Source organism: Sphaerospermopsis aphanizomenoides BCCUSP55, from assembly GCF_001586785.1.
GTDB lineage: Bacteria > Cyanobacteriota > Cyanobacteriia > Cyanobacteriales > Nostocaceae > Sphaerospermopsis_A > Sphaerospermopsis_A aphanizomenoides_A.
The window spans coordinates 1-46640 of sequence record NZ_LUFH02000045.1 but is presented as its reverse complement, the minus strand read 5'-3'; the positions used below and the strand labels follow the sequence as shown (position 1 = coordinate 46640).

Annotated in this window: 43 protein-coding genes; 13 read left to right on the top strand and 30 right to left on the bottom strand. The window is 38.0% G+C overall.

The window, feature by feature from the left end:
• From A0J48_RS13295 to A0J48_RS13240, 12 genes are all read right to left on the bottom strand, one after another.
• Positions 1–415: hypothetical protein (locus tag A0J48_RS13295; protein ID WP_200323744.1), on the bottom strand; the 415-nt coding region annotated here is incomplete at its 3' end.
• Positions 416–807: 392 nt separating this feature from the next.
• Positions 808–2145: a polysaccharide deacetylase family protein gene (locus tag A0J48_RS13290; protein WP_200323742.1), complete on the bottom strand. Its 1338-nt coding sequence runs from the start codon at positions 2143–2145 to the stop codon at positions 808–810.
• Positions 2146–2215: 70 nt separating this feature from the next.
• The gene (locus A0J48_RS13285) at positions 2216–3184 is read right to left on the bottom strand and encodes a GNAT family N-acetyltransferase (RefSeq protein WP_200323740.1); all 969 of its coding nucleotides are present in this window, start codon (positions 3182–3184) and stop codon (positions 2216–2218) included.
• A gap of 37 nt (positions 3185–3221) precedes the next feature.
• Positions 3222–4916, bottom strand: coding sequence for an asparagine synthase-related protein (locus tag A0J48_RS13280; protein WP_200323739.1), 1695 nt, complete (start codon positions 4914–4916; stop codon positions 3222–3224).
• 161 nt (positions 4917–5077) lie between these two features.
• Positions 5078–6547, bottom strand: coding sequence for a lipopolysaccharide biosynthesis protein (locus A0J48_RS13275; protein WP_200323737.1), 1470 nt, complete (start codon positions 6545–6547; stop codon positions 5078–5080).
• Between the two features lie 11 nt (positions 6548–6558).
• The gene (locus tag A0J48_RS13270; protein WP_200323735.1) at positions 6559–7221 is read right to left on the bottom strand and encodes a class I SAM-dependent methyltransferase; all 663 of its coding nucleotides are present in this window, start codon (positions 7219–7221) and stop codon (positions 6559–6561) included.
• A gap of 91 nt (positions 7222–7312) precedes the next feature.
• A complete protein-coding gene (locus tag A0J48_RS13265; protein ID WP_200323733.1) occupies positions 7313–8428 on the bottom strand; it encodes a DegT/DnrJ/EryC1/StrS family aminotransferase in 1116 nt (371 codons plus the stop codon).
• A gap of 121 nt (positions 8429–8549) precedes the next feature.
• Positions 8550–9131, bottom strand: a complete 582-nt coding sequence (locus tag A0J48_RS13260) for an acyltransferase (protein ID WP_200323731.1) — start codon at positions 9129–9131, stop codon at positions 8550–8552.
• Positions 9132–9157: 26 nt separating this feature from the next.
• Positions 9158–10750, bottom strand: a complete 1593-nt coding sequence (locus A0J48_RS13255; protein WP_200323729.1) for a Rieske 2Fe-2S domain-containing protein — start codon at positions 10748–10750, stop codon at positions 9158–9160.
• Between the two features lie 174 nt (positions 10751–10924).
• Complete coding sequence (locus tag A0J48_RS13250) at positions 10925–11869, bottom strand: Gfo/Idh/MocA family protein (RefSeq protein WP_200323727.1); 945 nt, start codon at positions 11867–11869, stop codon at positions 10925–10927.
• A complete protein-coding gene (locus tag A0J48_RS13245; RefSeq protein WP_200323725.1) occupies positions 11866–13191 on the bottom strand; it encodes a nucleotide sugar dehydrogenase in 1326 nt (441 codons plus the stop codon). The genes A0J48_RS13250 and A0J48_RS13245 overlap by 4 nt, the downstream gene beginning before the upstream one ends.
• 28 nt (positions 13192–13219) lie before the next feature.
• On the bottom strand, positions 13220–15388 hold the full coding sequence (locus A0J48_RS13240; protein WP_200323723.1) for a GumC family protein: 2169 nt from the start codon (positions 15386–15388) through the stop codon (positions 13220–13222).
• Positions 15389–16447: 1059 nt separating this feature from the next.
• On the opposite strand from A0J48_RS13240, the gene A0J48_RS13235 reads away from it, so the two are divergent.
• Complete coding sequence (locus A0J48_RS13235; protein ID WP_200323721.1) at positions 16448–17851, top strand: sugar transferase; 1404 nt, start codon at positions 16448–16450, stop codon at positions 17849–17851.
• Entirely contained in the window at positions 17848–18846 is a 999-nt protein-coding gene (gene galE / locus A0J48_RS13230; protein WP_200323719.1) for a UDP-glucose 4-epimerase GalE, read from the top strand. Before A0J48_RS13235 ends, galE begins: the two co-directional genes overlap by 4 nt.
• Before the next feature lie 196 nt (positions 18847–19042).
• On the opposite strand, the gene A0J48_RS13225 is transcribed toward galE, so the two are convergent.
• The 4 genes from A0J48_RS13225 to A0J48_RS13210 all read right to left on the bottom strand — a co-directional run bounded on the left by A0J48_RS13225 (position 19043) and on the right by A0J48_RS13210 (position 25124).
• The gene (locus A0J48_RS13225) at positions 19043–20215 is read right to left on the bottom strand and encodes a hybrid sensor histidine kinase/response regulator (protein WP_200323717.1); all 1173 of its coding nucleotides are present in this window, start codon (positions 20213–20215) and stop codon (positions 19043–19045) included.
• A 225-nt stretch (positions 20216–20440) separates the two neighbouring features.
• Positions 20441–20887 (bottom strand): response regulator, encoded by a 447-nt coding sequence (locus tag A0J48_RS13220; protein ID WP_200323715.1) that lies wholly within the window; start codon positions 20885–20887, stop codon positions 20441–20443.
• Positions 20841–23147, bottom strand: a complete 2307-nt coding sequence (locus tag A0J48_RS13215) for a sensor histidine kinase (protein WP_200323714.1) — start codon at positions 23145–23147, stop codon at positions 20841–20843. Before A0J48_RS13215 ends, A0J48_RS13220 begins: the two co-directional genes overlap by 47 nt.
• 471 nt (positions 23148–23618) lie before the next feature.
• Positions 23619–25124 (bottom strand): dolichyl-phosphate-mannose--protein mannosyltransferase, encoded by a 1506-nt coding sequence (locus A0J48_RS13210; protein WP_200323712.1) that lies wholly within the window; start codon positions 25122–25124, stop codon positions 23619–23621.
• A gap of 145 nt (positions 25125–25269) precedes the next feature.
• On the opposite strand from A0J48_RS13210, the gene A0J48_RS13205 reads away from it, so the two are divergent.
• Together A0J48_RS13205 and A0J48_RS13200 are read left to right on the top strand one after the other, a co-directional pair.
• On the top strand, positions 25270–25674 hold the full coding sequence (locus A0J48_RS13205; RefSeq protein ID WP_200323710.1) for a hypothetical protein: 405 nt from the start codon (positions 25270–25272) through the stop codon (positions 25672–25674).
• 279 nt (positions 25675–25953) lie between these two features.
• Positions 25954–27009, top strand: a complete 1056-nt coding sequence (locus A0J48_RS13200; protein WP_200323708.1) for a tellurite resistance TerB family protein — start codon at positions 25954–25956, stop codon at positions 27007–27009.
• Between the two features lie 120 nt (positions 27010–27129).
• On the opposite strand, the gene A0J48_RS13195 is transcribed toward A0J48_RS13200, so the two are convergent.
• From A0J48_RS13195 to rpsB, 7 genes are all read right to left on the bottom strand, one after another.
• The gene (locus A0J48_RS13195; protein ID WP_200323706.1) at positions 27130–27735 is read right to left on the bottom strand and encodes a Uma2 family endonuclease; all 606 of its coding nucleotides are present in this window, start codon (positions 27733–27735) and stop codon (positions 27130–27132) included.
• Between the two features lie 64 nt (positions 27736–27799).
• Positions 27800–28489, bottom strand: a complete 690-nt coding sequence (locus A0J48_RS13190) for a DUF4276 family protein (protein ID WP_200323705.1) — start codon at positions 28487–28489, stop codon at positions 27800–27802.
• On the bottom strand, positions 28489–29580 hold the full coding sequence (locus A0J48_RS13185; RefSeq protein WP_200323704.1) for an AAA family ATPase: 1092 nt from the start codon (positions 29578–29580) through the stop codon (positions 28489–28491). Before A0J48_RS13185 ends, A0J48_RS13190 begins: the two co-directional genes overlap by 1 nt.
• 30 nt (positions 29581–29610) lie before the next feature.
• The gene (gene recG / locus A0J48_RS13180; RefSeq protein ID WP_200323703.1) at positions 29611–32121 is read right to left on the bottom strand and encodes an ATP-dependent DNA helicase RecG; all 2511 of its coding nucleotides are present in this window, start codon (positions 32119–32121) and stop codon (positions 29611–29613) included.
• Between the two features lie 95 nt (positions 32122–32216).
• A complete protein-coding gene (locus A0J48_RS13175) occupies positions 32217–33158 on the bottom strand; it encodes a hypothetical protein (protein ID WP_200323702.1) in 942 nt (313 codons plus the stop codon).
• A gap of 348 nt (positions 33159–33506) precedes the next feature.
• On the bottom strand, positions 33507–34454 hold the full coding sequence (tsf, locus tag A0J48_RS13170; protein ID WP_200323701.1) for a translation elongation factor Ts: 948 nt from the start codon (positions 34452–34454) through the stop codon (positions 33507–33509).
• Between the two features lie 149 nt (positions 34455–34603).
• Complete coding sequence (gene rpsB / locus A0J48_RS13165; protein ID WP_200323700.1) at positions 34604–35398, bottom strand: 30S ribosomal protein S2; 795 nt, start codon at positions 35396–35398, stop codon at positions 34604–34606.
• Positions 35399–35685: 287 nt separating this feature from the next.
• Between rpsB and A0J48_RS13160 the strand changes: the two genes are divergently transcribed.
• The 6 genes from A0J48_RS13160 (at position 35686) to A0J48_RS13130 (ending at position 38269) form a co-directional block, all read left to right on the top strand.
• A complete protein-coding gene (locus A0J48_RS13160; protein WP_200323698.1) occupies positions 35686–36129 on the top strand; it encodes a hypothetical protein in 444 nt (147 codons plus the stop codon).
• Positions 36126–36293 carry a hypothetical protein gene (locus A0J48_RS13155; RefSeq protein WP_200323697.1) on the top strand — a complete coding sequence of 56 codons (168 nt, stop codon included), beginning with the start codon at positions 36126–36128 and terminating at the stop codon, positions 36291–36293. The genes A0J48_RS13160 and A0J48_RS13155 overlap by 4 nt, the downstream gene beginning before the upstream one ends.
• Positions 36294–36343: 50 nt before the next feature.
• Positions 36344–36589, top strand: a complete 246-nt coding sequence (locus tag A0J48_RS13150) for a type II toxin-antitoxin system RelN family antitoxin (protein WP_200323696.1) — start codon at positions 36344–36346, stop codon at positions 36587–36589.
• 75 nt (positions 36590–36664) lie between these two features.
• Positions 36665–36922 (top strand): hypothetical protein, encoded by a 258-nt coding sequence (locus A0J48_RS13145; RefSeq protein WP_200323695.1) that lies wholly within the window; start codon positions 36665–36667, stop codon positions 36920–36922.
• A complete protein-coding gene (locus A0J48_RS13140; RefSeq protein WP_234300903.1) occupies positions 36915–37166 on the top strand; it encodes a type II toxin-antitoxin system RelE family toxin in 252 nt (83 codons plus the stop codon). The genes A0J48_RS13145 and A0J48_RS13140 overlap by 8 nt, the downstream gene beginning before the upstream one ends.
• Positions 37167–37801: 635 nt before the next feature.
• A complete protein-coding gene (locus A0J48_RS13130; RefSeq protein ID WP_200323693.1) occupies positions 37802–38269 on the top strand; it encodes a DUF29 domain-containing protein in 468 nt (155 codons plus the stop codon).
• 45 nt (positions 38270–38314) lie between these two features.
• Here the strand turns inward: A0J48_RS13130 and A0J48_RS13125 are convergent, their stop codons facing one another.
• Positions 38315–38812, bottom strand: a complete 498-nt coding sequence (locus A0J48_RS13125) for a DUF29 domain-containing protein (RefSeq protein WP_200323692.1) — start codon at positions 38810–38812, stop codon at positions 38315–38317.
• 84 nt (positions 38813–38896) lie between these two features.
• Positions 38897–39835 carry a glycosyltransferase family 2 protein gene (locus tag A0J48_RS13120; protein WP_411841132.1) on the bottom strand — a complete coding sequence of 313 codons (939 nt, stop codon included), beginning with the start codon at positions 39833–39835 and terminating at the stop codon, positions 38897–38899.
• Between the two features lie 178 nt (positions 39836–40013).
• On the opposite strand from A0J48_RS13120, the gene A0J48_RS13115 reads away from it, so the two are divergent.
• Complete coding sequence (locus tag A0J48_RS13115) at positions 40014–41213, top strand: argininosuccinate synthase (RefSeq protein ID WP_200323691.1); 1200 nt, start codon at positions 40014–40016, stop codon at positions 41211–41213.
• A gap of 150 nt (positions 41214–41363) precedes the next feature.
• Here the strand turns inward: A0J48_RS13115 and A0J48_RS13110 are convergent, their stop codons facing one another.
• Positions 41364–41990 carry a DedA family protein gene (locus A0J48_RS13110; protein ID WP_200323689.1) on the bottom strand — a complete coding sequence of 209 codons (627 nt, stop codon included), beginning with the start codon at positions 41988–41990 and terminating at the stop codon, positions 41364–41366.
• A gap of 423 nt (positions 41991–42413) precedes the next feature.
• On the opposite strand from A0J48_RS13110, the gene A0J48_RS13105 reads away from it, so the two are divergent.
• Complete coding sequence (locus A0J48_RS13105; RefSeq protein WP_200323687.1) at positions 42414–42767, top strand: STAS domain-containing protein; 354 nt, start codon at positions 42414–42416, stop codon at positions 42765–42767.
• Positions 42768–43317: 550 nt separating this feature from the next.
• On the opposite strand, the gene A0J48_RS13100 is transcribed toward A0J48_RS13105, so the two are convergent.
• Complete coding sequence (locus tag A0J48_RS13100; RefSeq protein ID WP_200323685.1) at positions 43318–43878, bottom strand: Npun_F5560 family protein; 561 nt, start codon at positions 43876–43878, stop codon at positions 43318–43320.
• 331 nt (positions 43879–44209) lie between these two features.
• Positions 44210–44536 (bottom strand): 30S ribosomal protein S6, encoded by a 327-nt coding sequence (gene rpsF / locus A0J48_RS13095; protein ID WP_200323683.1) that lies wholly within the window; start codon positions 44534–44536, stop codon positions 44210–44212.
• Between the two features lie 359 nt (positions 44537–44895).
• Here rpsF and A0J48_RS13090 point away from each other — a divergent pair, with 359 nt between their 5' ends.
• Positions 44896–45669 (top strand): fumarylacetoacetate hydrolase family protein, encoded by a 774-nt coding sequence (locus A0J48_RS13090; RefSeq protein ID WP_200323681.1) that lies wholly within the window; start codon positions 44896–44898, stop codon positions 45667–45669.
• Between the two features lie 3 nt (positions 45670–45672).
• Here A0J48_RS13090 and A0J48_RS13085 read toward each other — a convergent pair whose 3' ends face one another.
• Together A0J48_RS13085 and A0J48_RS13080 are read right to left on the bottom strand one after the other, a co-directional pair.
• Positions 45673–46152 (bottom strand): Tic20 family protein, encoded by a 480-nt coding sequence (locus A0J48_RS13085; RefSeq protein WP_200323679.1) that lies wholly within the window; start codon positions 46150–46152, stop codon positions 45673–45675.
• Positions 46153–46233: 81 nt separating this feature from the next.
• Entirely contained in the window at positions 46234–46431 is a 198-nt protein-coding gene (locus A0J48_RS13080) for a hypothetical protein (RefSeq protein ID WP_200323746.1), read from the bottom strand.
• Positions 46432–46640 lie beyond the last annotated feature (209 nt).

Sequence of the window (46640 nt, the reverse complement as noted above, 5' to 3'; positions counted from 1 at the left end):
AAATAAGTGCTCCTCTAGATCCATTGAAAAACAAAACAATAATAGATAGTAGTAGCACTAAAAGTGCTGCCAAACAAAGCATAATATGTCTTAAATTTAATTTCCCTTTTCTGCAAATCAAGCTAGTCTTTAACGAATTTGCGTTGATAGTAATAATTTTGCTCACTAACATCATTGAAACGAGTGAAAAAGTATCACCCATATATAAATACACTCCAGCAAATTTTTTATCTTCTATTCCATAGAAAGACTGTAAATATGTAAAATCAATTCTAGAAATCACAAAAAAAATAATTGATAACCATATCAGAATAATCGTTAAAAAGAAATATCTTTTTTGGGATATTTGAATAAATCTGATGCTGAATGAAAGTGCTAAAAAGCAGTAAGAATAGGCAGCGATATCACTTACCACATATTCCTGAATATAAAAATCACTATAGTTGCTTAATAGAACAGAAAAATTACAGAAAAAATAGGTGATTAGGAAAACTATAAATAAAATAAATGATCTTGTATTAGGCTTAGAATTGATTATAAAAATCAATAACAAGGGTAGTATAGAAATCAGACATATTAAGTAATAGCTGTTCCGCAGTGATAGGATACTTTCATTGCCATACCAAAAATAAAACGGCAGAAATAACGTGAGGAATAAAAAAACTAGTATGCTTAGAAAATTAAGGATATTTTTCATATTATTAAACCCCCGAACATATATAGTAGCCTCAGTGGTTGGGTTAGAGAAGGATGAAAGCCTCTTTCTGTCTAGGATACAAAAACTATCAGAATTAGAAACAAGCAACTTCATAACGACACTAAGGATTCGTAAATTCTGATTTCGAGTGGATCTGCTAAACGACTGTTGTGCCACAAAAGTGTAAAATCACCATTGAAAATTTGACAACGCTGCTTGTATTTATCCATAGTCAGCAAAGCAGCATCACCATCAAGACCAAGGTTCATATAACGCTTATCAATGACTGTACATTCCATGACCATCAGAGGACGTTCTCTGAGTTTTAAAGGCTGACGAGTGTTGATGTTGAACGTAGAAAATTCATAGCAGATACCACAGCGAAATCCTGCCAAATCAGCGAAGGATAAAGTTGAGTCGTAATCCAGTCCAGCATTTTCCCAATTTTGGAAAGTGTTTGGAGTTCTCCAGCGTAAGAAATGCTGCCGTCCTCCCCAATATTCTTGTTGAATACCTTCTTCAGTACAAACTTGCTTTAAAATTTCAAATTCTCTTTTAGTTTGTACAGGATCTTTATATGTATTGTAGCTAGTATGTAAGCCAATTTCATGACCACGTTGGTGAATTTTGTGTAGTAAACTACGAATAAGAGGATGATTTATGCTGTAATCTCCGTCAATTTTGCCAGCACTATGGTCAGTAATAAAATAGAAAGAACTCTTGAGATTATGCTTTTCGCTAATGTCCATAATCATGTCAAAGGTGTTACAGGGATCTGAATTAAAATTCCCTGTTTTAACCTGAGTCCAATGTGAAATGGTATTCAAGGCTTGCCCTGGATTACGATGCTTAATTAAGTCTCCTCCACACTGTCTAACTAAACTTGAAATACCAGCAAATGCATACTTGAATGGTTCATCCACATCATGACTAACATAGGTTTGAAACTGGCGAGGTTTGCGTTTTAATCCAGGCCAGAGATGTTTGAGACAAGCCCAGAGTATTTCCAAATATTCATTGATAATAGGACGATCTAAAAATCCTTCCTGATAGGCTATGGATGCAGTAGCGGGAAAGCGATCATGTCGGTCGCGCTCTGGTTTTACCACTTCTTCATAACGACTGAGCATAAAGAAAGCAGAGCCAAATATATCCAGACCCAAATAAATTTCCGATTCTGACTGGCAAAAAAAGTCGGGATTACCTGGGTCATTACCATAGATAACAGGGATATGCGGCTCAACAGTTGTAACCCTTAACCGTGTGCTGGCTAAATCCCAAACTTTTAAAGGTTCTTGGGGTAAAGAAACAGGCTGTAACCACTGCTCTGATGGTGTATTAAAAAGCTCATCTGCAATGGATAACTGGTGATGATCATCCCGCGTAATGAGTACATTTTTTCTGTTGACTACCTGAATCTGGATATCTAAATCTAAAAACTCTGTCATTAGAACTGAAAGAATATACTGTCTTTCCGGCTCATAGGTATTTGGAATCTGAATCGTTAACGCCATAAAATTATGCGGGTTTTACCAATGCTTTAAATATGTCTCGTCCAGCCATGAGTGGCTTCATCCGCCGACTCGTGTGAGTCACTTGAAAGTAGGGAATTTGTTTGGCCCCAAAGTCTCGGAAAAAAATTTCAATCGGCTCAATCATCGATCCCTCAAAATCAAATTTCTTCGTGACTGTAGAGGCAAACTGAATTGCTTCCCACATGAGTAGAGTCATGGCACCACTATTGCGGAGCTTTGGATCACCCCCACCCATTAGGTAATAGGCAGAGTAATCATCCCAGATTAGATAAAGGACTGCATGGATGCGTCCTTGATTGTCTTCTGCAAAGAATATCTGGCGGGACTGATGTTTTAAGCAAGCAGCCTCTATATGAAGAACTAGTTCTCGATTGTAGGGCAGTGCTTTCCCCTGTCGTTGAAACGTCATTGTGTGGAGTTCGAGAAATTTATCAATTTCTAAATCGGTATGAACAACAACTTCTTTTTCAGCTTTGCGAATAACTCTACGAGTATTGGACTGAAAATTATTCCAGACTTGATTTAAATCTGTTAAATCTTCAATAACGTAAGTATAGCGAGTAGTTTGGGTGAAACCATGCCAGTAAAAAGGTAGCCAGTTGGTAATTGAATAATGGAAATTTTGGTGGAAAAAGTCATAGGGAGGAAGTTGCTCAATCAGTGCGGTGAATATCTCTTTCTGTTGAGCCAGTTGGGTCGCATATTTTCCAGTTAATGGAGCCAGCCAAGGACCTAATGTTTGAGTTAAACTAGGCATATTCAACCCAATAAAGAATAATTTTTCCCGCCTATAATATGGAAGGGTGGCTATTATTTTTTCATCCTTTTCAATAAGCACAACGTCCCAGGATTCTTCGCCACAAACAGCATCCAACCACCAATCTTGAGAAAATATAGGTATGCTTATTTCAGATTTGCAGATTTGTCGATATTTTTGCTTATTTGAAATCATGCTTATTCAAAATGACGTACATTAGCTTTTGTGATTATTACTCAATTTTAAAATCTATCTTACCAAGATATTCCGATGACAAAAATGAGTTGAAATTTTCAAATCTCTCTTTTCCTAAATAATAAGCATAAAATTTTTGCCTTGGCATAACACCATAATAACTGTGTGAATTTTTGTCATACTCTCGCATATTGTTTATTAACCTGGCAAGTTGGTACAAAGAAGTTTTCTTAACAAATATTTTAAATATATCGTTGATTTCATCAATTTTCCTGCCTATTATAAATCTTTGATTTGTACCTACCATTTTTGAGTAAAGCTCTTGCACATAAACTTTATAAAGTTTTTGATTAATTCGATACTGAGTTGGAACATTGCTCCAAAAGCATATAAAATCTGAGTCCCATAAAGGCAACCACCAATCGTACTCCCAGAATTCATATACCCGAACTGAATTAATAATGAATTTTGCCTGTCTTTCTTTAACATTCCATGATTCAAAAGCACTAGCAATATCTGGAAAATAATCGAGTTCGCCCAAGCTGGCTAAAATCTTCTTATGTATTGCATCAGCATAGCTATTTTCACGATTTCCCCATCTTCTTAAGCAATAGTGACGTTGAATTATAGCTGTTATTAAATCCTCAGATAAAATATGTTTTTGTTCTGATCTATACAGATTAGGATCACCCTTGCTCTGTTTTTCTGACAGTAAATCATCACTGTGCCTTGCAATAAAAACACTCTTACTCTGTTTTCCTGACAGTAAGTCACCAGTGTGTCCTGGTATAAAAATACTATTTTCGGGAATAAGACATTTCTGTTTTAGTTCCCAAACAGCAGGCCAGTCTTGTAGATGGAACGAACTGCTTAAGGTATCTGATATTTGATAGTGCGTCTTTCTTTCATTAGAATGAAACCAGTTGTACCAGGCATCATTACTATAGGGAACAAATTCCCATCGTAAGTTTAATTTTTGAGCTATTTCTTGGCTAATTTTTGATTCTTTATTGCCGGGTTTACCATAGCTATAGGTAATGATATTATCATAACCTATACGCTTTAACATCAACACAATTAGTCTAGAGTCAAAGCCACCACTGAGTGGAATCACAAGAGTCCGCCCTTGAGCTAGATTAGTCAATCGCTGAAATATATTATAGAGAACCTTGTCAAGCTGTTCCAACCATTCTGATTCGTTTACCATATCAGAATATTTATGGTGATATTGAAAATAGATTCTTTTGCTTAATTGCAAGCCCATAGCCGAGCTTATGACAAATAAACACTCGCCTGCTTGAAGCTGCTTGACTTGAGGATAAAGAGTATCTGAACCAGTTACATAGCCAGTCAATAAGAACTCAGTTTCAGCAAGGGGATCGCGTTTTTTATCGCCAACTTTTTCTTGCACCCATTTAGCAACATCACTCAAATAAAAGTTATCATTTTCTACTCCATAAAAAAGTGGAATACTGCGAACCCTATCAACAGCAGCATAGCACTGCTCTGATTGATGCTGAACAACAGCAAAAAAACTATTTATTTTTTTTATTGCAGCGATCCATTCATCTTCCGATTTCGCATCTGTAAGATGATCGAAAACTTCCTTTTCCTGTTGTAGTTGTTGGCTTGCAAATGCTGCACTGCGAAAAAATATTTTTTTAGAAAATTGTAACCATTCAAAACGAGGAGAAAAATGAATATGAATCTTATTTTTTATTGAAGTTTCCATGATTTTATCCATCTTATTTTTATTTAAAAAATCTACCGTTATGCTTATAGCTTGTCAATATTAAATGCAACCTAATTAACAGCTATATCTTTACTTGTAGTGATTTATATTTATACATTGCGTAAGCAACAATTAGCACTATTTTTGTTGTATTTGGAAGGTCATATAAATTTCAACTTGCTTTTTATATCTCTACCAACACAGAAAAGATAGTAAATAATGATACTCCCAATATATAAGGCAACAATAACGAATGGACTCAACTCAAACACCCATTTAGCCAAAGAAATTATAATTAAAAATGGCAAGCAAAATACAAGCTTTTTAATCAAGAAAATTGTAATTCTCTTTCTTGACAATCCTGCATTTGATATTAACCATATAATTATCCAAAGCCATGCTATTACTCCTGTCATAGAGAAGAGAATTAAGGTAAAACGAGCATTACCAAACAAACCACCTATAAAAAGAGATAACCAGCGCGAAATCAGCAGGAAAATGTTAAAAAACAATTCAATTTCTTGTCTTTCTAACACCTCAATCAGTGTTTGGACAGGAGAGCCAACAAATACTAAGAAAATCCATAAAGCAAGTATTTGTGAGTAGACACCAGCCTCGGTCCAGTTTTTTCCCAAAAAAACCGTAAATATGTCATCACCAACTAACGTAAGCGCAAGAAAAGGAAAAATCCCCAAGATTAAGAGATATTTAAGACTTACCTCAAATACTTCAACAATATGGCCTTCTGATTTTGCTTTGGTTGCACGCTGAAAAAAAACTTGAGAAAAAGTTGCACCGATTATGCTCATTGGCAAGCTAAGTAATCGATTACTCAGGGCATAATAACCCACCACAGTAGAAGGGAAAAAATTAGACAACATTAATACTGGTAGTTGGAATGAAATAGTATTAAATAAAGCAGACCAAATACCATAAATCGGAAACTTAGAATATCGTCTAAGTCCAGCAAGCATTCTGTTCCAGTTAATACTGGTTCTCAGAAATTTCCCATCATCATGCCAGATTTGCCCTCCTAGTATAAGTGTAGACATAGCCAAACCTACCACACTAGCAACAATTAGAGTTCCTCCAGTCGCGTAACCTGTATAGCCAGAGCCCAATTGTATCCCTGTTGTAGTAACTGACTGGCATACTCGTGCCATAGATAAACGGCCAAAGTACTTGGTTCTTGAGTTCCAATAATTGAGAGCCTGAGCCATTCCACTGAAGAATACCATCGGTGGAACCAAGCAAAGGAAACGACTTAATGTAGGGTCTTTCAACAGTTCTAGTAAGACTGATTGTCCAAGCCAAACAATTGGAATGGTTAAGACACTAATTAAAACGACAAATACCAAACTCAGCCCTAGTAGATTAGCAGCCTCCTCATCAGTCTCCGGTAACATGATTGCCAATTCATAACGGAAACAAATAATCACACCAATGATACTGGTAACAGACAAAAAAATAGCAAGTTTACCAAATGCTTCTGGTCCGTACAAACGAGTCAGAAATGGTGAAGCAAGAATGGTTAGGACTTGTGCAAATGCTGTTCCTGAAACAAGTTTCAGGACATCCCCTGCAAAGCTGGTTTTCTTAGCGCTTCTAGAGGATTGATTTGTGTTGTTCATCTGCAATTACTTTACTTTTGCTTTATAACTGCATGAAATCTATACATATAATTCATCGATCCATAGAAATTGACTGAAAAATCATATTTCTTACATAACTTTCTGATATCAGAGAAATCATACCAATCCCCTAATTGCTCATTGAATAAACATTTGAAATACGACAATGCAACCTTCAATGGTACTGATTGTTCCTTTTCTGATAATTGACCAATACGATATTTGAATCTTTGCTTTTTCCATGGAATACCTGCACAGATAAACAGTGAGTTTTCATGAACCATCTTTCTTGCATTGGCAAAATGTTGATTCATCATGTCAATATCAAAATACTGAGCCAATTCAATAGAGATGATTAAATCGTATTTATTTGCATCGCAGTATGATGAAGCATCACCATTTTCTAAGTCAAGGTGAGGATACTTCCCTTTAAATTCGTCCAGCATGGTAGAAGAAAAGTCTACACCTTTGTATTGAGAATCTTTGAAGCCAAGATACTGGTATAGCGCACCGTTTCCGCAACCAAGTTCCAGAACAGTTTGCGGGATTTGATTGCTAAAAAGAACTTTTAGTTCGCTCGCATACGACTGATAATGTTCACTTGTTTCATAACGATGAAGAGGCAATTTCATGTTTTGCCAATACTTATTCCATTTCTCTAAAGTTGCTTTCATTTTTTCTACCTAATTGGTCAGTTAGCTGTAATGGCTCAAAACGAAATAATCATAGAAGATTCAATCTGCTGGACTAAAGTTAGGAAATAGCTTAAACCTGACTATTTTTCAGCACTTGTACTATTCTTTCAACAGTTGACTGATGCATCTCTGCCCAAATTGGTAAACTCAATACCTCTTGTGCCAACTTGTCACTCACTGGGTTTACCGGGTATTTACCTTGATAAACTGGCAATTGGTCTTGCGGTATTGGATAATAAACCATTGTGCTAATACCCTGCGAGGCCAGATATTGCTGTACTTGCTCGCGTTTCCCATCAATCACGCGAATCGTATACTGATGGAATACATGACCATCAGCCAATTCTGGCGTAATTATCCCTGGCACATCTGCCAGTAATTCGTTATAAATTTCTGCTACTCTACGCCTACCATGATTCCAAGCATCAATATGAGGTAATTTCACCCTTAAAATTGCCGCTTGCAGGGTATCTAGACGAGAGTTATAACCAAGCATTTCGTTGTGATACTTTTTCTTGGCTCCATGCACCCGTAAAGCTTTAGCTAACTCTGCCACTTGGTCATTGTTGGTAGCAATCAAACCGCCATCACCGTAAGCACCTAAGTTCTTAGAAGGGAAAAATGAGTAAGCACCAAAATCACCTATTGTACCAGTAAATTTATTGTTAATATCAGATCCTGTTTCGTAATAACACGCACCAAAAGATTGGGCGCAATCTTCAATTACCTTTAGTTCATACTCCAGGGCAATATCCATAATTTGTCCCATTGCTGCCGGACAACCATAAAGGTGAACAGGCATAATTGCCTTGGTAAATGGTGTAATTTTGGCTCTAATTTCTTCTGGATTGATGTTAAAGCTTTTTGGATTAATATCAGCAAATACTGGCTTTGCTCCGACATTACCAATTGATTCTGCGGTAGCAAAAAACGAAAATGGAGTGGTGATTACCTCATCTCCCTCACCAATACCCAAGGCTTTCAAACCAATTACTAAGGCATCAGTTCCAGAATTTACACTAATGGCGTGTTTCACTCCCAGGTATTGGGCTACTTCTTGCTCAAATAGCTTGACATCTGGCCCCATGATAAATGCACCTGATTCCAGCACGCGATTTATTGCTGCTTGAATTTCTGCGTGAATACCTTGATATTGGGGTTTTAAGTCTAGTACAGGAATATTCATGAGTTGTAAATAGCTCCTTCAATCGTTTTGACAAAAAACAAAGTTACTAGTTTTCTAGGTTGGTTACTGCAAAAAGATCAGCAATTCCAAACTATTTAAGCCAGTGGTGGCTAGTACCTTCTCACGGGACTTTCCTGACTTCGATATCGGAGACTTGCTGATACTTGGCATTTATAGAGTCAATAGCATAACCATGTTCATCAAATTCCAGAACATCGCCATAGGCACTCATCCAGCCAATTATCTCTGCGGGAACTCCTGCTACCATTGCGTAAGCTGGTACATCTTTAGTAACTACCGCTCCAGCAGCAACAAAGGCACACTCATGCAACGTCACACCACACACAATGGTTGCATTTGCCCCAATACTTGCGCCTCGCTTGACCAATGTGTTCTGATAATGGTTGCTGGTATTGCGAGGATATTCACAACGAGGGGTTTTGATGTTGGTAAATACCATACTGGGACCGCAGAAAACGTAATCTTCTAGGATTACCCCTTCGTAAAGGGAAACGTTATTTTGAATTTTGCAGCCATTTCCTATGACCACATTGTTAGCAACAAAGACATTTTGTCCAAAGGAGCAGTTGCGTCCAATCTTTGCTCTACTACTTACATGGCAAAAGTGCCAAATCTTTGTGTCTTCTCCAATTTCAGCCCCTTCATCCACGTAAGCTGATTCGTGAATAAAATAGTTAACCATGACAAGACCTTTAAATTTCTCTATTTTCAAGATTTGTTGACAACCACTTCCTCAATTTTGAGACTTATTGATTGTGAGTTTACTGAAAAATTTCCATTTGGAGTTAGCCTCCCATTATCTTCAAGATCAAATTTCCATCCGTGCCGAGGACACAGGAGATATCGACCATCTTCCACGCAGGCTATGGATAAATCTGCACCTTGATGGGGACAATATTGATTGATTTCCCATTGTTTATCTGTAATAGGACAGACAACAGTAATACGACTATTATTTTGCTCAAGCTGGACTTGGGATTTTACAGCCCATGCCAACTCATCTGGGTTACGAAAAATAAATAAATTCCAAATGATAGAATATATATCTGGGATTCGCTGAAGCCGGGATCTAAAACTAAGAGAAAAGTCCTCCCAATGAATTTCACGATTCAGCACTCTTTCTACCTGCCAAGCAGGAGCAATGATTGAATAAAATGCACTTTCGTGTATTTTATTAGTTGCTTCAACACATTGATTTGCTAAATCAACTTTCCAGAAAAGATTGGGAAGTTCTTCCAAACCGAAGTAAAGAGGGCGAGTTTCACCTGTAAAAGTTCCGAGGATATTGCATTTTAATTCTAGTTCGTATTTGAGACGTTTGAAAATATGTTCCGGTTTTGTTTTACTACTTTCCTCATGCAACATACGAATATAGTGACTGAGTTCCTGTTGATAATCCAACAAATATGCCTTTTTGCTGCGGTTTTGGTAATCAAATAGTTGTTTATTTCTTTGAATACTGAGATCGGGAAATGTCAATAAATCTCCAGGTAAAAGATGGATATTTTGTGTGTCTTTAATGTCTATATTTTCTTCAAGCCACTTGATAAACTCTTCCGCTGTAGGAAAAATTCCGTTGACATCAAAATTCAAATTAAATAGCTTATCATCTAAAAAACAAGCAGGTCCTGCCGAAGGGAGAAATATTTTCGGTTGTAAAATTTCTATTGCTCTAGCAACATTTTTAAATTTGCTAATTCGTTTAGAAAGTGAAATTTTTCTGTATGACGCTGCATCATAATCATAACATATTGGATGCCAAGATGCACCGGAAAATTGAGTTGTGAAAATATCAATTTTTGTGGAGATTAAACTAGAAACTCTATCGAATATTTTACAATCATTGAGATTCAGGAAAGAAAAGTTTTGACAATTAAATAAAATAGCAGAATCTCTATTAAGACCAGATTCCTCTAAAAAAAGAGTTACAGAAAAGTCTCCTTGATGAATCAGTTCTTGATCTGCCAGAAAAGTTATCTGATCTGAAGAATAGAATTGATTGATGAATTCAAAAGTGTGTGTAGTGAACTTAGGTAAAATGAAATGTGGGTGGCAAACACATATCTTTTTTAAGAATTCAGTATCGTAATGATCTTGATGTTCGTGGGAAATATATACATACAAAGATTTATTTGCAGTTTTTACGTACTTTAAGAGAGGTTGCTCAAGATGGTGATTACAAGGATACTGAAACCAGGCTGCGTCAAATGCGCCTGTTGAACTCAGCCAAGGGTCTATAAGAAAAAGGCAGCGCGGTGTTTCTAATAGAAAGCCAGCATGACCTAAATAGGTAAACTTCATCAATCAACTCCCATATAATTACAAGTATTTAACTAACTAAGGGACTTCCAGAAATTAAATTATTCAATGAGTGAGAACCAATATGAGTATGAGATTCTTCCTCCCCTGCGCCCCCTGCGACCCCTGCTTCCCTGCTGACCCAAACGATGGAATATTTTTTTAGTTGGAAGTCCCTCAGCTATGTAGTGCCTCCTGAGCCTTCTCTAAAATCTCCACCACAGCTACACCATTCCAGCCATCGGAACGAGGTTTTTCACGAGTTTGTAAACATTGCAGAAAATGTTGGCACTCTATTTTCAGGGGTTCTGATGCAGCTATATCGACAACTGAACTACCCTGGTCTCGATTATTTAGCTGCTCGTCAACACCCTTGTCATAGACTGTGACTTGTTGAGCTATTTCGTCATATACCAACATTTGTCGTTCAGTAATGACTGTCGTACTACGTTGCAACAGAGGCCAATACCAGGATGTGTGGAGGTGAGCAGTTTGACCACCCTGAAATCTGATGTCTGCATGGACATTATCCTCAATTTCTGGCTGTAACATTGCCTGTCCATGAGCTTGTACTCGTTCCACTTGCGGATTGCCCAACAAATCTAGCACTATGGAAACATCGTGGGGTGCAAATGACCACCAGACATTTTCTTCCTGCCGCACTTTACCCAATTTGGCTCTTTGGGTAGCTACATGGAGTACCTTGCCGGCTTTACCACTGGCTAAATAGTCTCGCATCCAAGTAATTGCAGGTTGATAAAGCAATAAATGCCCTACCATTAATATCTGGGAATGCTTATCGGCATATTCTGCAAGCTTTCGAGCTGCTTCTGTTTGCAGAGTCATGGGTTTTTCGATAAATACGTCTTTCCCTGCTTCCAAAGCTGCCATTGCAAATTGATAATGGGTCGGGGCTGGAGTAGCAAAGACAATTGCGGGAATATCACTTGCCAATGCTTGCTGTAAATCTGCATAGCTAACAACATCAGGATATCTAGCTTGTGCTTTGCTTCTAAGTTCAGGGTTAATCTCTGCAATTCCTGCTAAAGCTTCTAAGGCATAGAAGTTCTGAATCAGGTTCTGACCCCAATTGCCTGCACCAACTACAACAACTTGTTTCATAGTAGTGTCACCTTTTCTTGGGCGCAATTTAGGTGTCGAGTTACTCCCCTTGTATCCAGGACAGCCTGAGCTTTATGCACCAAGTGAATGTAATCAATTTGGCTATGATCGGTGATGATAATGACTAATTCAGGAATTGCCAGGGTATCCTCAGTTAATGGCACAGAGTAAAGTTTCTGTCCATTGATTGTAATTTCCGGTACATAAGGATCGTGATAGCCAATATCCACCCCATCTTGTAATAATTTGTTAATTATGGAGATAGCTGGGGATTCTCGCCAGTCTCCTAAATCCTTCTTGTAAGCAACGCCAATTACTAGTACCTTTGCTTTTGTTGGTGCTATACCCAAGCTATTCAAAATGCGCCAGGTTTTTTCCCGGACAAATTCCGGCATCCGGCGATTAATTTCTCCTGCTAAAGCAATAAAGTGGGTTTCAAAGTTAAATTCCTTGGCTTTCCATTCCAAATAATGTGGGTCTATGGGAATGCAATGTCCGCCCACACCTGGACCTGGGTAAAAAGGCATGATGCCAAAGGGTTTAGTATTAGCTGCGTCTAAAACTTCCCAGACATTTAAACTCATGCGATCACATAATAAGGTTAATTCATTCACCAAAGCAATATTCACGGCTCTAAATGTATTTTCAAATACTTTTACTAGTTCAGCAGCTTTGGCACTATTGACTGTGACAACTTTCTCTATCGTTTGCTCATAAAATAACCTGGCAACAGCTAAAGAATTTGGGTCAGAAGCACCCACTATTTTATTAGTATTTTTAGTGGTATATCGCTGATTACCAGGGTCTACTCTTTCAGGAGAATGAGCTAGAAAAAAGTCTTCTCCTTGCTTTAAACCAGTTTGCTCTAAGACTGGACGTATGACATCATCTGTAGTTCCTGGGTAAGTTGTTGATTCCAAGGTGATCAACTGCCCTTTTCTTAATCCTTTGGCAATTCCCTGAGTAACAGTTTCTACATAACTTAAATCAGGAGTGAGATTTTTGCTGAGTGGTGTCGGTACACAGATTACCAACACATCCATTTCTGATATTTGGTCAAAATTAGTAGTAGCTTGTAATTTTCCATTAGTTACTACTTTCTTGAGATCATCATCGTTAATATCAGGAATGTAATTATCAGCATGATTAACTTTTTCTGCTCTGACAGGATTTTGTTCTATACCAATCACTGGAAATCCTACTTTGGCTTTTTCTACTGCAAAAGGTAAACCAACATAACCTAAGCCAATCACCCCGACAATGGCAGTACGGTTAATAATCTTTTCTTCAAGAGTAATTAAAGCTGTTGAGATATTAGACATAATTAATTAATCAATCCATCAATAAACTTCATGACACCCGAATATTCGGCAATTTTTTCTCTGTTTTTTTATTACATGATTTTTGAGAAGATTGTTGATAAGAGTAGTAGCCATAGTCAATGTCATTAGCTACCCCATTCACCACCATGCCCAAAACTTGCTGCCCTGACTGCTCCACCAGCGACTTGGCGGCGATCGCTGTACGCGAATCAACCATTCCAGGACGTACAACTAGCAACATTCCATCCACCAATTTGCCGAGAATTTGTGTCTCCGCAGCTATGCTTAGTGGTGCAGTATCAATAATAACAAAGTTATAGTCTTTAGCATATTCTTTAATTAACAAATCCATCCGCTGAGAATTAATCAGCGCCACAGGATTAGGTGGAATTGTTCCTGATGTTAATAGTTCTAAACCAACCATTACTTGTGCCGTTTTTGCTAATTCACCCTGACCTACCAGCAGATTACTCAACCCCATGACATTAGGTAGTTCCCAAATTTCATGTTGCCGAGGCCGACGCATATCTGCATCCACCAACAGCACTCGGCATCCCATCTGTGCTTTTGCTACTGCCAAGTTAGCAGCAACAAAAGACTTACCTTCATTCGGCATGGAACTAGTCACTAAAATTACCCGTAATTCCTTGTCAGAAAGGGTGAAATTTAAGTTAGTCATCAGCATCTCAAAGGCAGCACTAGCCGATGAATAGGGATTGTCTCTAACGGGCAGTTCTGATCCAATTCCTTCTTTATGACCCAGGCGAGGAATACTCCCCAATAAGGGATAACCTAACAACTGTTTAGCTTCTTCAACTGTCTTCAGTGATTTATCCATAGCTTCTAACAGTAGTGCTACACCAATCCCCAATAGCACTCCCAAAAATCCTCCTAAAGCTAAATTGAGGCTAATCCTGGGAGAAATAGGTTTGTCAGGAATCAAAGCCTCTGAAACTATCCGCACATTCCCAACTTTTTGCTTCTCTGCCACCTCCATTTCTTGTAATTGCTTCAAGGCTTGTTGATAAGTTGCTTGCGCTACTTGCAAGCGTCGTTCTAGCGATCGCTGTTGTTGTTCCAGTTGGGGTAACATTCTTAATCGTGCTTGGCTGCTCAAGAATGCATTTTGCAAGACGCTGATTTGGGTTGCTAATGCCAACTGATTTACTTGTGATTGCACCAATTCATCTGTCAGTGTTTGCTTCAATTGTCCAATCTGCAAATTTTTTTCTGGTATAGATTCTTGACTATATACAATGTCTCCTACTCGCTTTTCTAGTTGCTGTTTCAAGGCTTTTTCTTTGCTGATCAAATTTTTGACTGTTGGATGTTCATCGGTCAAGCGAGTTTTTGTTACAGCTAAATCATCTTGAACTTTTTGATATTCTGTTAGCACCTGTTGCACACCAGGAGACTGACTTATAGTAGAAAGATTAAAGGCTTTTTGAGTATTCAAATTCAACTGGTTTTGCAAACCTATAGAACGACTTTTAGCCGCTTCTAGTTGTGCCTTTTGTCTAAAAATATCACTTAGTAAATTCTTAATTTCTTGCACCCCTAAATTTGCTTCTGCTTCCAAGGAAACTATTTGATTTTTATCTTTAAAGTAGCGTAAATCTGCTTCTGCTTGTGCCACTCTATTTTCAATTTGAGGCAATTGTTTACTTAAGAATTCCTTCGCAGATGTAGTCTCTGTTCGGTTAATCAGTATATTATTTTCCCAGTAAATTTTCATCAAAGTATTAACAATTGCCGCAGCTTCTGTTGCATTATTACTTTGGTAAGTTAACTCCATCACATCTGTATCACGAATCCCGGTGACTTTTAGTTTTTTGATAAATTCCTCAATTGTGAGGGCGTTACCCTGTTTATTTTTTAATTTAAGTCTGTCAATAGTTTTTTGAACTATGGGATTAGAACGAATTATTTGTACTTCTGTATCCACAGGATTACTTGTATTACTCAGACCTGTCAGTCCTCCCACTTTTTGAGTCAAACCCGCCAAAGAAGAAGCATCACTCTGCTTTAAAAGTAGTTTACCTTTGGCTTCATAAATTGGTTTTTGTATGAAAGTTAATAACCCTGTTAATCCAAAAACAAAGGCAATCACAGTTACTATCACTAACCAATACTTTTTAAAAACCAGAGAGTAATTTTGAAATTCCAATAAATTTTGGTCTTCTTGTTTAGATTCCATATTAAAACGTTATCGCTGATCGATATTTAATTTTCATTATTAAAAATAAAGAAGTCATTTTGCTTGCCATAACAAAGATTCGTCATATTTGTTTTAGCAAAAAATACCTTATTTTTAACTGTACTGAACTAGTCAAAATATTACTCAAATATCCCTGTTCCAACTGTAGCCTATGAGTCTGAAGTTTACTGCAAATAACTTCGTTTACAGGTTTAAACAGGGCAGAGTATTCCACATTTATACGTATCTCTAATTTGTTTATAACATCTATCGGCTTAGAGGATGTACTTAAAATACACATACCATAATTCATTTGTCTAGTCCTTATGCAACATGAACTTAAAGTTCACAATTACTTGATGCTAATCTTGATAAAAACTTGGTGGATGTCTAATTATTGGCTTTTGCCAGTAAATTAATAGAAGCATTATGAAGATGAATTTTATTTTTCTTCTTGAGATATCTAATAGCGCAATTTGGCATAAGTTCTACCACGCCAATTTTCCAAAATATGGTTGCATAAAGCTAGACACAAAAGCTGTGATATGTGTACTTTAAGTACATTCTCAAGAAAAACTCATTCTATCAATGTATGAGTTGTAGGTGTAAGCTATACCAGATTTGTTAGGACAAACCAGACGACCTCAACTTCCTGTAGTTTGTCTTGACCATATCTGACATCAATTGTTGGAAGAATTTAGGAATCTATCGATCATTTTATGGAATCGAATCATTAATAAAAATTCATTCTATTACAGTTGGCGCAAATAAACCTGCCATTAAAGGTGCTAAAAAATTAGTGCTTGGAAACAGTTTTTTAAAATAGGCGTATTTACCCCTCTTCCATAAATCGCCCAAAGGAATGCTGTTGAATCAATATAAACTGCCATCTATCGTTGCCATTAGAAGTAATCATGCACTGTGGATACCTCAACTGTGTGGTAGTTGGATCTTGAACTTCTGCTGCTAATTTAGATATTTTCTAACTTGTCAATGTGTAAGTCCACGCGAAATTTAAAACCTGTACAAAAATGAGCAAAACACAAGCTAATAAAATATATGACTCTTACCAGTTACATTAGTTCTCCAAATAATACTAAGCTGCCAAACATACCACGTACTCTGCCTATAATGCTGTTTTTAGGTGATATTTTTGGCTTGTATGTTTGTTTATTATTGGCTTTTTGGTTACGGTTAGGCCAACCAATTAACGGATTTGATCCTTTAATTTACTATTTTGTTTTCTTAATGCTAGTGGGACTTTATTTGGCTGATACTTACCATCCAGAAAGGCAGATTGCGGGATTAAGGACACCTGCTCGCACCCTGATCGGCATTTTTACAAGTGGTTTTTTCATTTTTGCGCTAATGGCTTGGGTGGATTATACATTAATTAAACGGGGCGTTTTGCTATCAAGCTTAGGAATCTTTAGCATCTGGGCAGTGATGTTAAGACTATTGGCAGCCAGATGGGTGCGATCGCGTACTGAGCAAAGTCGTTGGTTGATGCTGGGTGCAGGCGACAGCGCCATCAAATTTACACAAAATCTATTACAGCTAAATCTATTGGGGAAGTTAGTTGTGCTAACTTCTGAAGGTGATCAAAAGCCTACTAGTTTAGAACTGGATAATCTGAATTATGTAGGAAACTTCAATGACTTATCCAAATGGATTCAAGAATCTTGGTCTGCCGTCATCATAGCCACTAATATTCAGTTTTCTGATACACAGGTACAACAATTGATGCAAATCCGGCTGCGAGGTATTCCCATTTACAGGCTTCCGGATTTTTATGAAACCTTATGGTATAAACTCCCTTCGTACCTACTACAGGATAAGTGGTTCGCTTTTAGCCCTGGGTTTCACTTGATGCCTGGTTACTTCACTATGAAGCTTAAGCGGTTTGTAGATTTGATTCTTGTAATCATTTTACTCGTAATTTTATCCCCATTAATGTTGCTCGTGATACTGGCAATTAAATTAGATAGTCCAGGCCCAGTATTCTACAGCCAGTTACGAACCGGTTTGTATGGCAAGCCTTTTAGAGTTTATAAATTCCGCTCCATGCATCAAGATGCGGAAAAACGCGGGGTACAGTGGGCAGATAAACATGACCCTCGTGTTACTAGAGTAGGACGTTGGCTACGCCTGTTACGAATCGACGAACTACCGCAGATTTGGAATGTGCTGAGGGGAGAAATGAGCTTGATTGGCCCACGTCCAGAACGTCCAGAGTTTGATGCCAAGCTGAAAGAAGCGATTCCTTACTATGAACTACGTTATTTGGTCAAACCAGGAATAACAGGTTGGGCCCAGGTACTCTATCCCTACGGTGCATCAATTGAAGATGCCTATGAAAAGCTTGCTTACGACCTCTATTACATCAAGAACTATTCCATTTGGTTAGATTTAGCGATCGCCTTCAAAACCATACGAGTTGTTTTTTTAGGTCAAGGTAGATGAGAAAAAAAGTTTTAGTAACTGGTGGAGCAGGCTATATAGGCTCCCACGTTGTCCGCCAACTTGGTATCGCAGGTTACGACATTATAGTCTATGACAATTGCTCTACAGGTTCACCAAAATCAGTACTTTACGGCGATTTGATTATTGGCGATTTAGCAGACCTAGACCATCTTTATCTAGTTTTTGCCAAGCATGAATTTAGTGCCGTGCTGCACTTTGCCGCCAGTCTAATTGTACCAGAATCAATCATCCATCCGCTTGACTACTACGCTAACAACACACGCAATACTTTGAATTTACTCCGCTGTTGTCATGTGATGGGTGTTAATCAAATCATCTTTTCCAGTACAGCCGCAGTTTATGGAGAGGTAGGGGAAAATCCAGTTAGTGAGTTTACCCCTACCATGCCTATTAACCCCTATGGACGCTCAAAGCTGATGAGCGAATGGCTGATTAAGGACTATGCAATTACTTCTTCTCTGCGTTACGTAATTTTACGTTATTTTAATGTAGCAGGAGCCGATTCTAGTGGAAAGCTGGGGCAGATATCACCTAAGACAAATCATTTGATTAGATCTGCCTGTGATGCAGCACTTAAACGTAAGCCACAAATGCAAATTTTTGGTACTGATTTTCCCACACCAGATGGCACGGGAATTCGGGACTATATCCATGTGGAAGACTTGGCTACAGCGCACTTGGAGGCTTTACTCTATCTGGAGATGGGTGGAGAAAGCCAAATTCTGAATTGCGGTTATGGGCAAGGTTACAGTGTGCGTCAAGTCATTGAACGAGTCAAGGCAATTTCTGAAGTAGATTTCCCTGTTATTGAAACTGACCGTCGTGATGGTGATCCAGCCTGCGTTACAGCTTGTGCTGATAAAATCCACAAGGTGCTGGGCTGGCAACCCAAATATAATGATCTGGATCTAATCGTGTCTACCACTTTGGCTTGGGAAAGACAGAGAGAAATGGTGTCCAGGGCTAGTAACTGAATCAAAATTTCTTACTTCTTTGAATATGTCTCTGTACTCCTCACAATATTCATCTATGACTCCCTCTGTTGGGTGGGCATCTCGACGTAAATGTTTGAGGATTTGTAATTCTACATCCATTGCTCTACCTACCTTGTAGAGTTTTTTCTTTTAACTATTATATTCTTTATTCTCGGAAAGTGACAGAAGAGGGGTATTAAAGATGAGGTCTAATCAATGGCAAATTAACGGTAAATGTTGAACCGATATCAATTTGACTATCAACTAAAATTTCACCTCCATGTGCTTCAACACATTTTTTCACAATTGCTAAACCCATACCTGTACCGGAAATATTACCGACATTTTCACCACGGTGGAAGGGAAGAAATAGTTGGTTTTGGTCTTCTTTAGAAATGCCAATTCCCCAATCTTGAAACCGGAAAGTAACTGTTTGATTTTGACTAATTAATTCAAATTTAATTTTGCTATGAGGATGGGAATACTTAATGGCATTATTAAGTAAATTTCCTAAAATGTGCCTTAATAAACTTTCATCCCCAAAAGTTGATCTACAGTCACCAACACTAGAAAATTCTATAGTCACGTGCTTCTCTAAAGCAGTTAAATGAGCATCTTCGAGTATTTGGTGACAGAAAGCTTCTAAATCTAGGTGGCTGAGTTGACATTGTAATTTTCCTGAATCAGATTTACCAATAAATGAAACTTCATCCAATAATTGCGCCATGTTTTTGATGGCGGTGCGAATCATCTGTAAGTGATTTAATTTTTTCTCATTGCTTAATTTGTCATCATTATTTTGTAGCAAGCCAGCAGCTAAGAGAATAGTATTCAATGGATTACGGATGTCATGAGAAAGCATGGAGACAAATTCAGATTTAAACTGATATAGTTCTTGCGCTTTGACTAGTTCAGCAGTTCTTTCTTCAACTCTGGTTTCTAATGTTTGATTGACTGTACGCAATTGTTCTAAGACCTGTTTTCTGGCAATTGCATACTGCACTGAGCGAAATAAAACATCTGGATTTACTTGTCTTTTCACTAAATAATCTTGCGCTCCTTGTCGCACAGCTTCAATTGCTAATTCTTCATCATTAGTATTGGTGAGAACGACAATGGGAGTGCTAGGAGATTGACTTATTAGCAAGGGTAATGATGATAATCCTTGACTATCAGGTAAAGTTAAATCCAATAAAATTACATCATAGGTCTGCTGACTTAGTTCATGAAATGCATCTCGTAATCTTTGGACATGAACTAAACTAAACTCTTTAGATTGGACTTGCTTCATAAATTCTTGTAACAACCTAGCTTCCGCTAGATTGTCTTCAATTAACAAGATTTTTACTGAGCAGGTTACAGGCATCATGTTCAGAAGTTCAGGAGTTCAGAAGTTCAGGAGTATGGCTAACGCCACGCTTCGCTATCAGGAGTTTAGGAGTGTGACTAACGCCACGCTTCGCTATCAGGAGTATGGCTTACGTCACGCTTCGCTATCAGGAGTAGGGGCGGGGGTTCCCTACCCATTCAAGAGTTACAGGAGTTTTTCAATTACGAATTACGAATTACGAATTACGAATTACGAATTACGAATTTATTCCGATGGTAAGGTGGCAGTAGAAAACCAGAATTCTTCAATACCTTTGACGATTTGAAATAGTTGAGTGAGGTTGCGGGACTTAGTAATGTAACAGTTTACGTGCAAGTCGTAGCTGTGGTAAATGTCATCTTCGTTTTTGGAAGTTGTTAACACTACTACGGGAATGCGTTTGAGTTTGGGGTCGGATTTAATTTCCGCCAGCACTTCTCGTCCATCTTTCCTTGGTAAGTTTAAATCGAGAAGAATGAGGTCGGGGCGTATTGCATCAGCATATTCACCTTCTTGGCGGAGATAGGCCATAGCGTCTATTCCATCTCTAACTGTCACTACCTGATGGGGTAGTGAACTAGTTTTTAATGCTTCTTGAATCAGGCGAATATCTGCTTTATTATCCTCAACTAAAAAGATTATTTTGTGTGTTTCTTCCGTTTCTACGCTCACGCTCACGTCCTCCGGCTGGAATGGTAAAGTAGAAGGTTGCGCCCTGTCCGAGTTGTGACTCTACCCAGATCCGCCCCCGATGACATTCGATAATTTTTTTACAAATTGCCAAACCCATACCAGTACCGGGATATTCGTCCCTGGTGTGTAGGCGTTGAAAGATGATAAAGATGCGATCGCTAAATTGCGGTTCTATGCCAATTCCATTATCGCTCACTGAAAATAACCACTCATCTTCTAGTCTCTCCGCACCTATATGAATTTGTGGTAGTTTGTTGCTGCGGAATTTAATGGCATTACCTATCAGGTTCAAAAATAACTGCATTATTTGTGTGCTATCAGCCATGACGGTGGGTAAGGGGTCATGGGTAATGGTTGTCCCTGTTTCGGAAATACGGTTGCGTAAATTGCTTAAAGCTCTTTCTAAGGCTGTTTCTACTTCTGTTGCTTGAAATGCGATCGCTTGAGTATCTACTTTGGAATATGCTAATACGTCATCAATCAAGGTTTGCATCAAGCTTACACCCTCGACTGCATAATTAATAAATTCCTTCGCATCTTCGTCAAGTTTTGCTTCATAGCGCATTTCTAACAACTGTACATAATTGGCTACTTGATTAAGTGGTTCTTGCAAATCATGGGATGCGACATAGGCAAACTTTTTCAGTTCCGCATTGGAACGTTCTAAATCATGGGCTAACTGGGCTAATTCATCCGCTTGACGCAGAACAATATTCACAATTGCTTTTCTTAGTTCTAATGCTGCTTTGATTTCTACAAATTGCCAGGGTAGAGATGTTAATCTCACTGTTTCTTTCCACAATTCAAATGATTGACGTGGACACAGCCGCAAATTTCCCTGGGATTGATTGACTTCAAAAGCTTTATGAGGATCTCCACCCCAATTGACAGTTTGAATTACCTCCGGTCTGAACCACAAAACATAATTTCGCTGAGAAATAGGAATAGCTAATAACCCACTAGCTACATTTTTAAAGCTAATTGCATCAGGATAAATGCTCGGCAAAGAATCAGTGTAAAATACCTCATCTTCTATATTATTCTTTAACCATTCTACTAAAAAATTCAGTTCTTCTTCTTTGGGAGTTTCACCTATTAAAGTGTAATTTCCTCCAAAACAAACCGCTGCTCCTTTAGCACTGGTTAAATCTAAAAGATTTGGCTGATGTTTTACCAAGCCATCAATAAAATTATCCTCTTGGGACATATATTCTACTAAGAGAGTTTGAATATATGTCAAATTCATCCGATAATCGTAATCTTCTGTTTCTTCTCTGGCGGAAATTTCCGAAAATATCAGTCTCCCTAAAAATTCGCACGCTTTCCGCAGTTCATAGGAAATATATTTGGGTGTTTGATGATGACAAGCAATCAATCCCCACAGTTTTTGGTCTTTAATCAAAGAAATAGTTAAGGAAGCACCCACACCCATATTGTGTAAATATTCTATATGGCAAGCTGCTGCACTTCTCAAACTAGACTTGGTTAAATCTACTGGATTTCCAGTGATAGGATTATTAACGGGATAAATTTGTACAGGTTCAGAATGAGCATCGGGAATTAATCGAATTGAATTAGAAATAAATAAGTTTCTTGCAGGTTTGGGAATATCTGACTCTGGATAGTGCAAACCTAAATAAGATTCTAAACTTGCTATTTTTTCCTCAGCAATTACAGAACCATGTCCATCATCATCAAATTTGTACAGCATGACTCTGTCAAATTCCGTTACTTGCCGTACTTCCTGGACGATAATTTGACAAAATTCTCGCAGATTTTTTGTGCTTTCTAAACGATTGATGGAAGCTCTTGCTAAATGATAAAAACTTAAAAAGGGAATATTTTCTTGGGAAGTTGCAGGTTCTAACTCTAAAATCAAGAATCCTTGCGAATTACGGTGAAATACAGCATCAAATACTGTGTACTCATCACCTTTTTTTCTGATCCAAATTTTCGTGGGATTGATAAAATCTAGATTTTGTTCTGATAAGCCAGCTTTAATTCTTTCTAGTTGGTAGGAATCTATGAGATCTTCTAGTTTCTTCTGCACTATATTTTCGGCTGAAATTCCGAAAACATCCCAGGTATTATTGCTAATTTGTAATACTTTTAATTCTGACTCCTCTAAAACCAACAAAATGCCATGAGGCTGAATTTTGCTGGAAATATGAATTGGTGCTTCTTTCAAGCTCGTTATATTAATATCAGAAAAATTTTGCACTTGTACAGCGATATCCATCACGATTCCCCTCTATTATCTAGGTGCATCAAGAGTAGAGTTAGCGATAGATTTTTTCACTTGTCAGGTTTAGTATCTGACCTAACTAAATGTAACTCTCTTAGCACAGTTAAGTTCATTCGCAGATTCTTCAAAAATACGCAGATGTTGTCATTAATTTCCTCTGGAGGGAAGAAATTAAACTAGCTCTTGAGCTAATCTATAATTTACAACACTTGCTACTCTCGTTTAATGTTTTTTGGTCTTTATCATTATTTTTGTTAGTTGTCATTGGGTAGAGTTACCCTAATCTGCCAACTGCTTACAGTGTAACAGGCAGTTCTCAGGAATACAGATAAGAAATGTAAAATACAGGCGATTGACTAAACGCTTTTTATGTAGCTATGTTAAGTAGGGTTTGCTGTCAAAATTCAGTTGTAAGTATTCAGCTAAATCTAAATTACACTTTTAGCTGATACCTGATCGCTTAAATTAAATCCAAGAGTTAAACCACATCCGCATTCGATAATCATCAGTAGTAAGAGGTAAACCCAAATAAATGGGCATCCAGAAAACGAAAGCAACTATAATAGTGAATGTGATCGTCAGACCAAGTATACGTAGTCCCCGATAATAGCTGCGAAGACACTGATCTACAAACCAAGCGATCGCTATAAATGTAAAGACCACCGCACACATATAATGATAGATAAATACACAGCGCGTTACCTTCACCCAAGGTAAAAAATTAGCGGCATAATTGATGACTATATATAAACCAATCCAAGTATCAACACCCAAATTTTTAGAAATAAAAACTTGTTTTTGTTGTATTCCTGGTAGAACAATTTTTACAAATAACATTCCTACTAAAAATAGCATGGCCGCTAAGGCAAACCACCATAAAAAAGGATTCCCCATTGCATGAACATCATAAACCACTTTCCCAGTACCAGAAGGTAGAGGTGGACCGAGGACAGGGAGAGGATCTTTAAAACTGGCAGCAGTTTGGTAATAATAAGCCATTGGTCGAGTTAATAACGGCCATTTATACCAAGCAGCACAATAAGGATGTACACTAGAATTATTGCCCCCTAAATGAAGATGAAAGTTTAAAATTTGCTCATGAACTTCTATAAATCCATATCTTTGATCTAGTTGCAAATGAGGAATCCAAATTAAACTGTACATCAATCCAGGGATAATTCCTAGAAAAGATAGCATCTGCAAAATATTTATTTGCGTCAAATTTTGCAATGGTGTTTGAATGTTATTTACCTGTTTTTTAACTTGTTCATGATTGGGCGAAATGAAAGGACGTAAATAAGAAAATAAAGGTAAGCGCGGTGATGGTGCAAAAGATTGCAACCAACGAATTATCCAAGCTGCTATCCACATTCCATAAGCACCAGTAAGAAACCATAAACCATTCCATTTTGTACCTACGGAAGCGCCAAAACTAATCCCAGCTATTGCCAAACAAAACCAACGTTGTTTATTTTGTTTTTCCAAAGCTAATAATAAAAACCATTGTCCAATTAAACCAAAAATAACTATATATATATTACTCAAAGCATAGCGAGATTCTACTAAAAATAAGCCATCACAAGCTGTAAAAAATCCTGCTAATAGCGCCAAACCACGACGATAACTTAATTGATAAGTTAATACAACCACAATTAGGGGAATCAATGAACCTGTAAAAGCATTTGCCCAACGATAACTCCAAGGCGATAATAACGAACCTGTTAAGCCATTGACGCTATTTTGCCAAAAGGGAATATGATTACCAATCCAAATTCCCAATCCAATAATATATTGACTCAATGGTGGATGAGCATTAAAAAAAGGAGTTCTTGTTAGGTAGTTATTGCCAAATTGAGCAAAATAAACTTCATCAAATACAAGGGTATTAAATCGGTCTAATCCCCAAAACCGTAAGCTAAATGACAGGATAAATATCGCTGTCATACCGATACGAAACCATTGTTGAGTCATTAGTAATTAGTAATTAGTCCGTAGTCCGTAGTCCGTAGTCCGTGGTCATTAGTTGTTGGTCGAATTTGTCATTTTGCTGTAGTCGAGAAAAATAAGCAATTATTAGAGATAATGATTGTACATAAAATAGAGCCGAGAATCTACCATGTCACAATTAGAAAAACTGTTAAAAATGGCAGAAGATGAGTTAACTGAGTACAGCACTGATGCCCGGAAGATGGAAAAATTGCGCCGCAAGATCAGTTTATCTCTATCATTAGCAGAACAACGGCAAATAAAAGCAGAATTATTATCTACAATACCATCTAGTAAAATTGCAGAAATAGTAGAGGAGCAAAGACAAGCTGTAGCCTTACCATTTTGGGGGATTGCAGGTTTAGGTTTGTTATTTGGAATTTCTCTCAATCAACCTCTATGTTTGTTAGCAGCCATACTGGGGACTGTTGGGGCTTTTAGAATTCAAAAATGGGGTTGGCAATTACAAGCAAATCGTCTGTTATTACGCACATTAGAAGATATTGAAGCGTCCATTGCTCAACCAAATAAGTAATTTTCTAGATGACTGTTGCTGTGTCCATAGCAAAAAGTCAGAATCATTAATGGTTTCTTGTTTTGCTGTCAGCAACATTTCTCATATTTTCGCCTCATGTATTGTTGCAATGCGATCGCCTCCGGTACGCCCTCCTTCAATTTACCCCTTTATTTAGTAACATAAACTACTAAAATAACTTAAATAACATCTAGACAAGGCTCCTGATATTGCTAAACTAACAATTGTTACTGTGTATCATCGGTTATTACTAAATAGGCATTGATGGAGATAGCAATTATGACTAAGTATGATAAAATATTTAATTCCAAAGAAACATCAGAAGAATCACTGAGTCCAGAAGAAGCGGTAGCGGCTATAGCTGTAATTACGGCAATAGTCGATGCTTCCGTTGAGGACTTAGATGCAGAAAGTTTAGCGGATATTCTGTGGGAATTTGAGGTTTTTGACGAATACTCAGAAGAGGAAATGCTAGAAATAGTTGATAGACTAGTAGCGATCGCTCAAGATGAAGGACTGGGAGCATTATTTAACACTGCCAACGCCAGCCTTTCCGATGAGATAGTATTAGATGGTTTTGCTGCTGGTGTCATCATGCTTTTAGATGACGAAACCCTGACTATCCCCACACAAAAACAGCCTTATATCAAACAACTACAGCAAGCCTTAGAATTAGAAGATATAGAAGCCGAAGAAATTATCAAAGAAGTAATTGCTGCAATTGAAGAAACAGAAGAACAAGAAGAATATCCACCCCAGGAATACGAAACAGTAATCTTAGATGAATTTGGTCAGCAAGTATATCAATCACCTCTAGGTAATTTTATCGTTCCCATCCCTGTCACCCCAGAACAAGGGGGAAGAGTTCAAAGTCAAGAAGGAATAGTTGGCTTTTCTGATGATGTTGGTACTTTACTGAGAATTGATTATTATCCTCTCCCGACCGAATATTTAGAAACAATAGAATCTCAAGGACAGGAAATATATCTCCACTCAATTCTCATTGAAAAATATCTACCCCAAGCAATTTTTGCTAACGTTCCAGGTGCAGAAATTAAGTATACAGAATATCTACAAGATACTTTAAAGGGATATTATTATGTATTAGTTGATATGCCTAAAGGTTCAACAATTTCTAAGCAAGAAAATAATGGTAATGCTATTAGATTAGATGCCTATCGGGGTTTATTAGCTTTTATTAATGGGGAGTTTTTGTATATAGTTAGCAGTCAGCGGACATTTTTTAATGGTGACAGTCCTGGTTCTATTTTGGAAGAAGCGGAGGATATGAAGAGGAATATTTTGGAGTTTAGTGAGACTATGTATGTTAGTTAGAGTATGGTACAAGTGACAGGTGACAGGTGACAGACATAAAAGTTTTTGATTGTCATAGGTTTATGATCTGGTTGATGTCTTAACTGCCCTGTCCTTATTTTTTCCATCTACTTAAAATACTTAAAATTTAATCCGCCGATAAATTTCATTCAGAGGAACTTCCACATTTAAACTGTGCAGAAAAACTGACTTATCAATCTGATCATAAGCTTGTAATTGCCAAATATTATAATTTTCCTGTTGACTATAATGCTCAATATAAGGTTCTGTTTGACTCACCAGCAGATATTCACAAAAGCTAGAAAGAGAGCGATATTTTCTGAATTTATCCCCTCTATCATAACCTTCAGTAGAAGGAGAAAGAACTTCAATAATTAGTAAAGGATTGAGAATTTCATCAGTGCGATTATTATTAAATTCCGGTTCACCATTAATCACCATCACATCAGCATAAGTACCATGATTAAATTCAGGAATCCAAATTCTTAAGTCCCCATTATAAGTTTGAAAGTCAGTATCTCGGAGAGCTACATTGAGCAAAGTAGTAATGTTGACACTAATACGGCTATGAACTTCTGAACCTCCAGGCATAACAATAATTTCTCCATTACAATATTCATGGCGTTCTTGGGCGGTTTCCTCCATCGCTCGATATTCATCTGGAGTAAAGTGAGTGTTTGTCACCTCTGTTGTGGGATTTGGTGGGTGGGTTGGAGAAATAACCATAACTACACCTCCTATTTATTAGATACAAAAATATACCATAGTTAAATTTGGGTATATCAATACTTTATCTTGTTAATGATTCAAGTCGCAACAGCCATGAATTAAAGTGAGGACACTTATTCCTAATTGTTTCCAGTCCAATTGATTCAGCTAATAGTGAACCAACTACAGGCTTTGCTCTATCATAATCAGGAAATTGAGCAATGATACGTTTACTAGGTGCTGTTTCCCTACTATCATTAATCAACTCAGGTGTTTCATAACTATCAGCAATATTCTTGAGAATTTCAACTTTGTCTGAGCAGTTATCATACAGGGAATTAAAACAAGTTGGATCAGCAAAAAGGAAAGCTTCATATTCATGTAATTGAATATAAGGAATAAATCGTGGATCATCAATATCATCAGCAAAGCTTTTTTCTAAAAACTCGACTCTTTGGATGGGATTTTGGCGCATAGTTTCAGCTTCTTCTAGTCCCGGAAAATTATAATGAATTGCATACAAATCAATCATTGTTGTAAAGAAAGCATCGGCATTTTTATCTTCCAATAGACACCTTTTTATATCATCCTTCATTGGCTGATAATCACCATAACCACTACCACCACGTTGAGCCTTACCCTTTTTTCTTCCATGAGCAATAAGTCTAGGGTTGTGCATAAATACTTGATATTGAGCCAGATGTGGTTGCAGGATAATAGATGCAAATGTCTGTTCAGTTTGTCCTTCTGCAAATAAATAAAGTCTTACCATTAGTGTGGACCTCCACCAATGATATTTTTTTCCCAAATTTCTCCTAAACTATATTCTTCTAACCAAGCCTCTAATTCTTCTGGATGTAATCGCTCAAATTGGGACTCTTTATCTACTCTATCTACTGTAATTACATCTTCAGGATTAAAGTTATCTAAAAAAGAAGTAGATTGGGTACTAATCAGAATTTGTGTATAATAGGAAGCTTTACCAAACATTGCAGCCACAACATTGAGAGCATAGGGATGAAGACCAAGTTCTGGTTCATCAACAACAATAAGTTTTGGGAGTTCATTTTCTGGCTGTAGAAGTAATGTGGTAAGGCAAATAGCACGCAATGTACCATCAGAAAATTGGTGTGGTCCAAATACCTGATCTGAGCCTTTTTCTCTCCAGTTGAGAATGACACGATTCGATCTAGGTTCAAGAACAAAATCATCAAAAAATGGAGCAATCAGACGGATGGTTTTAATAATGCGCTGATAAGCTATATTGTGATCTTCGCGAAATCTCAGAAGTAATGCAGCTAAATTTCCAGCATCAGGCATTAACCAGCGGTCATCACCAACATAACAGGATTGACGAACTGCGGCTGTAGAAGATGTGTCATGAAAGTGGTAAACACGACATCGGTTCAGCAAAAATTTGAGCGTCTTAGCTGTTTCTATATTTCTGTCTGCTGCTTCGTTGATTTTTGTCTCTTGATGTCCTGCACCTAAGTTATCTATCCTTGGAGATGAGTAACTATTTTGCCAGTAACTCAATTTTTCTTCAGCAAAAATCAGTGTATCCCCTGCGGCATGGAACAAACGTAGATTGTACGTATCCTTTGCATTATCAATAATAAACTCTAGTTCCGCCTCGATTTGTGGTGTTACCTTAGGTCCAAAGTGCAAGAGGGATTGAGCATAACCAGATATAGCAATATATTGTTGCAGTCTATCGCCCATCATCTCATTTAACATCTTAAAAAAGGAAATGAGATTACTTTTACCTGCTCCGTTAGCTCCAATTAAAATATTTAAAGGACGCAATTCAAGATCCATGTTTTTAATAGACTTGAATCCATTCAGTGTTAGTCTTTGTAGCATAGTCAATAATTAGTATTTATAAACTTTATTTTACGTCAAAATCGCTCCACCCATTAACCGCGCATATCTATACTGCAACTCATCCTTCATCAACGGCCAACGCTCTAAACTTGCATCCATATCAATCACTTTCTCTGCTGCTTGTCGCGCTAACAGCAAAACATCCTCATCTTCCACCAAACTAGCTAAAGTAAAATCCGCTACACCTGATTGTCTAGTCCCCATCACTTCCCCAGGTCCGCGAAAACGCATATCCATTTCCGAGATAAAAAACCCATCCTGGGACTGTTCCAACACCTTTAACCGTTGTTGAGCATCCGCACTTCTGGAACTACTCATTAATAAACAATAAGACTGCGCTGCACCCCGACCTACACGCCCCCGTAATTGATGTAATTGCGATAAACCAAATCTTTCCGCGTGTTCAATCAACATCACCGTGGCATTAGGCACATCTACACCCACTTCTACCACAGTAGTAGAAACTAAAATCTGCGTTTCATTATCCCGAAATTTGGTAATTGCTTCATCTTTTTCTGCTGAAGTCATGCGTCCATGCAATAACCCAACTTGAAAATCAGGAAAAACGCTTTCTTGTAACTTTTGATGTTCATCTATTGCAGAACGCAAATCTAATTTTTCCGACTCTTCCACCAAAGGTAAAACCACATAAATTTGTCTACCTTGGGCAATTTCTCGCCTCATTAAATCGTAAGCTTGGGGTCGTTGCTGACCAGTCAATAAAGTGGTTTTAATTGCTTGTCTTCCTGGTGGTAATTCATCAATTTGACTCACATCTAAATCACCATGCACTGTTAACGCCAAAGTTCTAGGAATGGGAGTTGCAGTCATGGTTAAAACATGAGGTTGTTCGCCTTTTTGTTGTAATTTCGCTCGTTGTTCCACCCCAAACCGATGCTGTTCATCAATCACAACTAAACCTAAACGTTGAAAATTGACTTTATCCTGAATTAAAGCATGAGTTCCCACTAATAGAGGTAATTCACCCGTTTCTAATTGAGCATGAATTTCTCGCCTTTTTGCTGTTTTTGTCGAACCTGTTAATAATTCAACGGGCAAATGTAGCAAGTTAAACCAACTAACTAATTTTCGATAATGTTGTTCTGCTAATACTTCAGTCGGAGCCATCAAAGCTGCTTGATAACCGGATTGAATAGCGGCTAAAATCGCCACTACAGCTACCACTGTTTTACCTGAACCCACATCACCTTGAACTAAACGATTCATGGGTGTAGGTTTTTGTAAATCATTAAGAATATCGTTAATAACTCTTTGTTGTGCGTTGGTAAATTTAAAAGGGAGAATTTCGTTAAATTGTTCTAATAACTTGCCTTTCGGTGCAAGCACGGCGCTAGTTTGAATTGCTTTTGCTTGTTTCTGTCTTTGTAATAAACCAATTTGCAAATAGAAAAATTCATCGAAAACTAAACGCCGACGGGCAGTTTTTAAAGTATCACTATCTTTAGGAAAATGAATATTAGAAATTGCATCCTTCAATTCCATCAAATCATATTTTTTCCGTAACCCACTAGGTAAAGGATCTTTTAAATGCGCCGTCGCAGGTAAAGCCGCAATTACAGCTTGTCTGACCGTATTTGCTACCACTCCCTCAGTTAAAGCATAAATCGGCACAACCCGGCCAATAGTTAGAGAATCAATCACATCTCCTGGATTTGCTAACACTTCTAATTCTGGATTATCCAAAGTTAAACCATATTTACCACCTTTTACCAACCCACAAGCCGCCAACACACTACCCACAGCATAGCGACGTTTTAAACTTTCCTGCCAAGCGCGACTACTAAAACGCGCTCCAGCATAAAAACGACTAACTTTAATTTGCCCTGTATTATCTTTCAGCAGCAGTTCTAAAATTGATAACTTCTTATTTTTAGGGCTAGTAAAACAATTAATCCGCTTTACCGTCGCTATGATCGTTACTGTTTCACCGCCCTGTAATTCTTGAATATTAACTTGACGCGCATAATCAATATGATCACGAGGATAATAAAACAGCAAATCACGCACAGTTAGTAAATCTAACCTTGCCAAATTCTCAGCTTTTCTAATGCCAATTTCTGGTAAATCACTGAGTTTTTGCTCAATTTTAGGAGCTAATCGCCTACTAACTTCGTTAACAATTGGGGCTGTGGTATTTACTGTTTTAAATTTCGATTGGTGATGAGGAGATTGATAACTGGAAGGTGGGGATATTCTCCCCATCTCTTTTTGCTCACCCTCCTCCAATTCTTGCTGTAATTGATAGAGATATCTTCTGACTTCTGCCACTAAGTGCTGTCTAAATTCTACACTCCAATTTGGATACTCAGCAAATTGCATCGCTATTTGATGCCAACGCGATCGCTCTTTTGGTGGCAAATCTTGGGGGAATTTCCCAAAAGTCAAGCTGAGAAATTCACTGAAGCGGTATTGCTTACCCACCAAATCTGTAAACCCAGATTCAGCCTCTACAGTCAAGGCTTTATGCAATCTAATCCAATCGGGAGTGTCATTAGTCATTATTCAAGGGAATAGGGAACAGGGAATAGGGAATAGGCAGAAATTCTTGACATTTTGACTTTTGACTTTTGACTTTTGACTTTCGCTTTGCGGTGCTAGTCCTCAAACCAACTGGAACGCCAAGCCGCTTCTGCTTCTGCAACTTTGAGTTCTCGCTGCTTTTTTTGATAATCTCGTCCCAGCTTACTCAGTTGTAATAAAATGTTACGGATTTGTTTGCGTCCTGACAAGAGTGTGGAGTCTGCAAATTCAATTTCTCCCAGTCGCAAGTTAACAGTCATCAGCTGCGTTAAGCTGGATTCATCTGATTCTTGCTCATTACTAATTTCAATTACTATACTCAATAGGTTTGGTGGACCTGGTATCATTTCCGCAGAAGCTTCTGAGGCTGCTGCCGCTGCTGCTAAAATCGGTTCTGGTAATTTTTTGGGTAAAATCCCAGCTTTTTGAAGTAAAGAATTAGCATCATGGGAAACTTGTTTTAGTGTCTCTTGAATTCCTGCCTCTAAATCTTGATGCCATTGTGCTAGTTCTATGGGGTTGGAGGGATCTAAATATTTTTGATTTTGAATTTTTGATTGTGCTGAGGCAGTCTCCGTATTGGCAGTTTCTGTTAATGGGGGATTGCTATCAGCTAAGGAACTATTTTCACTCTCTTCAATTTCTGGGGATTCCTGAACTTCCCCATGTTCCCCATGTTCCCCATGTTCCCCATGTTCCCCATGTCCCTCATGTTCCTCAGTTTCTTCAGTCACTTCTCCATTTATATAAACCAGCAACTGTTGGGCAACTTTTTGACCTAATTTGCGAATGCCTTGTTGCAGTTGTTGGCGTTGATTTAGTGACAACTTGAGAAATTTGTCAGGATATCCTTGAGTACAAAGGTGATAAACCGCCAAAATCAACTGTTTTTGTAAAGCTGTTCCCAGAAGAGTTAAATAACTAAGATAATTGCTGTGGAGTTCCGTGGCGATCGCTCTAATCGCCTCTTTTTGCATTGCAATATCTTGTTCTATTCGCTCAATTGCTCTCGCCATAACTTTTTGTTGTGTCCACCTGAACCTTATTTTGGCGTAAATGTAAGATTTTAAGTAAAAATAATTATCAAATTAGAGTTTTGATTCCCATTGTAATACCAATTTTAACCAAGAATACAAACGATTGAACCTGAAAAACCATGATCAAATCAGACGTTTCCCATTTTTAATTTTTAATTTTTAATTGGTATAACTATTAATAAAATACAGGTCAGCAAAACTTGCTAGACCTGTTATTTCGAGATGCAAAGCACGAGAAATAATACGTCCTTGCTTCAATTTCCTAACTTTAGTTATGAAGTTACTCAGCACTCGGTACTCGGTACTCGGTACTGACTAACTACTAAATTACTTAGCAGCGCCCATTTGAGCAGCAACTTCCTCAGCAAAGCTAATTACTTGCTTTTCAATGCCTTCACCCAGTACATAGCGCACAAAGCGATGCACTTGGATTTCTTCACCTACTTTAGATTTAACTTGCTTCACCAAGTCGTCTACAGAAATACTTTGGTCGCGGATGTAAGGTTGATCCATCAAAGTCATTTCTTTGAGGCGTTTGTCAATTCGTCCTTGAACAATTTTTTCTTTAATGTTCTCTGGTTTGTTACCTAAGTCTTCCTTACCCATTTCGATGTCTTTTTCTTTTTGGACAACTTCGGCAGGAATTTGGTCTACACTGACATACTCGACATTGGGACAAGCGGCAACTTGCATTGCTGCATTTTTAGCCAGACTTTGGAAATCTTCATTACCCACAGCTGATGGAGTTTTTGCATTGATTTCAACCAATACACCTACTCGGCCGCCAGTGTGAATGTAGCTGTCTACTATGCCTGGAGTACCTTGTGCGGGGGCAAAATTAACAAAGCGGCGCACCTGAATATTTTCACCCAAGGTAGCAATCACTTGCTTGATTGCTTCATCTACAGTTACGCTGGCATTTTCAATATAAGGTTGAGCCAGCAAAGACTCAATACTATCAGCAGTTGCCGCTTGTTGTGCCAGGTTTTTAACTAAAGCTTTAAAAGCGTCGTTACGGGCGACAAAATCCGTTTGACAGTTTACTTCTATGAGTACACCCACCTGACCATCAGGCTGAATGTAGGTGTCTACTAGACCTTCAGACGCGATGCGATCGCTTTTTTTACCCGCCGAAGCGATGCCTTTTTTACGTAGCCAGTCTATGGCTTCGTCTATATTGCCATCAGTTTCCTTCAGCGCCTTTTTGCAGTCCATCATGCCGGCACCAGTTTTTTGGCGTAGCTCTTGGACGAGTTTTGCAGATATTTCCGCCATGTTGCCTCAATTCCTAACTTGACCTAGAGTTGTGATCGCTCACGGGTGTTGAGTATTTCTATCTTACTCAGGGCTGGTGAAGAAAAGCGATGAAGTTTCACAGGATATTCTTCAGCAGGCGTATTATAATATTACGCCTCTACTTCTGCTTATTCTTCGTCTTCGTCTTCGGGAATCAACGAATCAGTGTACTCACTTTCATCGTAATCGTAATCTTCCTCAGCGCCTTCGTAATCTTCGTAATCAGTTTCTACTTCCAGCTGACCATGACGGCCTTCATAAATAGCATCAGCTAACTTGCCGACAATCAGTTTAATTGATCTGATTGCATCATCATTTGCTGGAATGGGAATATCTACTAAATCTGGATCACAGTTTGTATCCAACATGGACACAATAGGAATACCCAATTTTTCGCATTCTTGAACAGCGTTGTATTCCCGGCGTTGATCAACAATGATCACAACATCGGGTACTTTCCGCATATTTTTAATCCCACCCAAGTATTTTTGCAGCTTCGCCATTTCCCGACGCAGCATGGAAGCTTCTTTCTTGGGTAATAAATCTAGTGCGCCGTTTTCTTCCCGACGTTCTAAATCTTTGAGACGTTCTGCTCTAGTTTTGATGGTAGCCCAGTTGGTGAGCATTCCACCCAACCAACGCTGGTTAATGTAGTGAGAACCACAACGGGTAGCTTCTTGAGCAATAATCCCTGCTGCTTGGCGCTTAGTACCCACAAACAAGAATTTCTTTCCTTGCTCTGCTTGTGTCCGCATATAGTTGTAGGCATCATCCATCAACTGGGCTGTTTGCACCAAGTCAATGATGTGTACACCATTGCGGGATGTGTAGATGTAAGGAGACATCTTCGGGTTCCAACGTCGGGTTTGATGCCCAAAGTGAACTCCAGACTCCATCATCTGAGCCAAAGAAACGACTGGCATATTTTGTTACTCCTATTCGGGTTAAACCTCCACCCAGGTGCATTTCCATAACGGAAACACCCGAATTCCCGGATGTGCGGAATTTAGACAACTATACTAGGGTAGCACAAATATGTTCACTTTTTAGGTCAAGCTAGATTTTTTTAATGCTGGCGTAGGTTTGCTGAACAACAAATTTATAAACTAAAAGAAAAATAGAGCCATAAAATAAATAATTATATGCTTATACAGTAAGCATTAATTTATAATCAAAATATTAGCTCTGTTGAATAACGAGGGTAAATACCATGTTCAAGATACAACCACCTACCGCAATTGATTTTGACCCAGCAATTGTGGCGAAAGATAAGGATGATCAACCTATTTTGATGATTGATGTGAGATTTTCTGCCATGTATGCTTCCCCAGAACTGAATATATTAGAAATGGAGAAATACCAACATATTCCTTTTTTAATGTTTGTTAACTCCGATGTAATCAGAATATTTAAAAGTCCTAATTTTGCAGAAGTAGCGAGATTAGAAACCAAAAAAGTTTTAGGATTTTATAATCCAAAAAGTATCGAAGGAATTATCTATCAATCTACTTTAATCACCTTAATTCAATCCTGGTTAAGAGATTTAGATTATCATTGGAAAAGTGAAAATCCTCCTTACATTGAGGAAATGAAAGAAATTGGTTTACTTGCTCTTTTGGATGAGATCACTACAGAGGAGCTACAATTATTATGATTATTATTTATTTAGAGACTAATTCAATTATGGCAATTGCCAAAGGAAGAAATAAAGAATTAGGAGATTTTGTTTATCAATCTTCAGATAAATTCAAGTTTGTGATTCCCAGTATTTGCTTGATGGAAACCCTAGTAGCGATAGAAAGAGAAGAAAAACGATGATTTACCGATTTATGAAAATCACAGGTTATGACTAAAACTAGGTAAAAACTATGAAAGCCTTAGAAGTGACAGGTAAAATTCAACAAGGAAAATTAACCTTAGATTATCCTTTAGGAATTGATGATTTTCAAGAAGTGAAGGTAATTATTCTCTTACCAGAAGCAAGTGATTATGATCCTGATGATACTCCCATTGCGGAAATAGAAAAAAGTTTAACAAGAGCTTTTCAAGAAGTTAAATCTAGTCAAACTAGACCTATTTCTGAGTTATGGGAGAGAATTGATCGTGAATATTGATCGGCAATTATTTTTAATAAATAATTTATTGTGATAAAATATAATATCATTTACTAAAAATAGGATTTGTACTTAATGACTAATTCTAGCAATATTCGCCAAGAAATATTAAAACAAATCAGTCTCATCCCTGATGAACAATTAAGTTATGTATTAGAGTTTATTCAGAAAATGAATGTTGCTGATCAACAGATTAATGACAATGATGAAGATGTAGATGATGAATTGTTAGATATGAGTGCATCTGCATTACAAGATTATTTTACAGGAAAAGATAAAGGAATTTCATCGCAGGAGTTAAAACGTCAATTATTAGGAGATAATTTTGCTTGATTATATTCTTCTAAAACCTGCCCAAAAATATCTTGAAAAATTAAGAGTTGAAGATCAAGTGAGAATTATTCGTGCGTTGGATGGGTTAATAACAGGAACAGAAAATCTTGATATCAAACCATTAAAGGGTAGAGAAGAAAGTCGTTTAAGGGTGGGTAAATATAGGATTTTGTTTATTGAGGATACCGTTAATCAATTATATTTGATCACGGCTATTGGTGCGCGGGGGGATGTTTATAAATAAAGGGTTTTGTCAAAAGATAACGTAGGGGTTTAGCAATGCTAAAACATTACAATTTTCTACTACTTAAAATGACCATTTATCAAAGAAATTCTTGATTATCTCTTGTGCTTTTGATGCTGTAGTACCCAAAAACCTTGCTATTTCATAACTAATATCATAAATCCAATTTTGAAATGAATTTTGGTTCTTCGGTACTTTTTATGGAAAACCCAGTTTAAAATCATTGAAAGCCTTATTGTGTCGGCATTTCATTGGAAATATTGGCATTATGGTTTATAATCCTTGCCCCGTAAGGGTTTTGTGGTAATCAATCCTCAACCACCATAAAATCTACGCAAGAACCTCAATGTTTTATTTAACGTGGATGAGATTATCTGAAGTTGAAAAACAAATACTATTAAAAATCAGTCCAAACAATCAACTTCTATCCAGAGATGAAATAAAAAAATTATTATCTCCCTCATCAACAGATGTAATTAACGGTATACAATCTTTAAACAGACGATTTTTATTAACCAAATCAGAAAACGATGAAAAATTATTTAATCTCTCCCCTATTTTTAGAGCATATTTAAAGATTATCAGCTAAAATATTAAACATAAACACACAATTATTCACTAAGCGGAACTACAAAATGTCTAACAAGCTGTACGAACGCGACTTACAATTATGGATTGACCAAACAATTCAGCAATTACAAAATCATGAATTTGCATCGCTGGATATTGAGCATTTAATTGAAGAATTAATAGAATTGGGTAAATCAGAAAAAAATGCTCTCAAAAGTAATCTGAAAATTCTCTTAGTTCACCTGCTTAAATTAAAGATTCAGCATGATGTACCAGAGACAATGAAAGCAAGTTGGTACAGTTCCGTTGTCGAACATCGTCAACGAGTTATTGATAATTTGACAGATACCCCATCTCTCAAAAGTTTCTTGATAGAAGCATTAGAAAAAGCCTATCCTGATGCTCGTAAACTTGCCATAAAAGAAGGTAAATTAGCTAAATTTGGAATTCGTGTACCAGAAGAGAGTGAATATCCTCTAACTTGTCCTTTTTCAGTAGAGCAAATTTTAGATGAGGATTTCTACGGGATATAGAGCGATTAATGATCATGATACAGCTTTATCAATGAGATAAAAAGTTTATGATTTTAAATCATCACTCGCAGGAAGACCAGGATAAAAACTCTCATTAATCATATCTTCCCATAAATATAAACACTGTTCTGGAAAAGTTGTAAAAGGTAAATTAGTTTCTCCTGCTGCTAAATCTCTCCCATTTTGATAAGCTTCCGTAATTGCTTCTACAACATAAGACTGTAAACTAGGATTCTCATGGAGTAACTTTACAATATCCCGTCTCTGAATTCTAATAGTTGCTAACCAACTCCGACTGCGTTTATTTGGTTGATATTCCCATTTTAATAAATGACCAAGTAAAATCCCCAAACGATTTCTTAATTCTTGACGTTCTCTTCTCCCCAAAGATAAAATCTCCTCAACCAAATTTACAACATCAAGTTGACTCCATTGTTGATGAAGCAACAGATTAACCTGTTGTTGAGTCCAAGCATAAAAATCACTTTCATAGAGATTTTCACCCTCTTCTAACTGCACTTCTTTAATTTGCGGTGTTTGCATAATCAAACCCTGCTAATTTGTATGACTTAATTATATTCCTCTTCTCTTTGCGCCTTTGCGCCTTTGCGCCTTTGCGTGAGAGAATCATTTATTCATCATCTCCGCATAAGCCTGATAAACCCCCTTCACATTATACCAATTCAAAAAAATCCGCGCAATTTCCAACGCCAACTGCGGCTTACCCAAATCAATCAACCATTGCAAAAACGGAGCCATCGTTTTTTCATTCAACAACCCATTTAAAGACAGAATCCCCCATAACAAACGATGAATCCAAGTCATTTGAATCATCATTTTTACTTCCCAAGTCGGATGCTTTTGATAAAACAAAACACCCATCCTACCCCGTTGAATTTCCTGATCAATTAACTTGGGAATTTGTGCTAAACTAAATGCCGGATGCCAGTGATAACCAACCGCTTCAGGACATTTAATTAATTGCAAACCTAAATTTTTTAATCTCACACCTAACTCTAAATCTTCCCAGCCATAAAGTTGAAACCCAGTATCAAACAAACCAGCTTTTTCTAACCAATATTTGGGAATAGCGACATTACCCGTAGCAAAAAAAGCCGCCGAAAAATCTGTGATTTTATAAGGTTCGGAAGTAGGATTTTCAAAATTACAGGTATTAATTACAGCACCGTAAGTAAAAAATCTATCATTGCCTAATTTCTCCTTTCCTTGTAGCAAAGCATCAGCATGAGCTTGCAAGAAATTAGACAAAACTACTAAATCACTATCAATAAAAATAATTGTATCTCCCAACGCCTGTTCTACCCCTAAATTTCGCGCTACAGCAGGGCCAGCATGATCTTGTTCAAAACAACGTACATGAGTAAACTCATCTTGATGTTCTGCTAACCAGTCCAAAGTTCCATCAGTCGAGCCATCATCTACCAAAACCACCTCATAACCTTGGACAAGGTGATCATCTCTCAATTGCTGTGATTCCAAAGCACGCAGGCATTTTTGCAAAATCGGTAGGCGATTATAAGTAGGAATTACAACACTAAAAAACACAGTTTCACCCAAAATGCAATTATTTATATTCTTAGAATATGACAAATATCACAACGTCACGGTTTCTTGATTTGGAATTGAAAATTTTTAATTAGATCCCTGTTGCATCATTAAAATATATACTGTGTAGTCAGATATAATAATGACTCATTGTTTGTTTTCCCAACTGGAGAAACTGATGGGTCGCGCCAAAAAGGTTGTCTTAGCATATTCTGGTGGAGTTGATACTTCTGTTTGCATACCCTACTTAAAAAAAGAGTGGGGAGTTGAAGAGGTAATTACCCTAGCAGCAGATTTAGGTCAGGGAGATGAATTAGAACCAGTACGAGAAAAAGCTCTCAAATCTGGTGCAAGTGAATCCCTGGTAGCGGATGTTAAAGATAGCTTTGTCAAAGATTACGCATTTCCGGCCATTCAAGCTAATGCTCTCTATGAAAATCGCTATCCTCTAGGAACAGCCCTAGCTAGACCGTTAATCGCTAAGATTCTGGTAGAAACAGCAGAAAAATACGGTGCTGATGCGATCGCTCACGGTTGCACAGGTAAAGGTAACGACCAGGTTCGCTTTGATGTTTCCTGTACAGCCCTCAATCCCAATTTGAAAATCCTTGCACCTGCTAGAGAATGGGGAATGAGTCGAGAACAAACCATAGCCTACGGTGAGCAATTTGGTATTCCTGCACCCGTAAAAAAATCCTCTCCCTTCAGTATAGATAAAAACTTGCTTGGTCGCAGTATTGAAGCTGGTACGTTAGAAGATCCAGCAAATGAACCCCCAGAAGAAATCTATGAAATGACCAAGGCCATTGCAGATACTCCCAACGAACCGGAATATCTAGAAATTGGCTTTACAAAGGGCATTCCTACCACCATTAACGGTACATCCAAAAATCCTGTTGAGTTAGTTGAACAACTCAATCAAATCGTGGGAAATCACGGTATTGGCAGGATTGACATGATTGAAAACCGCCTAGTAGGCATCAAATCACGAGAAATCTACGAATCACCTGCAATGGTAGTTCTCATCAATGCCCATCGTGATTTAGAAAGCCTCACTTTAACAGCAGATGTCACCCAATACAAACGCGGCATCGAAGAAACATACACCAAATTGGTATATAACGGACTTTGGTATAGTCCCCTCAAAGCCGCAATAGATGCATTTATTCAACAGACACAAGAAAAAGTTTCTGGTGTTGTGCGTTTAAAACTGTTTAAAGGTAACGCCACCATAGTTGGTCGTTGGAGCGATAACACCCTTTATACACCCGACTTAGCCACCTACGGCGCTGAAGACCAATTCGATCACAAAGCCGCAGAAGGATTTATTTACGTCTGGGGACTACCTACCCGCATTTGGGCGCAGAGTAATAAGTAAAAAGCAGGGGAAGCAGGGGAAGCAGGGGGCTGTGGAGCAGGGGTGGCAGGGGAAGAAAAATTTATTCTTTCTCCTGAACTCCTGAACTCCTGATAGCGTTCGCGCAGCGTGCCGTAGGCATAGCGTGGCGTTAGCCATACTCCTGAACTCCTATTCTCCCATGTGTTTAACTTGGCGGGACTCCCACCAAATAGGCACAACAATCACAGCAACTAAGATCAGTAACGCCAAAATAGCAAATTGACTTACCCAAGCAACTAATTGTTCTAGGGAAACAATTCTGCCTGCAAAGAAGGCTAAAGTCACCATTACACCCGCCCAGGCAGTTGCTCCTGCTAAGTTATATACCAGGAATTTGCCGAAGGGCATTTCCGCTATACCAGCAAGTGGTGATGCGAAAATTCTCAGCAAGGCGAAAAAGCGGCCAAAAAATACTGCTTTAGCAGCATTCTCACTAAATTGCTCTTTAATACTTAATAGTCGTGCTTCAGATATGCGGAATATCTTTCCAACTTGTAGCAGGAAAGGCCAACCACCAACCCTACCAATCCAATAACCGCAATTGCCGCCAATTACAGCGCCTGTAACAGCGTCACCCAGAACTAGCCAGTAATTTAGTTCATCACTACCAGCTAAGAAACCACCTACTAGAGTTACAGTTTCACCGGGAAGAGGAATGCCCAAATTCTCTAGCAAAATTCCCAAAAAAATTGCCCAATAACCGTATGATTGAGCAAATTCTTGGATGTTTTCTAGTGAAATTAGCTCAAAAGACATCCAGCACCGCCGACTTTACAAATTTTTACGTTTAATATATCTTGGCTTGTTTTTGGTGAGGGTGTCAATGAAAACGCTACCAAAAATCTTTTGTTTTCCATGAAAGCCAACAATATTTCAGAGTCTAGCTGGTGGGTTTCTACTTTTATAATTGTAAAAAACTTATAAAATCTACACAAATCATAAGATTTATATAACAGTAAAATTCACTACCGAAATACTGAAGCATTAATGCTTATACTGAGGTTATCTATCAAAATTACAAGCTATGATTTCTGTGGCAGATTGTATCAACTACAATTGCATTAAGTCCCGACCAATCAAGCAAAAACAGTAATGTCACTGTTACAGCTTGAACATTATTGATGTAAGATCCCTTCTCTTAAGGTTTCAACTGCCCAGTTCAACTACCCAGTTAAATTCATGACTCTTACACAAGAACGCCAAGTGATTTTCTTCAAACCACAAGGAAGTATAGACTTAGAGGTTGGTACGGCCTTAAGCGAACAGATGGCTGGAGTAACCCCTCACCCTGATCAACTTTGGGTTATCGATCTAGCAGAAGTTGACTTCATGGATAGTTCTGGTTTAGTGCCTCTAGTCCAAGGACTGAAAGCTGTACGCCAAAGCAGATGTCGCCTAGTTCTTTGTAACGTCAAAGCTCCTGTGAGATTGATTTTAGAACTTACTCATCTGGATTCAGTGTTTGAGATAGTTAACAATTACGAAGATATATTTTCTAGCATTAATGAGCAAAGTCTGATAAAAGCAGGCTAAAACTCGATTTGCTCAGGGAAAATAACCAGGTTGAGCAACATTTTTGAGCTTTTACCCTGATAATAGCTGATCCGATATGAAAACCCTTTAAAATCTGTCCATAGCAAGCTGGATCTCTATTTTACCTATAAAATATAATTTGGTTAAATAGAGGTTTGGCAGCTAGGGATTCAAAATTCAAAGTTAAAAATTGTTTGTATCAGGAACACAAAAGGTAATATTAAACGAGAGTATCCCAATGCAAGCAACAATAAACGCAGCAATACTAAAAACTCTCTTAAACCCTCTTAACTTTGTGTCCTTTGCGTTCTTTGCAGTTGATTCATATCCCGCCTTGGAGCAATTGCCTTTCTTGCCAAAAAATAAACTTACACATTTAGGATGATCCCTATTCAACTTCTTGCACCGATACAAAAAAGCTAACTAATGCTAACAAAAGCCAGCTTTTTCTTCCTGCTTGACTCTAGAAGTGTCGGTACTATCTAGTCCACAGGCTAACACGGTCAACCTGATCGCTTTTTTAACTGCCTGTTAAGCCTTAATACTACATTCAGGCATTCTGAGGAGCAGTTACATTATTTTGTCCAGATATAGAACTAGAGAAATTGGGTAAATCTATACCGCTATGACTTGCGTGGCGAGTTTTTAGTGCTAACCGATAACTTACACTTTGCAGTTCTGCTTGTAGTTGGCGATTTTCTCGTTGTAGCATTGCTACCTTATCTCTGACTGGAGTCATCCGTTCTTCAAATTTCCGACGATAAATCTGTGGCAATTCTTGAACTACTTGCTCCAACATCCGACTACGATCCGTGAGTTCTTGAACCGACTGTCGCAATTGGTGAATTTCCGAGTCACGAGATGCAATTTGCTCTTGGTAGAATGTTACTTGCTGTTCAACAGCTTGAAGTTGCTCTCTTAAAGCTTCCAATTGACTCAAATCGTACTCAGGTTCAGACCGTTGAGGGATAAAATTAGTATTTCCCTTGACCAAACGGAACAGTTCTTGAGATAGTTGTTGCACCAATTGGTCTCGAAGTTGCAACTCTTGACGTAACTGCGATACTTCAGTAGATAGAGCTTGGATATTGGGGGATTCAGATTGGCTCACAGTGGCTTACATCTCTTAAGTATTATTGCGCTGATAGTCTGTAAAATAAATTGAATATTTATGCTGTGTGTGTTTTTCTCTATACCTTATATGTGATATGTGATGAGAAAAACACTTACTGCACTATTTTATGAAAAACATATCGCAATTAAGATAAATTGGCAACTGTTCAAATACGCAAGTTTCTCTAGAATTACTGATTATTAGCTGTTAAATTAACCAATATTGCTACATAACAAGGAATATGGCTATCATGCAAACAATATTTACCAGTCCTGAAATGATGAGTAATGAGTGAGATTCCTCACTCAGCACTCGTAGCTATTGACTTTTAGGCAGGTACAGCCTCTTTAGCTGATTTGTCTTCACGAACTTCTTGCTTGGTAGTCAGATAGCGAATTACTTCTTCGCTTAATCTCATGGCACGTTCAAAAGGTGCGATCGCTGTAGCTGGAGCTTTGTAGTTAAACTGGATATAGATGCCATCACGATGCCTGTTGATTTCATAAGCCAGACGACGCTTACCGCGATTTTGAATTTCGATATTCTGGGCACCTTGCTCAGTTAATAAATTCTGGTATTTGCTAACGGCTTGCTCTACTTGTTCATCTCCCAAGTCAGGACGGAGAATGTACATCGTCTCGTAAACTATCGTCATATATTGTTAGTCACCTTATGGACAAAAAGGCTGCTTGATATTACTTTATACAAGTATTGTCTAGACGCTACTGATAAAAACTAATATCTGAAGCAACAAGGAATCTTATATTAACACAATCAAGAGCCAGATAAATTTTCATGCTGGGTTTCATCCCTAGACTAAAGTCATGGAATTTCTAGCATTTATCCTATAATCTTACCAGTTTTCAATTTATAGCATTTGTCAGAGTCATGAGGACAAGCCCAAATTATCAACTTTTGATGATAAAAGCATTCTCAAAAACGCACTGCTAATTGCTATAAATCATTAGCCCAATTAGCCAAAATTTGCATCTTTTAAGGATATACATTAACGTTATGGCGCAACGCTACGTGCGAGTTAAAAGTCAAGAAGGCAAAATTTACTATGGGTTGCTGCAATTATCCTTTAACGTGGAAGTCTTAGATGCTCCACCTTGGTTAGATGGTCAGCCCACGGAGTTAATTTTAGAACCAGACAAATATCAAATTCTGGCACCTTGTTCCCCTTCCAAAATTGTGGCGGTGGGTAAGAATTATGCTGACCATGCAGCGGAAATGGGAACTTCCGTCCCTGCTGAACCATTGATTTTCTTCAAACCGCCTACATCTGTAATTGCCTCAGAAAGAGAAATTAAATATCCTCCCCAGTCACAGCGGGTGGACTATGAAGGTGAATTGGCATTGGTGATAGGCGACTATACCTGTGACTGTACACCAGAGGAAGCCCAAGGCAAAATTTGGGGTTATACGATTGCAAATGATGTCACTGCCAGAGATTTACAAAAAAAAGATGCTCAATGGACAAGAGCCAAAGGTTTTGATACATTCTGCCCTTTAGGACCTTGGATTGTCCGAGAATTAAACCCCGGAGCCAGATTACAGACCTTTCTGAATGATGAACCTCATCCCGTCCAATCAGCCTGTATTGATGAGATGGTATTTCCTCCAGATTTTCTAGTGTCTTATATCAGTCAAGTGATGACACTATTACCTGGGGATGTAGTGCTGACAGGCACACCATTTGGAGTAGGCCCATTAAATATAGGCGATCGCATCCGTGTAGAAATCGAAGGAATTGGTCGCCTAGAAAATCGCGTAATCAACCGTTAAAATCTAGCGCACTTGCATATAAACAGCATCAGAAATGGCTGGAATTTCCGCATAGCGCCCCATCAGAGACTGGAATACAGAATAAACAACAGCGGCAACTATTCCTAAAAAGATAGTATTGGCCAAAGTTTCTATGGCAAAACCAGCACCAGGAATCGGAGTTAAAATTCGCAGTAGTATGGAACACAAAATAATCACAATATCCAGAAGAATTGCCTGCATCGTGTTGAAACGAATAAAATGACTGATTTTTTCGTTTCTCACTACCAGGAAGAACAAAGCAAAAAACGCGATTATTTGACCTATCGAACCTAAGCTGTCGTAGATAAATAAAACTGGTTGCAGTGGTAGAAACAGCAATTCCAGCACTGGAAACTGTCTCAACAGAAAACTGCCAAATACCAAACTCTCTACTAGAGGCAGTAAATAAGGTAAAGAAGCGAAAATTCGGTCAGGAACAGTTGTAGACCCGCGCCAAGACATTGTAAATTCTCCTAGGGCTAAATTTTAATAGCTATTTGAGCCTAGGATAACGCAGTTGGTTAATTTTGCTAAAAAATTAGATTATTTTATATTAGCGATCCGAAAGCCCATCATACACTCATACTGCTCTGGCTGCTGTTGGGACCATTTGCGAATAGCTTGCCCACAGCGGAGTTGCCCCCCATGCCAGCGGGGTTGTCCACTGTTACTAGCCAATACACAAGATTGGCAAACCTGCTCAGGGGCAAAGATTTGATCATCCGTTAAAATGACTAACATCCAAATACCTCCATCGCTCCTTTTGGCATCAAGGCATAGACGCAGAAAATAGCAAATTGTTGCTAACTGCACCTAATTTTATTGTATGTTATATATCTTGGATATTTGTTTCCATTAGTCAAAATTAATACATAAAAATTAATGCTTATGTTAATTAAAGGCTCTTAGCACTATTGATGACATCCCCTTTGGGGGTGTGGGGTGTGGGG

Coding starts and splice junctions, on each gene's coding strand:
- A0J48_RS13290 (WP_200323742.1), bottom strand. CDS start 2,145: ATGACAGAGTTTTTAGATTTAGATATCCAGATTCAGGTAGTCAACAGA.
- A0J48_RS13285 (WP_200323740.1), bottom strand. CDS start 3,184: ATGATTTCAAATAAGCAAAAATATCGACAAATCTGCAAATCTGAAATA.
- A0J48_RS13280 (WP_200323739.1), bottom strand. CDS start 4,916: ATGGAAACTTCAATAAAAAATAAGATTCATATTCATTTTTCTCCTCGT.
- A0J48_RS13275 (WP_200323737.1), bottom strand. CDS start 6,547: ATGAACAACACAAATCAATCCTCTAGAAGCGCTAAGAAAACCAGCTTT.
- A0J48_RS13270 (WP_200323735.1), bottom strand. CDS start 7,221: ATGAAAGCAACTTTAGAGAAATGGAATAAGTATTGGCAAAACATGAAA.
- A0J48_RS13265 (WP_200323733.1), bottom strand. CDS start 8,428: ATGAATATTCCTGTACTAGACTTAAAACCCCAATATCAAGGTATTCAC.
- A0J48_RS13260 (WP_200323731.1), bottom strand. CDS start 9,131: ATGGTTAACTATTTTATTCACGAATCAGCTTACGTGGATGAAGGGGCT.
- A0J48_RS13255 (WP_200323729.1), bottom strand. CDS start 10,750: ATGAAGTTTACCTATTTAGGTCATGCTGGCTTTCTATTAGAAACACCG.
- A0J48_RS13250 (WP_200323727.1), bottom strand. CDS start 11,869: ATGAAACAAGTTGTTGTAGTTGGTGCAGGCAATTGGGGTCAGAACCTG.
- A0J48_RS13245 (WP_200323725.1), bottom strand. CDS start 13,191: ATGTCTAATATCTCAACAGCTTTAATTACTCTTGAAGAAAAGATTATT.
- A0J48_RS13240 (WP_200323723.1), bottom strand. CDS start 15,388: ATGGAATCTAAACAAGAAGACCAAAATTTATTGGAATTTCAAAATTAC.
- A0J48_RS13235 (WP_200323721.1), top strand. CDS start 16,448: ATGACTCTTACCAGTTACATTAGTTCTCCAAATAATACTAAGCTGCCA.
- galE (WP_200323719.1), top strand. CDS start 17,848: ATGAGAAAAAAAGTTTTAGTAACTGGTGGAGCAGGCTATATAGGCTCC.
- A0J48_RS13225 (WP_200323717.1), bottom strand. CDS start 20,215: ATGATGCCTGTAACCTGCTCAGTAAAAATCTTGTTAATTGAAGACAAT.
- A0J48_RS13215 (WP_200323714.1), bottom strand. CDS start 23,147: ATGGATATCGCTGTACAAGTGCAAAATTTTTCTGATATTAATATAACG.
- A0J48_RS13210 (WP_200323712.1), bottom strand. CDS start 25,124: ATGACTCAACAATGGTTTCGTATCGGTATGACAGCGATATTTATCCTG.
- A0J48_RS13205 (WP_200323710.1), top strand. CDS start 25,270: ATGTCACAATTAGAAAAACTGTTAAAAATGGCAGAAGATGAGTTAACT.
- A0J48_RS13200 (WP_200323708.1), top strand. CDS start 25,954: ATGACTAAGTATGATAAAATATTTAATTCCAAAGAAACATCAGAAGAA.
- A0J48_RS13195 (WP_200323706.1), bottom strand. CDS start 27,735: ATGGTTATTTCTCCAACCCACCCACCAAATCCCACAACAGAGGTGACA.
- A0J48_RS13190 (WP_200323705.1), bottom strand. CDS start 28,489: ATGGTAAGACTTTATTTATTTGCAGAAGGACAAACTGAACAGACATTT.
- A0J48_RS13185 (WP_200323704.1), bottom strand. CDS start 29,580: ATGCTACAAAGACTAACACTGAATGGATTCAAGTCTATTAAAAACATG.
- recG (WP_200323703.1), bottom strand. CDS start 32,121: ATGACTAATGACACTCCCGATTGGATTAGATTGCATAAAGCCTTGACT.
- A0J48_RS13175 (WP_200323702.1), bottom strand. CDS start 33,158: ATGGCGAGAGCAATTGAGCGAATAGAACAAGATATTGCAATGCAAAAA.
- tsf (WP_200323701.1), bottom strand. CDS start 34,454: ATGGCGGAAATATCTGCAAAACTCGTCCAAGAGCTACGCCAAAAAACT.
- rpsB (WP_200323700.1), bottom strand. CDS start 35,398: ATGCCAGTCGTTTCTTTGGCTCAGATGATGGAGTCTGGAGTTCACTTT.
- A0J48_RS13160 (WP_200323698.1), top strand. CDS start 35,686: ATGTTCAAGATACAACCACCTACCGCAATTGATTTTGACCCAGCAATT.
- A0J48_RS13155 (WP_200323697.1), top strand. CDS start 36,126: ATGATTATTATTTATTTAGAGACTAATTCAATTATGGCAATTGCCAAA.
- A0J48_RS13150 (WP_200323696.1), top strand. CDS start 36,344: ATGAAAGCCTTAGAAGTGACAGGTAAAATTCAACAAGGAAAATTAACC.
- A0J48_RS13145 (WP_200323695.1), top strand. CDS start 36,665: ATGACTAATTCTAGCAATATTCGCCAAGAAATATTAAAACAAATCAGT.
- A0J48_RS13130 (WP_200323693.1), top strand. CDS start 37,802: ATGTCTAACAAGCTGTACGAACGCGACTTACAATTATGGATTGACCAA.
- A0J48_RS13125 (WP_200323692.1), bottom strand. CDS start 38,812: ATGCAAACACCGCAAATTAAAGAAGTGCAGTTAGAAGAGGGTGAAAAT.
- A0J48_RS13115 (WP_200323691.1), top strand. CDS start 40,014: ATGGGTCGCGCCAAAAAGGTTGTCTTAGCATATTCTGGTGGAGTTGAT.
- A0J48_RS13110 (WP_200323689.1), bottom strand. CDS start 41,990: ATGTCTTTTGAGCTAATTTCACTAGAAAACATCCAAGAATTTGCTCAA.
- A0J48_RS13105 (WP_200323687.1), top strand. CDS start 42,414: ATGACTCTTACACAAGAACGCCAAGTGATTTTCTTCAAACCACAAGGA.
- rpsF (WP_200323683.1), bottom strand. CDS start 44,536: ATGACGATAGTTTACGAGACGATGTACATTCTCCGTCCTGACTTGGGA.
- A0J48_RS13090 (WP_200323681.1), top strand. CDS start 44,896: ATGGCGCAACGCTACGTGCGAGTTAAAAGTCAAGAAGGCAAAATTTAC.
- A0J48_RS13085 (WP_200323679.1), bottom strand. CDS start 46,152: ATGTCTTGGCGCGGGTCTACAACTGTTCCTGACCGAATTTTCGCTTCT.
- A0J48_RS13080 (WP_200323746.1), bottom strand. CDS start 46,431: ATGTTAGTCATTTTAACGGATGATCAAATCTTTGCCCCTGAGCAGGTT.